Consider the following 56,915-nt stretch of genomic DNA (forward strand, 5'->3'; position numbering starts at 1 on the left):
CAGCTCGAGTACGACGGCTTCACGCCGGCGCAGGCGGTCTACGGGGTCGACAACGCCTAGGGCTCACCGATGCCTGTCGGACGGCCGCGTCGCCGGCAAGTACAGCCCGAAGCACTGAGCCCGAAAACACGAAGCCCGGGACGACCATGTCGTCCCGGGCTCTGGTCCAGTGTCGATCAGCCGTGGTAGGGCTCCGCGCTGACCAGGGTCACCTTGATGGTGGCACCGCTGGGCACGGAGTACTCGCGGGTCTCGCCGACCTTGGCGTCGATGAGGGCGGCACCGAGCGGCGAGCTGGGGGAGTAGGTCTCCAGTCCGCCCTGGCCGCTCTCCTCGCGGGTGGCGATGAGGAAGGTCTCGGTGTCTTTCTCGTCACCGTCGTAGTAGACGGTCACGACGGAACCGGGCAGCGCGACGCCGGACTGGGTCGGCGCCTCGCCGACCTTCGCGTTGTTCAGCAGTTCCTGCAGCTGGCGGATGCGCGCTTCCTGCTGGCCCTGCTCTTCGCGAGCGGCGTGGTAGCCGCCGTTCTCCTTGAGGTCGCCCTCTTCGCGACGCTCGTTGATCTCGGCAGCGATGACCGGACGGTTGGCGATCAACGAGTCGAGCTCGCTCTTGAGGCGGTCGTGCGACTCTTGGGTCAGCCAGGTCACCTGGGTGTCGGTCATCGGTCACTCCTTTGTGTTGTCCGCGGCCCCGGGCGACCGTTTACACCAGGGGCATATGGACTGCTATAAATGCAGCAACACGACCCCTCGCGGAGCCGTGTATCCGATCAGAGTACCAGGTGCTGAGACCTATGGCACATCGGTTGTGCCGCGCGACGCCGCCCGGAGCGCGTCTTGATAGGTCGGTTCCGCCCGCTTCAGCCATCCCACAACGAAATACGTCAGCGGCATGATGACGATTTCGACGAGCGTCTTCCACACGAAACCGACGATCGTGTAGTTGATGAAGTCTCCCCAGGTCGAGATGCCCAGCGCGGTGGCCGCGATCGAGCAGAACACGAGGGTGTCGGCGAATTCGCCGACAATCGTCGAACCCAGCAGGCGCGCCCACAGATGACGTTCGCCGGCCCGTTCCTTCATTTTGACGAGAACGAAGGAATTGAGGAATTCGCCTACGACATATCCGGCCAATCCGGCGAGCAGGAATTGTGGGACGACTCCGGCGACCGTCTCGAAAGACTCCTGCCCCTCGTAGAAATCGGCAGCCGGCAGATGAATGGTGAGCCAGAAACACAACGACGCGAGGATGAGCACCGCGAAACCGGCGAGAATGGTCCGGCGCATCGCCCGGAACCCGTAGACCTCACTGATCACGTCGCCCAGGACGTAGGCCAGCGGGAACAGGAAGAAGGCGCCGTCGGTCACCAATCCGTTCATCTGGATCGGGCCCAGATCGATGTGGAGCCAGTCGTCGAACAGCACCACGCCCTTGGTCCCGGTGACGTTGCTGATCAGCATGACGCCGACGAAGAGCGCGACCAGGAGCGGGAAGTAGCGGCTGCCGATCGAGGCGAAGGCGGCGCGCGGCGCCTGCGATTCGTCGCGTCCGGCCAGGGGAGCGGTCACTGATCCGACGGTTTCAGGTAGGCGGGCACGTCGAGCGTGCAGCCGAACACCTCACCGATGACCGGCGGCTTCGACGTCGTGATCTCGGTGCGGACGCCGATGCGTTCCGCGGGGTCGGCGGGGATGAGGATCTCGCGCCGGCCGGTCTCGCCTCCGTCACGGGAACGTCCGCGCACCACACAGGCCGCGGGCCGGCTCGGGTCGGAGCGTTCGACGGTGAACTGCACGGCGACGGTCGAGTCGTCGAGGATTTCGTAGCCGGTGGCCTCGCCCGTCACGTCGGCCGAGGAGAACTTGCTGTAACCGATGACCGCGAGTGCGACACCCGCGACGACGACGAGAACCGACAGGGCGACGAACCAGCGCCGACGACCCCGGGCGGTCTCCGAATGCTCCGGGTAGGTGGCGCGCGGTCCGCTGTGCGGTCGTGTCGTGTCAGGCGTCGTGCGTGGTGCGTCACCGGCGTCTGCGGCGCCCCCGTCCGAACTGTTCACGCGTCAATACCTACCATGGGAGGAGTAGCGATCCGAAGGTGAGGAACTGTGACCGAATCCCACGTCGGCGACCCCAAGTCGGGGGTGTTCCGTCTGATGGCGGTGCATGCGCACCCAGACGACGAGTCGAGCAAGGGTGCGGCGACGACCGCGAAATATGCGGCCGAAGGCAACGAAGTGCTCGTGGTCACACTCACCGGCGGTGAGCGTGGCGACATCCTGAATCCGGCGATGGACCGGCCGGGCATCAAGGAGCGGATGACCGAGGTCCGCCGCGAGGAGATGGCGAAGGCCGCCGAGTCGCTCGGCGTCCGGCAGACGTGGCTCGGCTTCGTCGACTCCGGGCTGCCCGAGGGCGACCCGCTGCCGCCGCTGCCGGAGGGGTCGTTCGCGACGGTGCCCCTCGAGGAGGCCACCGAGGCGCTGGTGCGCGTGGTTCGCGAGTTCCGCCCGCACGTGATCATCACCTACGACGAGCACGGCGGCTATCCGCATCCCGACCACATCCGATGCCACGAGGTGTCGGTCGCCGCCTACGAGCAATCCGGCGATCCCGACGCATTCCCCGGGACCGGCGAGGCGTGGACGGTGTCGAAGCTCTACTACACCCACGGTTTCATCCGCGACCGGATGGTGCTCTTCTCCGACGAGTTCGCGCGACACGGCCAGGAGAGTCCGTTTGCCGAGTGGCTCAGCAAGTGGGACCCGAGTCGCGGCGACCTGATGGGCCGCGTCACCACCCAGGTCGAGTGCTCGAAGTACTTCCCGCAGCGTGACGACGCCCTGCGTGCGCACGCCACGCAGATCGACCCGAACGGGGTGTTCTTCGCGGTGCCGCTGGAATGGCAGCAGCGTCTGTGGCCGACCGAGGAGTTCGAGCTCGCCCGGACCCGGGTCAAGACCGCCTTGCCCGAGACCGACCTGTTCGCCGGGATCGAGGCGTGATGAACAGCACCGTCGTGAACACCGTGATGATTCTCGCGGAGGAGCCGCAGGGGCCGGAGTTCGGCAAGGCCTCACCGCTGGGCCTGCTCGTGATCCTGCTGCTGCTCGTCGGCACGGCGTTCCTCATCTGGTCGATGAGCCGACAGCTGAAGAAGCTGCCCGCCTCCTTCGACACCGAGCACCCCGAACCCGACCAGGCCTTCGACGAGGGCACCGACTCGCCCGGTCCGGCCGAGTCGGGCACCGCGACTCCGGATGTACCCGGCTCCCCGGATGCCACGACGGCCGCCGGCACCACCGACGACCGACGACCCGCCGACACCTGAGTCGAGGCGTACAAGTGGAGTCATGCGCATCTCCACCCTGATCGGGACGTCACTCGCGACCGCAGCCGCAGCGTTCATCGGCAGCGTGGTGACCAAGCCGGCGGTCGAGACCTGGTACCCGAAGCTGGCGAAGCCGTCGTTCGTGCCGCCCGACTGGGCCTTCCCGGTCGCATGGACCGCGCTCTATGCCGATATTGCCGTGACGTCCGCCGTCACGCTGGATCAACTGGACGAGAACGGCGAGCACACACAGCGGCAGAGGTATCTCGCGGCGCTCGGGGCCAACCTCGTGCTCAACGGCGGCTGGAGCTGGATCTACTTCGGCCGGGGTGCTCTCGGAACCGCGTCGGTCGCGGCGGCGGCGCTCACCGTGAGCGGTGCCGATCTCGCGCGGCGTACCGCACAGACCAACCCGGCGGCAGGTGCCGCGCTCGCGCCCTACCCGGCGTGGTGCGCATTCGCAACCGTGCTCTCGACGAGCACCTGGTGGCTCAACCGTGGCCGGCAGTCACCGGCGGTCTCGTAGGGTCGCGGCGAATCGTTCCATCGCCCAGTCGATCTCGGACTCGGTGACGACCAGCGGCGGCGCCAGCCGCAACGTCGACCCATGGGTGTCCTTCGCCAGCACACCGCGTTCGGAGAGCCGCCGGCAGAAGTCCTCACCGGTGCCGGTCGCGGGGTCGAGGTCGATGCCCGCCCACAGTCCGACACCGCGGACCGCCACCACACCGTCCCCGACGAAGTCGTGCAGCCGCCCGTGCAGGTGCTCACCGAGGTCGGCCGCCCGACGCTGCCACGTCCCTTCGGCGAGCATGTCGACGACGGTGTGACCGACGGCGGCGGCGAGCGGGTTGCCGCCGAAGGTCGATCCGTGTTCACCGGGGTGCAGGACGTCGAGAACGTTGCGGTCGGCCACCACCGCCGACACGGGCAGCAATCCGCCGCCCAGCGCCTTTCCCAGTAGGTAGACGTCGGGTTCGACGCCCCAGTGCTCCACCGCGAACGTCCGGCCGGTGCGGCCGAGGCCCGACTGGATCTCATCGACGATCAGCAGCGCGCCACGCTCGGTGCAGAGGGTCCGCGCGCCGGGAAGATAGTCATCGGGCGGGACGATGACGCCGGCCTCACCTTGGATGGGTTCGAGGAGGACGGCCACGGTGTTCTCGTCGACGGCGGCCTCCAGCGCGGCCAGATCGCCGAACGGGACGCGGACGAATCCCGGTGTGTACGGACCGAACCCGGCATAGGCAGCCGGATCGTCGCTGAACGAGATGATCGTCGTCGTGCGGCCGTGGAAGTTGCCGCCGGCCACGACGATCGTGGCACGGCCGTCGCGTACGCCCTTGACGTCGTAGCCCCATTTGCGGGCGACCTTGATGCCGGACTCCACCGCTTCGGCGCCGGTGTTCATCGGCAGGACCATGTCCTTGCCGCACAGGGAAGCCAGTGCGGCGCAGAACGGTTCGAGTCGATCGGACCGGAAAGCGCGGCTGGTGAGGGTGACCCGCGTGAGCTGATCCAGGGCCGCGGCGACGATGCGGGGATGGCGGTGACCGAAGTTGACCGCGGAATAGGCGCCGAGGCAGTCGAGGTGACGGCGCCCGTCGACATCGGTGATCCAGGCGCCCTCGGCGGTGGCGGCGATCACCGGCAGGGGCGAATAGTTGTGCGCTACATGGGGTTCGAGCAGATCAGTGAGGGCCGGACGGGCGACCGGGACAGGCGCGCCGGAACGTCCGGGCGTACCGGCTGCCGGGCTCGTCATGGTCATGGATCGAGCGTATCTTTGGGCTTCGGTGCAAACAATCGACGTTTCTTGCGTGATCGCGCAACGGATCGTCGAGAATTGTTGGCAGAGGAGGCTTCTGTTGCGATTATTAGACGATCTCGACGAACAGGTACTCGCCTGCCTCACCCGTGATGCCCGGGCCACCTACCAGCAGATCGGGGAGCGGATCGGACTGTCCGCTCCCGCCGTCAAACGGCGCGTCGACCGACTGGTTGCCGACGGGGTCATCCGGGGTTTCACCGCCGTCGTCGACCCCCAGGCGATGCAGTGGACCACCGAGGCCTACGTGCTCGTGTACTGCCGGGGCAACATCTCGCCCGAACAGCTCGAAGCCGCCTGGGACCCCATCCCCGAGGTCGTGAGCGCCGCGACCGTGACCGGTCAGGCCGATGCCATCCTGCGCGTCATGGCCCGCGACGTACGGCACCTCGAGCAGGCGCTCGAACGCATCCGGCGGGCGGGCCCGGTGGATCGGTCGGAGTCCATCCTCGTGCTCAGCGAGCTGATCGACCGGGGACACCCGTGAGACCGGGAACGTGAAACGCCTGTGCTAGTGTGGTCGCCGTGATCAGCACCGTGCGCGCGTATTGGCGCTTTATCGAGGCTCCGGGTGGGGCCACGATGATGCGTTGATCTGACGCGCGTACGACACACCCGGAGCCCGAGCAGCGACCAGACGGTCGCTGCTCTTGTCATTTGAGCGGGGCTCCGACCACACCCAGGGCATGCCTCGTCACCACATCGACACGGGCATGACCTCGAAAGGCACACAACGTGACCACCTTGCCGGACCTCCCGATCCGATCCGACGACAACGCCGAATCGACCTCCGACCGCCGGATCCGGGCCTTCCGTCCGATCCCCTCGCCCGACACCGTCCGCAGCGAACTGCCGCTGTCCGCACGACGCGCCGTCGCCGTCCAGCGCGACCGGGACGAGATCGCCGACATCCTCGCCGGGCGGGACGACCGCCTGCTCGTCATCGTCGGACCCTGCTCTGTCCACGACCCGATCGCGGCCATCGACTACGCACGACGCCTCGCGCCGCTGGCCGATGCCTACGCCGAGCGTCTGAAGATCGTCATGCGCGTCTACTTCGAGAAGCCGCGCACCACGATCGGGTGGAAGGGCCTGATCAACGACCCCGGGATGGACAACACCTTCGACGTCGAGCGTGGTCTGCGCACCGCCCGGTCGCTGCTGCTCGACATCATCGACCTCGGTCTGCCCGTCGGCTGCGAGTTCCTCGAGCCGACCAGCCCGCAGTACATCGCCGACGCGGTGGCGTGGGGTGCCATCGGCGCCCGTACCACCGAGTCCCAGGTCCATCGTCAGCTGGCGTCGGGGCTGTCGATGCCGATCGGATTCAAGAACGGCACCGACGGCAATGTCCAGGTCGCCATCGACGGCGTGAAAGCCGCTGCGGCCGAACATGTCTTCTTCGGAGTCGACGACTTCGGCAATGGCGCCGTGGTGGAGACCGCGGGCAATGAGGACTGCCACATCATCCTGCGCGGCGGCACGCGTGGCCCCAACTTCGACGCGGAGTCGGTGTCGGCGGCGGCCGAGGCGCTCGCCGCGGCCGGGTTGCCGGCGCGGGTCATGATCGACTGCTCGCACGCCAACTCCGGCAAGGATCATGTCCGCCAGGCGGAGGTCGCCACCGAGATCGCCACCCGCCTCCGGGCGGCCCGCGAGGCCGGTGAGCCGTCGACCGTCAGCGGCGTCATGCTGGAGAGCTTCCTCGAGCCCGGCGCGCAGTCGACCGAGGCCACCCCGCTGGTCTACGGCAAGTCCGTCACCGACAAGTGCATGGGCTGGGAGGCCAGCGCTCAGGTGCTGGCGGCGCTGGCGCGGGGCTGATCCCCGAGAGGACCGGGGGTCAGACCACGTCGACCTCGGGGGTCGAGTCCGGGATCGTGATCAGTGCTCGACGCGCAAGCGTGCCGCGTGGCGACCGTACGGACGGCGCCACGCGGAACTCGGCCTCCCACCGGTCGGCGTGAATCCGATTCAGCAGGTAGCCGCGCTGTGAGTTGCCGAACCGGACGTGGGGCGAGGCCTCCTTCAGGCGGCGGTCGCCGTCGTCGCTGTCCTCTCCGTCGCCGCCGGAGGTGATCGACGTTGCGGCCAGTTCCACTCCGCGCGTGGCGGATTCAGCGGTGTACGAGGTACGGAGGTCGGCGACCACGCTGCGGTGGATGTCGCCGGCGAGGGACACCAGATTGCGTACCCCACGGTCCGCGGCGCCGTCGAGCACGCGGGCGCGCGAGGCCTCGTAGCCACTCCACCCGTCCATGCTGACCGCTCGGGTCGAGCCGACGGTCCGGGCGAGGTCGGCCATCGGAACCTGCTGGGCGAGAACGTCCCAGCGGTGTCGGGAGGACGCGAAACCGTCGAGCAACCATCGTTCCTGCTCGGCGCCGAGGATCGTCCGAGACGGGTCCGCGGTGGACGCGTTCTGACCGGTGTCGTTGTCTCCGTTGGCCTGATCGCTGCGATGACTGCGGGTGTCGAGGAGGGTGAGGTCGACGAGATCACCGAAACCCAGCCGCCGGTGCGCACGGATGACGGTTCCGTTCGGCCGGGCGGCGATCCGCACCGGGGTGTTCTCCCACCAGGCGCGCAGGGCGCGTGCGCGGCGCAGCGCGAACGCGGTCAGCGGTGCGTGGTCCTCGGGAACCGCACCCGCCCAGTTGTTGTCCACCTCGTGGTCGTCGAAGGTGATCACGAACGGTGCCGTCGCGTGGGCGAGTTGCAGGTCCGGGTCGGACTTGTACAGTGCGTACCGTTCCCGGTAGTCCTCGAGGTCGACTGCCTCCCGGGTCGCCGAGAGCGGAAGAGCGGCAGCGTTTCTCGCGCCGCCCCGCGCGGGGATCGGCTTCTCGTAGATGTAGTCGCCGAGGTGCAGGACGACATCGGGCGCGTGGGCGGCGAGGTCGGCGTAGGCGTGGTAGTAGCCGTCGGCCCAGTTCTGGCAGGACGCCACGGCCAGCGTGAGCGTGTCGACGCGTGCGTACGGGGCAGGCGCCGTCCGGGTTCGCCCGACGGTGGAGATCTCGCCGAGGGCGCGGAACCGGTAGAAGTAGTCGGCGGCGGGCGCGAGTCCGCGGACGTCGACGTGCACGCTGTGCCCCCATTCCGGTGTCGCGTGCACGGATCCGCGACGCACGATCCGGGTCATCGACTCGTCGGCGGCGACCTCCCAGTCGACCCGGACCGGTCCCGTCCCCATCCCGCCGCCCGGGGCGAAAGGGTTGCGCGACAAGCGCGTCCACAGCAGAACACCGTCGGGGAGCGGATCCCCGGACGCGACGCCGAGGCCGAACACGCCGCCGGAATGGGCCGGAGCGGGTACAGCCGGTGACGTGCCGCCGAGCAGACCCGGGGTGAACGCCAGGCCTGTCACGAGCGCCGACCAGCCGAGGAATCGACGTCGCGATGTGCCCATGGGCACACCCGACCAGGACCACCTGACCTCGATTCCACCTGCAGGCGGCGGGGACATGATGGGGAGGTGAAGTCTGCGACCCCCCGGTGAGTCCCCGCCGACCAGGCGCAGCGCTACGTCGAGGAGGCGGATCGGCCGCGGCGCTCGCGTAGTCCGAGCGCGACGTCGACCGCGAGGAAGGCGAGAAGGCTGAGTCCGAGCAGCGGCACGAACCAGCCCACCGCGGCCGCCACCACACCGACCGCGACGGCCGCGGGCACGGGCACCCGGCGCAGCGCGCCACGAGCCGGGGGGCGGCCCACGGCGAGCGCCCCGGAGCGTCGTGGCCGTCGTTGCCACCACATCTGGTAGCCGCGCACGATGAGCATCACCAGCGCAACCGCCAGCACCAGGAGTGCGAGCTGGCTCACCCAGCCGAACAGGATTCCCATGTGCAGGGCGATGCCCCAGGTGGTGAGTTTCGCGGCGAGCGGCCAGTCGGCGAACCGCGAGATGTCCACGACCCCACCGGTCGCACCGTTCACCGCGATCGAGTCCTGGCCGAACTGCCAAGGTTGCCTGGTCTGCGCGACGGTGAACGCCGTGTCCGCGGTGGCGGGAATGGTCACCTCGACCCTGCCGTCCACTCCCGCGACCCGCGCGGTGTCCAGGACGCGGTCGAGTTGCGCCACCGACTCACCGGACGAGCTCGGCAGATCCGGCACCTGACCCTCGTGTGCGCCATGGTCCCCATGGCCGCCGTCGTGGTCCCCGTGGCCGGCGGGCGCCGACGGCGCCTCCGACAATGCGGTCTCGACGCCGGGCGTCGTCCAGCTCAGGGCGGTGCGGAGTTCGGAGACGTTCTCGCCCGCGTACTTCGACCACGTGAGGCCGGTCGCGGACAGGAAGACGAGCCCCACCGCGATCCACACGCCGATGACCCCGTGGCGGTTCCGGGTGCGGTTGCGTCCGGTCGCCGACCGGTCGACGGTGACCAGCTCGGCGAGCCGTCGCTGCCGCCGAGCTCGGAATGCCGTGAGCCACAGGGCGAGACCGCCGAGGGCGATGACCCACAGCCAGGAGGCGGCGAGTTCGCTGTAGATGCGGCCCGGTTCGCCGAGATGGAGATTGCGGTGCAGCTCGCTGAGCCAGGTGCGCAGCGGCAACGACGCGCTGCTGCCGTAGGACACCAACTCGCCGGTCGACTCGAGCGTCACCGGGTCGATGAACACCGCCAGGCGCTTGGACGCCCCGAGCGCCGGGTCGTCGAAGAGGACGCGGGTGGTGTCGCCGGGCTCGGTCGACGGACGGACTGCGGACAGCGTGAGGTCGGGACGGAGCCGGACCGCCGCATCGACCTGTTCGGACACCGGGCGGGCATCGCCGGTGCTCTCGGTGTGGAGCTGGTCGCGGTAGACGACCTGCTCGAGTGTCGGCGCGATCGCGTAGAGCCCGCCGGTGATGGCCGCGACGACCAGGAACGGCGCGATGAAGATGCCGGCGTAGAAGTGCAGTCGTCGGAGCAACGGTTGCCAGGTGGCAGGTGGGGACCGGCGGGCGCGGGGATCGCCGTCCGGTGGGGTGCCGGGCGGGTTCTCGGGTGGATTGTCGGAACGAGACAGGTTGGGCAGGGACACGTGTTGGCCTCTCATGCGGAAGACGGCACGCGGCATCGACCACGGTCAGGTGGGATGGCAGACGCGCACCGACCGGCCCGTCGGGGTGACGGGTCGGCGGAGGAATGGATCAGCGCGTGAGGGCGGGCGGTCCGCGGGTGTCGAGGGCGGCGATGGCGCGCAGACGGGGCCGCGCGTCGTCGTGTGTCGGGCGGGGGACGAGCCCGGTGACATCGTCGGCGGGCGGATCGAGAACGGCCCGGATGAGCGCGACGATCGCGGTCAGGACGCACAGGAGCGCCGGCTCGGCGACCCGGATCGCGGCCGCGGTCAGCAGTGTCGCGACCCCGTGCACCAGCAGCATCGACTGGCTGGGGGCGTGCGTGAGCGCCGCCGCGGCGGCGTGGTGGCCCGACGAGGCGTCGAGCGCGGTGAGGGAGATGTGCGCGAGCAGTTGCCCGGCGGCGAGGAGCCCCATCGTGGCGACAAACCCCGGACGTCGCCGGGACATCGCGCCGATCGCCCAGCCGAGCGCGGTACAGGCGGCGGTCATGATCACGAGTGACGTCGTGGCGGGCAGGGAACCGGCCGCGAGTCCGTGTGCGGCCACCGCCGTACTCGCCGACAGCGCGCCGACGACCCCACCGCGGAGGCGGTGGAGGGCGCGCATGTCCGGGTTCACGCAAGGAGCATAGCGGCGGTGATCTCGCCCCGACTGCGGGCGGTCACCGAAAAGGCAGGTCAGCCCAGCACGAGGAGCCACGCGGCGACGTAGTGCAACAGGGCCGCGATCGCGGTGCAGGCGTGGAACACCTCGTGATGGCCGAAGGTGTCCGGCCATGGATCGGGCCAGCGCGCCGCGTAGAGGATGCCGCCGACACTGTAGAAGACGCCTCCGAGCGCCAGCAGCACCATGACGAGCACGCCGGTCTCGCTCACGAGTGCCGGGGCGACGGCCACGATCACCCAGCCGAGCACGATATAGAGGCTCACCCCGAGCCAGCGCGGCGCGCCGGGCCACGCGATCTTGAGGGTCGCACCGGCCGCGGCGCCCGCCCAGACGATGCCGAGTACCCACCAGCTGGTCGGTGAGGGCAGGCCCAGCGCGCAGAACGGTGTGTACGTGCCGGCGATGAACAGGAAGATCATCGCGTGATCGGCGCGCTTCATGCGGGTCCGGGCACGTGCGGTCTTCCACGGGATCCGGTGGTAGCCCGCACTGATCGCGAAGAGTCCGAGCACGGTGACCGCATAGACGGCGCACGGCACGACGGCGACGGGATCGCCGACCGTGGCCGCGCCGATGACCAGGGCGAGGCCGGCGACCGCTGCCACGTAGGCCGAGTAGTGGTGGATGACTCCGCGCAGGCGTGGGCGGACGTCGACCGGTTGGTTCAGCAACGTGCTCACCGAACCTACGGTACCGTAACTTGACGCATCGGCGGCACGTCGGCGGCTCCGCACCGGCACGCAGGGCCGCACCGCCGGTGGCCGGCGAGATGCGTCTCGGCGCGTAAGGTGTCCTGCGTGACACGAGGCCGAGACGACGCCGGAACGATCCGACGATGAAGCTGCTGCCGGATCGGCTTCGACGCCCCGTCCTCTCGGTCTACGAACGCCGGCTCATCCAGCTCCTCGACACCGAGCGCCTGCCGCGGCATGTCGCGATCATCTGCGACGGCAACCGGAGGTGGGCGCGCGAAGCGGGTTTCGAGGACGTCAGCCACGGACACCGGGTGGGCGCACAGCGGATCGCGGACATGCTCGGCTGGTGTGCCGGGCTGGGTATCGAGGCCGTCACCATCTATTTGCTCTCGACCGAGAACCTCAACCGATCCTCCGACGAGCTGGACGCGCTCCTCGAGATCGTGCCGGACATCGTCGACGAGATCTCCTCGCCCGACGGCGAGTGGCGCATCCGCATCGTCGGCACCCTGGACTCACTGCCCGAGCCGGTGGCCGGGCGATTGCGGGCGGCCGCCGACCGGACCGCCGAACGGCGCGGGATGAACGTCAATGTCGCTGTCGGGTACGGCGGACGGCAGGAGATCGTGGACGCGGTTCGCGCGCTGCTCGAGGAAAAGGTGGCCGCCGGGGCGACTGCGACCGAGATGGTGGACGCGGTGACCGTGGAGGCGATCGACGCCAACCTCTACACCAAGGGTCAGCCCGACCCCGACCTCGTGATCCGTACGTCCGGAGAGCAGCGGTTGTCGGGATTCCTGTTGTGGCAGAGCGCCTATTCGGAGATCTGGTTCACCGACGCCTATTGGCCGGAGTTCCGCCGGGTGGACTTCTTGCGCGCCCTGCGCGACTATTCCGCGCGGAGTCGGCGGTTCGGCAAGTAGCCCCTCCGGTGTCGACCCGTACCGGGGTCAGTGTGCGATGGAGTCGGCCAGCAACCCGGTCAGCGCGCGGAGATCGCTGCTGAAGGTCGACGCCGCGGGAGTCCCGAAGCCGACACCTATCCCACCGGTGGGGAGCGGATCGGCGTCGGGATGCCGGAACAGGGACTGCCCGGTCACCGCGACCCCACGTTCGTAGGCCCGATGTACTATCGCCCCTTCCTCGGCGTGCGCGACCGGGATGAGCGCGTGCAGGCCCGCGGCGACGCCGGGCACTTCCAGACCGACGCCGGCCAGGGCTGTCACCAGCGCGTCACGCCGGGTGCGGTAGGCCTGACGGCTGCGGCGGATGTGCCGGTCGTAGGCGCCCGAGCCGATCAGCTCGGCCAGCGTCAGCTGATCGACGATACTTGCGTCGGCTTCGCGGAATCCCTTGCCGCCCAGGATCGGTGCGACCGGATGTGCGGGAGCGGCCAGCCACCCGGCGCGGACGGCCGGCGACAGGCTCTTGCTCAGCGAACCGGTGTGGATGACGACGTCGGGTCCGAGGGCCTGCAGGGCGCCAACAGGTTCGCGGTCGTAGCGGAACTCGCCGTCGTAGTCGTCTTCGACGATGACGGCGCCGGTCCGTCGCGCCCAGTCGACGACCTGCATGCGCCGGGCCGGGGAGAGGGCGACACCGGTGGGGAACTGGTGGCTGGGGGTCAGCAGCACCGCGGCCGCGCCGGTGTGTTCGAGCTCGTCGATCACCATGCCGTCGGAGTCGATCCGCACCGGCACGACCCGGGCCCCGCCGCGCTCCAAGGCGTGCCGGTGGAACGGCAGTCCGTGGCTCTCCACCGCGATGACGCCGTCGATCACCGTGCGCGCCAACAACTCCAGCGCGGAGAGGACCGAGGTGCCGAGGATGATCTGGTCCGGGCCGATGCGGACCCCCCGTGTGCGGGCCAGGTAACCGGTGAGCGCGCTCCGCAGCTCGGTGCGACCGCGGGGATGAGCCGGGCCGAAGGCCTCGTCCGAGGTGTCGGTGAGGGCGCGACGGGTGGCGCGGATCCAGTCGTTGCGGGGGAACATGCCGGCACACGGCCGTCCGAGCGAGAAGTCGTGGCGGAGTGCGGGCACAACGGTGGAGGCGCCGGGATCGTCGACGGCCGGTGGACGTGCGGCGCCGTCGGCGACCCGGGTGGCCGATCCCTGCCGAGCGGTCAGCCATCCCTCCGCGATGAGTTCGGAGTACACCGCCGACACGGTGCCGCGCGCCAGGCCGAGGTCCGCGGCGAGGGACCGGTAGGGCGGCAGGGCGGTTCCCGCGGGTAGCCGATTCTCGAGGATCGCCGAGCGCAGGGCCTCGGTGAGGGCCCGGCGCCGGGTGGCGCCCCGTCCGCGGGCACCGGCGGCGGGATCGGGCTGCAGGTCCAGGAAGAGGTCCGCGCCGAGCCGCTCGGCGACTTCGGCCCACGGATCGGGGAGCGTCGAATTGACCCGTTTTTCTGCCATCGGATTGGACCACTTTCTTGAGCTAATCGCGGCCTAGCCTAAACCCAGAACATCCAGTTGTCCGTCCTTGAGGAGGAACGAGATGAAGATCGTGATCGTGGGAGCCAGCGGCGCGCTGGGCAGTCGGGTCGCCGACCTGCTCGTCGAGCGCGGGCACGAGGTGGTGCGTGCCCACCGCGCGAGCGGCGTCGACGCCTACACCGGAAGCGGTCTGGCGGCGGCGTTCGACGGAGCCGACGCCGTCGTCGACTGCCTCAGTCTCCAGACGTTGAAGGCCGCGGCCGCGATCGACTTCTTCGAGACCACGGCGACCCACATCGGGCGCGCCGCCACCTCCGCGGGCGTCGCACACGTCGTCGTGGTGTCGATCGCCAACGCCGACGATCCCACGGTGAATGCCAAATTCGGTTATTACCAAGGGAAGGCGGCGCAGGAAGCGGCGTATGCGAAGGTCGTGGACCCCGCCGCGCTCACCATCGTCGCCTCGGTGCAGTGGTTCGAACTCGCCGAGCAGATGATGTCCACGATGCGACTCGGCCCGATCGCCGCGGTGCCCCGGATGCGGTGTGCGCCGGCGGCTGTGGCCGACGTGGCGGTGGCGGTCGCCGACGAGGCGACGGTGATTCCGGCCGAAAAGCGGGGTCCGTCGGGCGGGCGGAAGGTCGAGGTGAGCGGACCGGTGACCATGGACCTGGTCGATGTCGCGAAAGCGGTTGCCGCGCAGACCGGCTCGCCGCGCTGGGTACTGGGCGTGCGGTTCGGCGGGCCGGCGATCCGGGGCGGCGGGCTGGTGCCCGCCCATCCGGATGTGGTCACCACGACGACGCTCGACGGGTGGCTGGCGGGTCGCGAGCGCGCCGGGGCGGGGGGCCGACGGTGAGCGCCGACACCCGGCCGCCGACGAGAATGTGGATGCCGCAGGACAATTCGTCGGTCTACAAGGCTCTGGTCGCACTGCAACGGGCGGCGTCGGCCGGCGTCGACCCGGTGATCGCCGAACTCATCGTGATCCGCGCGTCGCAGCTGAACGGGTGTGCATACTGTCTGCACATGCACACCTCCGACGCCCTGGCCAAGGACATCGATCCGCACAAACTGATGCTGATCGCCGCGTGGCGCGAGGCCGGCCCGGCGTTCACGCCGGCCGAGCGGGCCGCGCTCGCCCTCACCGAGAGCGTCACGCGGATCGGGGAGAACGGCGTACCCGACGACGTGTTCGATTCGGTGCGCGCGCATTTCGACGCCGCCGAGATGGGTCAGCTGGTCGCCTCGATCGTGATGATCAACGCCTGGAACCGCATCGCACTCGCCGGCGGCTACCCGGCCGGACTCGACGAACGCCGAGCCGCATCATCGGTCAGAGCTTCCGCAGGCGCACCCGGTTGATCGAGTGGTCGTAGTCCTTGCGCAACACCAGTGACGCCCGCGGCCGGGTGGGCAGGATGTTCTCGATCAGGTTCGGGCGGTTGATCGAGGTCCACAGATCCCGTGCCGCGGCCGTCGCCTGGTTGTCGGTCAGCGACGCGTACGCGTGGAAGTGCGAGTCCGGGTTGGCGAACGACGTCGTCCGCATCTGCAGGAAACGCGAGATGTACCAGGACTCGATGTCGTCGATCTTGGCGTCGACATAGATGGAGAAGTCGAAGAGGTCCGACACCATCAGCGTCTCGCCGGTCTGCAGCACGTTGAGGCCCTCGAGGATGAGGATGTCGGGCTGGCGCACATAGTGATAGACGTCGGGCACGATGTCGTAGGCGAGGTGGGAGTACACCGGCGCGGCGACCTCGCGCGCACCCGACTTCACCTCGGTGACGAAGCGGAGCAGCGCCCGGCGATCGTAGGACTCGGGGAACCCCTTGCGGTGCAGTATGCCCCGGCGCTGCATCTCGGCGGTGCGGAGCAGGAATCCGTCGGTGGTGACCAGGTCGACCTTCGGATGCGACTCCCAGCGGGCGAGCAGGGCGGCGAGAACGCGTGCGGTCGTCGACTTCCCGACCGCGACGCTGCCGGCGATCCCGATGACGAAGGGCACCTGACGATTTGTCTGTCGCTCGCCGAGGAAGGTGGAGGTCGCCGCGAACAACCGTTGCCGCGCAGCGACTTGCAGGTGGATCAGACGGGACAGGGGCAGATAGACGTCGGCCACCTCGTCAAGGTCGATCTGCTCACCGAGGCCGACGAGCTCGGCCAGTTCGTCCTCGTTGAGGACCAGGGGCATGGACTCACGCAGTTCACGCCACTGCCTCCGGTCGAGCTCCAGGTACAGACTCGGATCCCGATCGGTGGCGTTGCGGGCCATCAGGGCAGCTCCGCCGATGTCGGATCCGCCGCTCCCGGAGTGATCATGCGTACAGCTTAGGGCGACGTGTGACGGCCCCGATCGGTAGCCTGCCGATATGCCGTCCTCGCCCGTCGCCGACGCCACCCGCGCCCGAAACCCGCTGGTGACCGAATACCTCCGACTCGGACTCGCCTTCGATCGCCTCGAACGGGGCTTCGTCGACGCCTACACCGGCGATCCCGCACTGCGAGCGGAGGTCGAGAACGGGCCCGTTCCCGATCCCGTCCGGCTCGCCGAACGTGCGCGCGGTCTGCTCGACGACCTGCCCGGTGCACTCGATGCGGCGCGCGCCGAATTCGTCGGTGCGCACCTTCGCGCGCTGGAGTGCTCGGCCCGGAAGTTCGCCGGCGACGACGTCGGGTTCGTCGACGAGGTCCGGGCCTACTTCGACGTCGACATCGAGATGGCCGACCCGGACCGCTACCGCCAGGCACATTCCGAGCTCGCGGAGGCGCTCGGCGTCCCGGGCGCCACAGGCGAGGAACTCCGCAGCGCCTATGCCGCGCACCGGCGTACCGACGAGGTCCCGCCGGAGCGGGTGGACGAATGCGTCCGCGCGTTCAGCGGCGCCCTCCGCGAACGGGTTCGATCGACATACCCGTTGCCGGACAACGAGATCGTCGAGTTCGAGGTCGTCACCGACAAGCCGTGGTCGGGGTTCAACTACTACCTCGGGGACTACCGCTCGCGCGTGGCCATCAACGCCGACCTCACGCAGTACATGTCCTCCCTGCCGGCCCTCATCGCGCACGAGGCCTACCCCGGGCACCACACCGAACACTGCCGCAAGGAGCAACTCCTCCTCGGCGCCGGACACGACGAGCAGTCGATCTTCCTGGTCAACACGCCGCAGTGCCTGATGGCCGAGGGCCTCGCCGATCACGCCCTCGCCGCGATCGCCGGCACCGACTGGGGCGCGTGGGCGCAGGAGATCTACGCCGACCTCGGCCTCCGCTTCGACGCCGAGCGCGCCATGCGCGTCGGACGTGCCACGGCTGGGCTCCTGTCCGTCCGGCAGGACGCCGCACTCATGCTGCACGACCGCCATGCCGACGCCGACACGGTCACCGAACACCTCCGCCGCTGGCTCCTCGCTCCCGAGGAACGGGCCCGGCAGATGCTGCGCTTCCTCACCTCACCGCTGTGGCGCGCGTACATCAGCACCTACGTCGAGGGTTATCGGTTGCTCGGGCAGTGGCTCGACACCGCTGACGACCGCGCCGCCGCCTTCGGACGCCTGCTCGACGAGCCACTCATCCCGGCGAGTCTGCGGCGGGAACTGGCACACCCTTCGTGACGTCCCTCCGCAGGCTCCGGGACTCCTCAGGGAGCGGGCGGGGAGTCTGCGGCGCGAACTCGAGTGGTCACTCGGCCCGCTCGCTTCGCTCCCGGCGCCTGGTACCTAGAATCGGGGCATGACCGCGAACCCGTCATCCGTGAACTCGATGTCCCTGGCCGAGCTCGACCCCGATGTCGCCGCCGCCATGAACGGCGAACTCAGCCGCCAGCGCGACACCCTCGAGATGATCGCCTCGGAGAACTTCGTGCCGCGCGCGGTCCTGCAGGCGCAGGGCAGCGTGCTCACCAACAAGTACGCCGAGGGATATCCGGGACGCCGCTACTACGGCGGCTGCGAGTACGTCGACGTCGTCGAGGACATCGCACGCAACCGGGCGAAGGAACTGTTCGGCGCCGACTTCGCGAACGTGCAGCCACACTCGGGTGCCCAGGCCAACGCCGCGGTGCTGCAGGCGCTCATGGAGCCGGGGGAGACCATGCTCGGTCTCGACCTCGCCCACGGCGGTCACCTCACCCACGGCATGCGCCTGAACTTCTCCGGCAAGCTCTACGAGAACGCCTTCTACGGCGTCAGCAAAGAGGATTTCCGCATCGATATGGACGAGGTGCGCAAGATCGCCCTCGACGTGAAGCCGAAGGTCATCGTGGCCGGCTGGTCGGCCTACCCCCGGACGCTCGACTTCGAGGCGTTCCGGTCCATCGCCGACGAGGTCGGCGCCCACCTCTGGGTCGACATGGCGCACTTCGCCGGCCTCGTCGCCGCCGGAATCCACCCGTCGCCGGTGCCGCACGCCGACGTCGTGTCCTCGACCGTGCACAAGACGCTCGGCGGTCCTCGTTCGGGAATCATCCTGGCCAAGCAGGAGTGGGCCAAGAAGCTGAACTCCGCGGTCTTCCCCGGGCAGCAGGGCGGTCCGCTCATGCATGCCATCGCGGGCAAGGCCGTCGCCCTGAAGATCGCCGCCACCGAGGAATTCGCCGAGCGCCAGCGCCGCACCCTGTCCGGTGCCCGGGCTCTCGCCGAGCGACTCACGGGCTCCGACGTCGCCAAGGCCGGGGTCTCGGTGCTCACCGGTGGTACCGACGTCCACCTCGTCCTGGTCGACCTGCGCGACAGCGCGCTCGACGGCCAGCAGGCCGAGGACCTGCTCCACCAGGTTGGTATCACCGTCAACCGCAACGCGGTGCCCTTCGATCCGCGTCCGCCCATGGTCACCTCGGGCCTGCGTATCGGTACTCCCGCGCTGGCCACGCGCGGCTTCGGCGACGAGCAGTTCACCGAGGTCGCCGACATCATCGCGACCGCGCTCGCCGCCGGTGAGTCCGCCGACGTCACCGCCCTGCGCGGGCGTGTGTCCAAGCTCGCGCTCGACTTCCCGCTCTACGAAGGTCTCGAGGAGTGGGGCCTCATGAGCCGGATCTGACCTCGATTGCCCGGCCGGGCATCGCGTCAGTATCCTTTCACCGATGAACGCCCTCACTGAAGACGACCTGATCATCGCACTCGAGAAGGCTCTTCCCGAGATCGCGGAAGACCACCAGTCGGCTGCGAGCCCCTGGAATCCGCACGACTGGGTGCCGTGGGACGACGGACGCAACTTCGGGTTCCTCGGCGGTTCGGACTTCGACCCGTCGGAGGCCTTCCTGTCCGACGAGGCGCGCGCCGGGCTCCTCGCGCTCCTGCTGACCAAGGACAACCTGCCGTCGTATCACCGGGTGCTGGCCAAGCACTTCCCGGCGTTCTCCGACTGGCGGCAGCTCGTGGGCGTGTGGACCGCCGAGGACAACCGGCACGCCATCGTGCTGCGCGACTACCTCGTCGTCCGGCGCGCCATCGATCCGGTGGACGCCGAGGAGCGTCGCCGCATCCACGTCACGCAGGGGTACCGGCAGATCCCGGAGCAGGTCGACCCGCTCGGCCCGCTCGACGTGCTCGCGCTGATGGCCGTGCACGAGAACCAGTGCGTGCACTTCATCAAGCGAATGACTGCGGTTGCCGGCGACGAGGCACTCGTCGAGATCCTGACGAAGATCGCCAATGACGACCAGGGGCAGGCAACCACCTTCGGCGCGTTCCTCAACGCCGGGATCATCGCCGACCAGGACGCCACCGTCCTCGCCATCGACAGCGCGCTGGCCCTCGACGAGCCCATCGGCCACGACATCGCCGATTTCGACACCGAGCGCGCTCTCATCGCCGACTACGAGGACGATGACGTGAAGGCGGCCATCGCCGCGGCACTGGCCGACGCGGTCAAGCTCGACACCGTCTCGGGACTCGGCACGGAGGCGGAGGCCGCGCGCACCCGCATCCTCGCGCGCGCCGGCCGCTGACTCCTCGGCCCACCGCGACGGCATCGTGGACATGAACACGGCGCCACCGGGACGACAAAAGTCCTGGTGGCGCCGTGTTGCGTCTCCGCTCCTCACGATACGGCGGTTTACCCACAATTCACGCCGACACACCCGATTCCGGCGCGCCGCCTGAGGTTTTCGCGCGTACGTTGGCGAGTGACGGACCGCGGGGAAGCGGTTCGTTCGGGAGGTTCAATTCGTGGTTTGTGCGAACAACGCGAGGGGGCCGGCCCCGGTCCTCGTCCACCTCGGCTGACGCCGGGACAGCGGACAATTGGACCGCCGGTCGACCAACACCGGTTTGTGCGGGTGCCGCACGAATGTAGGAGCCCCACGTGACCACACGCACCTACGTCCTCGATACCTCCGTGCTGCTGTCCGACCCCTGGGCGGTCATGCGCTTCGCCGAACACCACGTCGTGCTGCCGCTGGTGGTCATCAGCGAACTCGAGGGCAAACGTCACCACCACGAACTCGGCTGGTTCGCACGTGAGGCGTTGCGCATGCTCGACGACATGCGACTCGAACACGGTCGGCTCGACCTGCCGCTCGAGATCGGCGATGACGGCGGCACCCTCCAGGTGGAGCTCAACCACACCGACCCCGCGGTTCTACCCGCCGGATTCCGCACCGACTCCAACGACTCCCGCATCCTCGCGTGTGCCCTGAACCTGCGCGCCGAGGGCAAGGACGTGACCCTGGTGTCCAAGGACACGCCGCTGCGTGTGAAGGCCGGCGCGGTGGGGCTGGCCGCCGACGAGTACCACGCCCAGGACGTCGTCGTGTCGGGGTGGTCGGGCATGACCGAACTCGACGTCGAGACCGCCGCGATCAACACGCTGTTCGCCGAGGGCGTCGTGGACATCGACGAGGCCCGGGAGCTCCCGTGCCACACCGGAATCCGATTGCTCAGCGCCACGTCGAGTGCGTTGGGCCGGGTGAATGCCGACAAGCGGGTGCAGTTGGTACGTGGCGACCGTGAGGCCTTCGGACTCCACGGACGGTCGGCCGAGCAGCGGGTCGCGCTCGATCTGCTCCTCGACGACAGCGTCGGGATCGTGTCGCTCGGCGGCAAGGCGGGCACCGGCAAATCGGCGTTGGCGCTCTGCGCGGGACTCGAAGCCGTCCTGGAGAAGCGCACGCAGCGCAAGGTTGTCGTGTTCCGTCCGCTGTACGCGGTCGGTGGGCAGCAATTGGGCTACCTGCCCGGTAGTGAGTCGGACAAGATGGGTCCGTGGGCACAGGCGGTGTTCGACACCCTCGAAGGACTCGCGTCACCGGAGGTCATCGACGAGGTTCTCAGCCGCGGGATGCTGGAGGTGCTGCCGCTGACGCACATCCGTGGACGTTCACTGCACGACTCGTTCGTCATCGTCGACGAGGCGCAGTCGCTGGAACGCAACGTGTTGCTCACCGTTCTCTCCCGGTTGGGTTCGGGGTCGCGGGTGGTGCTGACGCACGACGTCGCCCAGCGCGACAACCTCCGGGTGGGCCGTCACGACGGTGTGGCCGCAGTCATCGAGAAGCTGAAGGGGCACCCGCTCTTCGCGCACATCACGCTCACCCGCAGCGAGCGGTCGCCGATCGCCGCACTCGTGACCGAGATGCTCGAGGAGTTCGCACCGTAGTTCGGCGGCTCATCGGCCCGGGGTGCGTGATCTTCGGCGACACAACAGGTTCGCCCGGAACGCGAAGGCCGCGTCGACTTCCCGAGGGGCGGGAGTCGACGCGGCCTTCGGTGTCGGATCAGGCTGTCGGCGGTTCGATCGGGGTGAAGTCGCCCAGCGCATTCAACAGGTCGACGATGGCGGTGAGCAGTTCGACGTTCTCCAAGGATGTCATTTGTTCTTCCTTTGATCGACTGGCTATCCGGTGTGACGAACGCCTTCTCGAGGCGACGTCGTTTGTGACAGTAATGATTCGATAACAAGCGCGCAAACACGATCCTGACTATTTCGAGAAATAGTCGAGAATGGTTTCTGGGAATCATGAGTTGTCCTGCATCGCAAATCATGACAATTCACAGTTTTTTTATCGAGAAACGCATTTCACGGGCGGCGCGCGAGTGGTCTGAGGGGTACCGGCCGACACCCGATCCGAACCGCACCGTGACCAGGACGTGACTCATCGACTCTTGCGCACTGTCACACTGGTGTGGTGCAGAAGTTACTGATGAGGCAAATGAGACTGTTGGGACTACTGGTGATCGCGGTGCTGGCCGCGACTGTCGGCGGTGCCGGCCAGTCGCTCGCCGCCCCAGAGACAACTACACCCGGGACGACGACGCCGGAGACCTCCACGACGCCGGAGACCTCCACGACGCCAGGATCGGAGATCCCGCTGCTCGACGGCATCCTCGACCAGTTGGCGGGGACCGGATCGGCCGATGGCGCCGACGCACCCGGAACGGGCGGGCCGACCAGCCAGATGATCGTCGTCACTGCGCCGAAGGCGTCCGACACCACCGCCACCCTGACGGCGTTCGACAAGGGCGCCGACGGTGGTTGGAAACCGGTCATCGGCCCGACGAAGGCGTTCCTCGGGTCGCTGGGCATGGGCGAGCCGAAAGACAACGTCCACCGGACGCCGCAGGGCACCTTCCCGCTCGACCAGGCGTTCGGTCGCGCGGCCGATCCCGGGACCAAGATGCCCTACCTCAAGGTCGACCAGCAGGACTGGTGGGACTCGAACATGAAGTCGCCGACCTACAACACTCACGTACGGCAGCCGCAGAGCCCGGGTGGGGACAGTGAGAACCTGTACAACTCCGGTCCGGTCTACGACTACGCGGTCAACATCGCGCACAACCCGCAGCGCACCCCGGGCCGGGCCTCGGCGATGTTCCTCCACGTGACCAACGGTGAACCGACCATGGGCTGTGTGGCCATCGAGCGTGAACTGATGAAGAAGATCCTCGTGTGGCTGGATCCGGCGAAGAATCCGAAGATCACCATCGGGGTCAACCAGGGAGCGCCGGCCGGCGAGGCGCCCGGAGCAACCCCTCAGTCCGCTCCGGGCACGACGCCGCCGGGGACGACACCACCCGCAGCGGTCCCGGGTGCCGATGTCCTGACCGGGCTGCTCTCGCAGCTCGTCGGCGTGGTTCCCTCGCTTTTCGGGCTCGCTGGTCAGGCGGGCTGACGGCGAGCCGCAGCCGGACTAGGACGTCGAGAGGCTCATCCGGGCGCATCGGCACCCCGGGCACCACGTGGTGTCGGTGCCGATGTGCCAGCCGTTGACCCGGGCGAGGTCATCCAGATCAGACCGACGGAGGCGAATGCGGACGGTGAAGCTGCGTCCGCAGCTGTCGCAGTTGCGGTCGAAGGGAGACCCCTCGGTTTCCACGGGCGCGGAAACAACTGTCATCTGGTGGACCTTCTGTCGTTCGGCGGGATATCGGCTCGCGGTCGTCCGCCGAGGGCCTCCCACACCCGGACGAGCGACCATCTCAGTGTCGGTATATGTGATCCAGATCTCAAGAGTCCAATGACACATCGTTCGGAATCGTGGGCGTCGACTCATCGATCGGGCGGGATGACCATGACCGGGCAACGGGCTCCGTGGAGCACGGCGCGTCCCGTCGAACCCAAGAGCATGTGGTCGAAGCCACCGCGTCCACGTGCGCCGATCACCACCAGCTGCGCGGCCTGTGCGTGATCGAGAAGTGCCCGCGCCGGACGATCCCGCACGATGGAGCACCGAACCCGGACCGTCGGGTGGTCTGCGCGCAGCGAACGGAGTTCGTCGTCGAGCCAGCCCGTCGCAACCCGGGTGCGCAGGTTCCGCCAGGCGATGAGGTCGTGCTCGGGTGACACCGTCGTCGGATCACGGTCGGACCCGTCCGAGTCGCTCCAGGCGTGGACAACCGTGAGGGCGACACCGCGGACCGCTGCCTCGGCGAAGGCGGCGGTCGCGGCCCGGCGACTCGCGCGCGACCCGTCCACTCCGACCACGACCGCAGCCGACAACGATTCACGAACAACCGGACCCGGGTCACGGACCACGGTCAACGGACTCCGGCAGTGTTCGGCGAGTGCAACCGCGACCGATCCCAGCGGAACGCGGTCGGCTGCGCGATGACCTCGGTTGCCGACGACCAGCATCCGCGCCGCCGACGATGCGTCGAGCAGAGTGGGTATGGGCGGTGCGCACTCGATCCGGCTGGTGATCCAGTCGATCTGAGCGATCGCCTGACCCGATTCCGCGATCGCCCGGCGCGAGTCCGACAGGGCCCGTTCAGCGCGCCTCCGCAGCGGCTCGAGGGCCTGCGGGCTCTCGGCGACGAGGCCGGCCGACGGGCATGCCGCGGACACGAGCTGGAGCGGTGAATCGTGCAACCGAGCATCGCGTGCCGCCCAGCACGCCGCCGTGCGGGCGGTGGCCGAACCGTCGATCCCGACGATCGTGGACGCAGTCAACGCGGTTGCCCCCTCTGCAGGCCGCACACCGGTGACCCCCGTGGGGTCCGTGCCTTCCAGTACACGACCCCGCGTCACGGCGCGCATGCGACGAAGATCCCCCATCGTGGGGACCAAGGACCCTGTCGGGGAGGGCTCAGCGTCGTCGATCGCGGTTCGCGGCCTTGGCCGCGTACACGGCCGCCTGCGTGCGCCGTTCCATCCCGAGCCGGCTGAGAAGTCGCGAGACGTAGTTCTTGACGGTTTTCTCCGCGAGATGCATGCGAGCGGCGATCTGACGGTTCGTCAGACCCTCTCCGAGGAGGGCGAGCAGTGTGCGGTCCTGTTCGCTGAGACCGTCGTCCACGGGCTTCTCGGCGTCCTGTCGCGCGCGTAATCGGTCCATCAGGGCCGCGGCGGCGCGGTTGTCGAGCAGCGATCGACCGGCGCCGACCTCCGTGATGGCCCGTGCCAGCTCCATACCGGTGATGTCCTTGATGACATAGCCGCTGGCCCCGGCCAGGATGGCGTCCATCATCGCCTCGTCGTCGGTCAGCGAGGTCAGCATGAGACAGCGGAGGCCGTCCACCCTGCTCAGGAGGTCGCGGCACAGTTCGATGCCGTTGCCGTCGGGCAGCCGGACATCGAGTACGGCGACGTCCGGCGACACCGCGGGAATCCGCGCCAGCGCCTGCGCGACGGACGCGGCTTCGCCGACCACCTCCACGTCGGCTACGGAGTCGAGGAGTTCGACAAGACCCCGGCGGACGATTTCGTGGTCGTCGACCAGGAATACCCGGATCATGCCGTCTCCCTCCGGCAACGGACGCACAGATTGTACGGCGCGGCGAACGATATCGCCGAATGTGCGCACGGCGAACAAACGATTTCCCCGGATTCCGCGGTCCGAAACCTCGTTCGACCGAAGCCCGGCGGTCGAATTCGTCTCTGACTATGATCTGAATATGGTTTCCGAATTCTCGGAACTCGACCCGAGATCGCTCGAAATGCAGAAAGCGCTGTCGCAGATGCGATTGCGCGAGTTGCTCGACGAGGTCTCCGACCGGATCGGTCAGATCGCCGACGTGCGGGATCAGACCGACGGCCTCCTGCAGGCGATGCTCGTCGTCAGCTCCGGACTCGACCTGGAGACCACGCTCGATTCGATCGTGGCGTCGGCGATCCGACTGGTCGACGCCGAATACGGGGCGCTCGGAGTGCTCGGGAGCGGCCACCACCTGTCCGCGTTCCTCTCGCAGGGAATCGACGACGAGACCCGGGTGCTCATCGGCAATCTGCCGACCGGGGGCGGCGTCCTCGGCCAGCTCATCGATCAGCCCGAACTCCTGCGACTGTCCGACCTGTCCCAGCATCCCGAATCGGTGGGATTCCCCGAGCATCATCCGCCGATGACGAGTTTCCTCGGCACGCCCATCCGGGTTCGCGACGAGATCTTCGGCAATCTCTACCTGACCGAGAAGAAGAACGGCGGTGTCTTCACCGAGGACGACGAGGTGGTGATCCAGGCGCTGGCGTCCGCGGCCGGGATCGCCATCGACAATGCCCGGCTCTACGAGCGGGCGCAGAACCAGCTGGCCTGGATCGAGGCCAACCGCGACGTGATGACGGAGTTGCTGACCGGCGCCGATCATCAGGATGTCCTCGAAGAGATCGCCCGGAAGGTGCTCAGCCTCGCCGACGCCGACCTCGTCTTCATTGCCGAGCCCCACGACACCGACGAGCCCGTCGAACTGATCGAGGAACTCGTCATCACGGTGGCCGAGGGTGCCGACGGTGATGTCTTCCGCGGCCAGAGCGTTCCCATCACCGGGTCGACGTCGGGAACCGCTTTCGTCCAGCGACGCCCCGTGCTCCGCAATCACCTCGAATACGACGTCGGGGACTCCACACGCTATGGGCCGGTGATGGCCGCTCCGCTGCGCACGGTGGATTCCACGCGGGGGGTGCTGATCGCGATGCGGGCCGACGGACGAGAACCGTTCGCGCGGGATCTCCTCGGGCTCAGCGCGGACTTCGCCGACCAGGCCGCACTGGCACTGCAGCTGGCCACCGCGACGATGCAGACCCACCAGATGCGGGTCCTCGAAGATCGGGAACGCATCGCCCGCGATCTACACGATCACGTGATCCAGCGGATCTTCGCCGAGGGACTCAGCCTGCAGGCAACACTGCAGCGCACCCATTCACCCGACATCCGCTCGCGACTCACCCGCTCCATCAACAACCTGCAGGACATCGTCCAGGAGGTCCGGACGACCATCTTCGATCTGCAGGCCGAGGACATGACGGTGACCCGTCTGCGGCAGCGTGTGCAAGAGGCCATCGACCAGCAGATCGACGACCTGCCGATACAGATGCACGTGCGGACCTCCGGGCCCCTGTCCGTGGTCGATCCGCCACTGGCCGAGCACGTCGTCGCCGTGACGCGCGAGGCGGTGAGCAACGTCGTCAAGCACGCCCGGGCGACGACGGTGACGGTGTCGATCGCAGTCGCCGACGAACTCGTGGTCGAGGTCATCGACGACGGCATCGGCCTGCCGTCGGACGTGACCCCCAGCGGCCTGCGCAATCTCGCACTACGTGCGGAGAAGGTCGGCGGCGAGTTCACGCTGACCACTCCGCCGGACGGCGGTGGTCTCGCGCTGCGGTGGTCAGCGCAGCTCTAGCGGGGACGGGTCGGTCTCGGCGGGCAGCCGCCAGGCCGATGTCCGCTCGGTCAGCCAGGCCAGTGAATGCAGCCCGGTCAGCACGCCGAAGAGCACCAGCAGCCACACCGACAACCCGATGATCGCGCAAGCGACGAAGGCGGCGAACAGAACGACGAGAACGGCCGTGAAGGTGATGACGGTCCCCCTGGGAGAGGCTGGCTCCGACGGTGTGCGGAGAAACGGACCCCCACACCATCCACCGGTGGCGCACCCGGCGGGAGGGGCCGAAGGTCACCGACGGGAGGGCCAAGGACCAAGCGGACGTCAGCTCCGGCGGCCTCGCTTCAGCTCGAAGCCGGCCACGTGGCCGCGGGGGTCGTCGTCCCGCGGGGCCGTCGCCATCTCGATCTGTGTCCGCGCCTGATCGAGCACGGGGGTGTCCGGGTCGAGGACCGAGAGGTATCGGTCGTGCGCGGCCAGCGCGTGCACGGCCGTGTCGATCTGATCCTCGACCTCGACGACGTGGGTCGCCGCCGGGCCGTTCTCGAACAACCACGACGGTGGCGACTCCAGGGCGTCGTAGGTGTCGAGCACCGCCGCCGCGAACTCCATGTGGTCACGCTGGTTCGGCATCCCCGGCGCCCATTCGGGGCCGCCGAACAGCGACACGATGACCTGCGGGCGGACGCGGTCGACGGTCTCGGCGATCTTGGCCCGCAACTCGGGGACATTGCGGATGTCGCTGTCCGGAAAGCCCCAGAACTCGACCTCGTCGACGCCGACGATCGACGCCGACGCGCGCTGCTCGGCTTCCCGCAGCGGGCCGCATTCGGCCGGTGCCAGACCCTCGATGCCCCGCTCGCCGCTCGAGGCCAGCGCGTACACCACGCGTCGGCCCTCGCCGGTCCAGCGGGCGACGGCCGCCGCCATCCCGTATTCGGGATCATCCGGGTGGGCGACGAGCACGAGCGCGGTCTGCCAGTCGGTGGGGAAGGGAAGCAGTTGCGCCGCCACGGTTCTCAGCGCTCCCGGTCGAGATTGGCCATCTTCAGCACGTCGAGGCGGGCGTCGAGCTCGTCCTCGGTCAGCTTCTCGCCGACCAGGCCGCGGTCGATGACGGTCTCCCGGATGGTCTTGCCCTCCTTGAGGGCCTGCTTGGCCACGGCTGCCGCCTCCTCGTACCCGATGGCGCTGTTGAGCGGGGTGACGATCGAGGGCGAACTCTCCGCGAGCGTGCGCAGCCGCTCGGTGTTGGCCCGCAGGCCGGCGATGCACCGATCGGCGAACAACCGGGAGACGTTGGCGAGCAGCTTCTCCGACTCGAGGACGTTGCGCGCCATCATCGGGATGTAGACGTTGAGCTCGAACGCTCCGTTGCCACCTCCCCAGGTGACCGCGGCGTCGTTCCCGATGACCTGCGCCGCGACCTGTGTGACCGCTTCGGGCAGAACGGGATTGACCTTGCCCGGCATGATGGAACTGCCCGGCTGCAGGTCCGGGAGGAGGATCTCACCGAGTCCGGTGAGTGGACCCGAGCCCATCCAGCGGACGTCGTTGGCGATCTTGGTGAGTGACACCGCGATCGTCTTCAGTTGACCGGAGAGTTCGACGAGCCCGTCGCGGGCCGCCTGGGCCTCGAAGTTGTCCTTCGCGAGGGTGAGGGACTCGACGCCGGTCAGCCGCACGAGTTCGGCGACGACCTTGGTGCCGAAACCGGCCGGCGCATTGAGGCCGGTACCGACGGCGGTGCCGCCGATGGGCAGTTCGCCGACGCGGGGGAGGGTCGCAGTGATCCGCTCGATACCCGCCTCGACCTGGCGCGCGTAGCCGCCGAACTCCTGACCGAGCGTGACCGGTACGGCGTCCATCAGGTGCGTGCGACCGCTCTTGACGACCTCACGCCACTCGGTTGCCTTGTCGCCCAGCGCCTTCTGCAGGTGCTCGAGCGCCGGGATCAGATCGGTGACGGCAGCTTCGGTCGCGGCGACGTGCGTCGCCGTCGGGAACGTGTCGTTCGACGACTGGGACATGTTGACATGGTCGTTGGGGTGGACGTCCACGCCGCGTGACTTCGCGATCGACGCGATGACCTCGTTGGTGTTCATGTTCGAGCTGGTGCCCGAACCGGTCTGGAACACATCGATCGGGAACTGGTCGTCGTGGAGACCGTCGGCGATCTCGGTCGCCGCGGCGACGATCGCGTCGGCCTTCTCTGTGTCGAGGAGGCCGAGGTCGGAGTTGACCGTGGCGCACGCCGCCTTCAGCAGTCCCATCGCGCGGATCTGCGTGCGCTCGAGCGGGCGTCCGCTGATCGGGAAGTTCTCGACCGCGCGCTGTGTCTGGGCCCGCCACAGGGCGTCGACGGGCACCCGGACCTCGCCCATGGTGTCGTGCTCGATGCGGTACTGCTCGTCTGCCTCGGTCATCGGTGACTACTCCTTCGATCGAATCCTCATGCCGCTCAGCGGAACGTTCACAGCCCCGCTCGGGTCGGTGAAAAAGTCGTTGCCCTTGTCGTCAACAACGATGAATGCGGGAAAATTCTCGACCTCGATCTTCCACACGGCCTCCATGCCGAGTTCGGGGTACTCGATGATCTCCTGGCTCTTGATGCAGTCGAGCGCCAGACGTGCCGCGGGCCCGCCGATCGAGCCCAGGTAGAAACCGCCGTGCGAGCCGCAGGCCTCGGTGACCTGTTTGGATCGATTTCCCTTGGCCAGCATGACCATCGAGCCACCCGCGGCCTGGAACTGCTCGACGTAGCTGTCCATCCGGCCGGCCGTGGTCGGCCCGAACGATCCCGACGCCATGCCCTCAGGGGTCTTCGCCGGTCCCGCGTAGTAGACGGGGTGGTCGCGCAGGTAGTCGGGCATCGGCTCGCCCGCGTCGAGACGCTCCTTGATCTTGGCGTGGGCGATGTCGCGCGCGACGACCAGCGGCCCGGTCAGCGACAGACGCGTCTTGACCGGATACTCCGAGAGCTGCGCGAGGATCTCGGCCATCGGCCGGTTGAGGTTGACCTCGACGACTTCGCCGCCCGAGATGTCTTCGGCCACACCGGCTGCGGGCATGTAGCGGGCCGGATCGGTCTCCAGCTGCTCGAGGAAGACCCCGTCGGCGGTGATCTTGCCGAGGGCCTGTCGGTCGGCCGAACACGACACCGCGATCGCCACCGGGCACGACGCGCCGTGCCGGGGCAGGCGGACGACGCGCACGTCGTGGCAGAAGTACTTGCCGCCGAACTGTGCTCCGATGCCGAAGGACTGGGTCAGTTCGAAGACCTTGTCCTCGAGCTCGAGGTCACGGAACCCGTGGGCCGACATCGAACCCTCCGTGGGCAGGTTGTCGAGATAGTGCGCCGACGCGTATTTGGCGGTCTTGAGCGCGAATTCGGCTGAGGTACCGCCGATCACGACGGCGAGGTGATACGGCGGGCACGCCGCCGTGCCCAGTGAGCGGATCTTCTCGTCGAGGAACGTGAGGATGCTCGTCGGGTTCAGGATCGCCTTGGTCTCCTGGAACAGGAACGACTTGTTGGCGCTGCCACCGCCCTTGGCCATGAACAGGAACTTGTATTCCGGACCCTTGGGTCCCTGCTCGGTCGCGTAGATCTCGACCTGCGCGGGCAGGTTGGAGCCGGTGTTCTTCTCCTCGTAGGTCGTCAGCGGGGCCAGCTGCGAGTACCGCAGGTTCAGCTGGGTGTAGGCGTCGTAGACACCCCGGGAGATGGCTTCGGCGTCGTCGGTGCCGGTCAGGACCCCTTCGCTCTTCTTGCCCATCACGATCGCGGTGCCGGTGTCCTGGCACATGGGCAGCACGCCGCCGGCGGAGATGTTGACGTTCTTGAGCAGGTCGAGGGCGACGAAACGGTCGTTGCCCGACGCATCCGGGTCGTCGATGATCTTGCGCAGCTGCGCGAGGTGTGCAGGGCGAAGGTAGTGGCTGATGTCGTGCATGGCCTCGGCGGTGAGTTTCCGGATGGCCTCCGGATCGACCTGCAGGAAGGTCCGACCGCCCGCGGAGAACGTGGACACACCGTCGGTCGTGATCAACCGGTACGGGGTCTCGTCGGCGCCGGTGGGGAGCAGATCGGAGTAGAGAAACTCGGGGGCTGAGGCTGGTTTACTCACGGACCGCATCGTATCGCCCGACGAGAACGGCCCCACGCCAGAGGTTCGCTCGTCGTCGAGCCTCGTGGACATGGGGCCGGTTCCGGGCCCGGGATCGGAAGTCACCGCACCCGGTGCGATCTCAGAGATCGAGACGCGAGTACCCGCGGAGCTTGGCCGGCTTGTGCACGGCCTCGATACGACGGACGGTGCCGGACTTCGACCGCATCACCAGCGACCGGGTGGTGGCACCGTTCGGCCGGTAGGTGACGCCGCGCAGCATGTCGCCGTTGGTGACACCGGTGGCGCAGAAGAAGGCGTTCTCGCCGCTGACGAGGATGTCGTTGGTCAGGACGCGGTCGAGGTCGTGGCCGGCGTCGAGGGCCTTCTGGCGCTCCTGGTCGGTCTGGGGCCACAGCTTGCCCTGGATCTCGCCGCCCATGCACTTCATCGCCACCGCGGTGATGATGCCCTCGGGGGTGCCGCCGACGCCCATCAGCATGTCGACGGTGGAGTAGTCGTCGGCCGCGGCAACGGCACCGGCGACGTCGCCGTCGGAGATGAGGCGGATCTTGGCGCCGGCCTGACGGATCTCGCCGATGAGATCGGCATGGCGCGGACGGTCGAGGACGATGACCGTCAGGTCCGCGACGTCGATCCCCTTCGCCTTGGCGACCGAGTTGATGTTCCACTCGACGGACTCGTTGATGTTGATGGCGCCCTTGGCGTCCGGCCCGACGGCGATCTTGTCCATGTAGAACACGGCTGACGGGTCGTACATGGTGCCGCGCTCGCTGACCGCGAGCACCGAGATCGAGTTGGGGCGGCCCTCGGCCATCAGCGTGGTGCCGTCGATGGGGTCGACGGCGACATCGCAGTCGGGGCCCTCGCCGTTGCCGACCTCCTCGCCGTTGTAGAGCATCGGCGCCTCGTCCTTCTCGCCTTCGCCGATGACCACGACACCGCGCATCGACACCGACGAGAGCAGTTCGCGCATCGCGTCGACGGCGGCGCCGTCACCGCCGTTCTTGTCGCCCCGGCCGACCCATCGCCCGGCCGCGAGAGCAGCCGACTCGGTCACGCGGACCAACTCCATCGCGAGGTTGCGGTCCGGGGCCTGATGGGTGCTGGCGGTCATGGGCAATCGACTCCTCTGTTCGGCGCTGATCGGAGAGCGCCGAGTGATTGTGGCGGTGGTCTCAGACACCATCCTTGCATGTCACACCGGGCATTCGGTCAGTGACCCTGCTGGTGGGATACTCGGCGCCATGGCAGACAAACCCCGCATTCTGATCAACGGCAAGGACATGTTCTGGTCGTTGGTGCCGTTGCTCGCCCTGTGCGCGCTGGTGCTGATCGCGTCGGGGAACTGCTCGGTCGGGGCGTCGAAAGACGTGGCCGACAGCAAGCTGCCGCCGTTCGACGTGGTCAGCGCTTTGAATGCCGACGCGAGTCAGCTCCCGTTCCCGATCCGCCGCCCGCCGACGCCGGCGGGGTGGCGGCCCAACTCCGGTTCGTCGGACGCGATCGAGGGGCACCGGATCAGCACGGTGGGGTGGCTGAGCAGCGGTGGCGCGTATGTCCAGCTCAGCCAGACCGATGCGCCGGAGGACGTGTTCGTGCCGTATCTGGGCGGGAGTCGGGGTGATTTCGGCGACATCGCCGGCACCGGCACCCGGCAGGCAGGTGGGCGCCAGTGGGTGACCTATGAGACGGCGGAGGGCAAGAAGTTCTGGATCACCGATCTCGGCGCCGTTCGCATCGCGGTGCTGTCGCGGGGCAGCGATGCCGACATCGAGACGATCGCGTCGTCGGTCGTCGCCCAGGCCCCGCTGCGAATGGGGTAGCGCACTACTCGTGAGGACCCGGGTCGGAGTCCATAGCGTCGTCTCCAGGAGGCGCTCATGGATGGGGGATCCGGGTTCGGGCCACACTTCGTGTGGACGCGACTCGTAGTGGCCGCGGTCCTGGTGATGCTGGTGGTGGTCGTTCCGGGGCAACGTGCGGGCGCGATCGTCGTGCACGCCGTACCGCCCGCCGCAGTGGCGGCGACCGCGCCCGGTCCGGGTCTGGGGCCATCCTCCGAAACCGTGGTGGGGCGGCCGCTTTCCTCCCGATCGAGGGGCCGGGAGGATCGTCGGCCGGTCCTCGCCCGAGCCGCTGCGCGACCGTCCGCCGAACATGCTCGCGTCAGCGCTCTCGACCGCGAGGTGCTCGCGCGGTTCGACTGATCAGTCGTCGTCCTCGTCGTCGGGGTCGGTGCTCTTCTCGGAGATGACCGCCTCGATGCGTTCCCGTGCTCCGCGCAGGTGCTCCTCGCAGCGCGTGGCGAGTGCCTCGCCGCGTTCCCACAGTGCCAGCGAGGCGTCGAGATCGAGCCCGCCGTGCTCGAGCGTGGTGACGATCTCGGCGAGCTCGTCCCGTGCCTCCTCGTATCCGAGTTCGTCGATGGGGGTGAATGTCTCGTCGGTGCTCACGCGTCTCCTCCGTCTGTCTGCGCGTTCGTCGGTCTCGTGGCGGATCGGGCGCGGGAGCGTCGTGGGGCGGGTCCGTCGACCCGTGCGGTCGCGGCGCCGTCGGCGACCCGGATGCGCAGGGACGCGCCCGGTGGCAGGTCCGCGAGGGCGCCGACCACATGCGGCGGGTCGGTGTCGGTGCGCTGGACCACCGCGTAGCCGCGCGCCAGCGTCTGCGCGGGACCGAGGGTGGACAGTCGCGCGGCGAGATGGTCGCCGCGACGTTCCTCGGAGTCGATGTGGCGCAACATATCCCGACGCAGCGCGCGGACCAGCTCGGCCACCCGCGCGGCTTCGGAGTCCATCAGCACCCCGGGACGGGCCAGTACCGGACGGGCCCGGAACGACGCCACGACGCCGGACTCCCGGCGCACCCAGTTGCGCAGCGCCTGCGCACTCCGGCGACGCAGGTCGGCGATCCCGGCGAGTTCGGCCTCGACGTCGGGGACCACGCGTTTGGCGGCATCGGTCGGGGTCGCCGCGCGCAGGTCCGCGACGAAATCGAGCAACGGATTGTCCGGTTCGTGCCCGATCGCGCTGACCACCGGTGTCCGGCATCGTGCGACCGCGCGCAACAACGCCTCGTCGGAGAAGGGGAGCAGGTCTTCGACGCTGCCCCCGCCCCGCGCGATGATGATGACCTCGACATCCGGATGTGCGTCGAGTTCGGCGAGATGGGTGAGGATGCGGGCGACGGCCGTCGGACCCTGCACGGGCGCTTCCCGGATGTCGAACCGTACGTCCGACCAGCGTGCCGTGGCCACGCTCACCACATCGTGCTGGGCGGCGCTCGCACGTCCGCTGATGAGTCCGACGGCCCGCGGCAGGAAGGGCAACGGCCGCTTGAGGCGCGCGTCGAAGAGTCCCTCGGCGGCCATGAGCTGCCGCAGTCGTTCGATGCGCAGCAACAGCTCGCCGATGCCCACCGCGCGTATCTCGCTGACCCGGAGGGAGACCGTGCCGCGGCCGGTGTAGTAGCTCGGCCGGCCCAGGACCACCACGGAACTGCCGTCGGTGAGCGGGACCTCGGTGCGCGCCAACAGATCCGGGCTGCACGTCACCGAGATCGAGATGTCTGCGGCGGGGTCGCGGAGGGTGAGGAATGCGGTCCGGGTACCCGGGCGCCGGCTGATCTGGGTGACCTGACCCTCCACCCAGATCTGTCCGAGCCGATGGATCCAGTCGGCGATCTTGGTGTTCACCGTCCGGACCGGCCACGGGTGTTCGGCCGAGTTCGGCGACGAGGAACGTCGCGGTGTGTCGCTCGTGTCGGCCCCGGTCACGCTTCGGTGGAGCGCTTGTTCTGCGCGGCTATCCGGTTGTCCAGCATCGTCACGAACGGAGCGCGGTTGCGGGCGGTCTTCTCGTAGTCGACGAGCGCCATCAGATCGTCGATGGCCACCGAGCGGAGTCGGGCGCGCAGTTGAGCGAGGGTCAAGGAGTCGTAGTCGATGAGTTCGACGATCTCGGGACCCGAGCCGTTGGAGGCGCCCACCGCCTCGGCGCCCGGCACCTCGGCCGCGACGACGTCGTCGGGGGTCGAGCTGTACAGCGCGAAGCGTCCGGCGTCGGCTCGCGGCGGCGCGGCGAGATCGGCGTCGGTGGCGGCCTCCTCGACCTCGTCGTCGATGCTGGTCGGTGCGGGGGTCTTGGCTGCCGGCTCGCGATCCGGGGTCGGTGTGGCGGGAGCGGGCGTCGAGTCCGGCTCGGGGGCCTCCGCCTCGTCCTCGTCGAAGCGCGCCCACTCGGGCTGCTCGTCGGGTCGGTCGAAGAACATCTCGAGAGCGGCGTCGCCCTTGATGGCCAGTTCGGCGATGTTCTGCTGCGCCCGCATGCCGGCCTGCAGTGTCTGGCTGACCGCGGTCATCGGCAAGGTGATGAGGAGCGCCGGGAGCTTCCGTGTCTCCTCGAGGGCGGTGACGATCAGACCTGCGGCTATCCGGGCCGGGTATGGTGCGCGATCCATGCCAACACTCTGCCATCACGGGCAACGCCGCGTAACCCGTACCCTGGGAAGCATGTCTGAGACGAAGCGTGTCCTGCTCGCCGAACCCCGGGGCTACTGCGCTGGTGTCGACCGTGCGGTGGAGACCGTCGAGCGTGCGCTCGACAAGCACGGCGCTCCCGTCTACGTGCGCAAGGAGATCGTCCACAACCGGCACGTCGTGGAGACCCTCGCCGAGCGCGGTGCGATCTTCGTGGGCGAGACCGACGAGGTGCCCGAGGGTGCGATCGTCGTCTTCTCGGCGCACGGGGTCTCCCCGCTGGTCCACCAGACAGCCGCCGAACGCAACCTGCGGACGATCGACGCGACCTGTCCGCTGGTCACCAAGGTCCACCAGGAGGCCAAGCGGTTCGCGCGCGACGACTACGACATCCTGCTGATCGGTCACGAGGGCCACGAGGAGGTCGAGGGCACGGCCGGTGAGGCCCCCGAACACATCCAGCTGGTCGACGGCCCCGACAGTGTGGACTCGGTCACGGTGCGCGACGAGTCCAAGCTCGTGTGGCTGTCGCAGACCACCCTCTCCGTCGACGAGACCATGGAGACCGTCCGGCGCCTGCGGGAGAAGTTCCCGCTGCTCAACGACCCGCCGAGCGACGACATCTGCTACGCCACCCAGAACCGCCAGGTGGCGGTCAAGGCGATGGCGCCCGAGTGCGATCTGGTGATCGTCGTCGGGTCGCAGAACTCGTCGAACTCGGTACGCCTCGTGGAAGTGGCGCTGCAAGCGGGTGCCCGGGCCGGCCACCTGGTCGACTACGCACGGGAGATCGACGAGACCTGGCTCGAGGGTGTCACCACCGTCGGCGTGACCTCCGGCGCCTCGGTGCCCGAGGTCTTGGTCCGCGGCGTCCTCGACTACCTGGCCGAGCGCGGCTACGGCACCGTCGAGACGGTCAACACGGCCAACGAGACGCTGACCTTCGCGCTTCCGCGCGAGCTGCGTCCCGCGCGTTCGTCCAGCTGACGACGCCGCGAGCGGTGTGGCCGGTCGCGTCGCGAGGTCAGAACTCGTCCGGGTCGAGCTTGCGCACCCGCCGATGAGGTAGGGCGATCGCGAGCACCGCTGCGATGACGATCGCTGCGACCGCACTGCCGACGATCGCCACGGTGCGGGCGCTGTGATCGGGTGGCTGGGCCACCGGCGGGGCGGCGATCGGCGCCGACGCACGGTCCGGCCGTTGATCGGTCGGCAACTCGGCGGTGAGGGCGGCGACCGGGTCGACGACGCCGTGCCCGATCCGTTGATCGTGTCCGTCGCCCGGCGAGTGGGCGGTGGCGATGATGCGCTCCATCACCTCGCGCGCGGACAGCTCCGGAAACCGCGACCGGATCAGCGCGGCGGTACCCGCGACGTACGGTGCGGCGAAACTGGTGCCGATCAGGGGGATCGGTCCACCGTCGCTCTCCTGCGCCGACGCCAGCCGCCGGGAACCGCGTCGACTGTCCAGGCTCACGATGTCGGTGCCCGGAGCCGCGACGCTCACCCACGGCCCGTGCAGGCTGAAGTCGCTGGGAGAACCGGTGTCGGCATCCACGGAACCCACGGTCAGAACGTACGGCGAATACCACGCGGGGCTTGCGATGGTGGAGACCGACCGCCAGCCTCCCGGATCGTCGGCGGCGGGGGCCGGATTCTGGTTCTGGCAGGCGCCGTCGCGGGTCAGGTTGCCTGCGGCGACGATCACCACGACGTCGCGGTCGTAGGCGTGCCGGATGGCCGCGCCGAGGGCGCGATCGTCGACCGAGTCCGACGCCGGAGCACATGCGACCTCGGAGATGTTGATGACGGTGGCGCGCAGGTCGACCGCGCGCACGATCGCATGCGCAAGGGTCCGGACCGACCCGTACCCCGACCCGACCGACGGCGCCGCGTCGTCCCGGGCGCGATCGTCCTTCTTCTGGAATGCGCTGCTCGACTGGCGGATGGCGATGATCGACGCCGCGGGTGCCACACCTGCGAACGCGTCGGCGGTGCTGGGCCGTGCGGCGATGATGCCGGCCACCAGGGTGCCATGGGCGTCGCAGTCGTCGAGTCCACTACCGCCCGAGACGTAGTCGCCACCGGCGACGACACGGCCGAGCCGCGGATGCGGTGTCACCCCGGTGTCGATGACCGCGACCCGCTGACCCTGTCCACGGCTGAACCGCCACGCCTCGGGAAGGTTCATCATCGACTGCGCCGCAGTCGATTTCGATACGTTGCGCGTCAATTCCGTGGTGTTGCACAGATGGCGCTGCTCGGTCGGTTCGGGCGGGGCGACCGGGGCCGACCGGATCAGGGCGCCGGGATCGATGCGCGGTGGGTTCACCGCCGCGGCCGGCGACGCCGACGTCGCGATCAGCGCCGCGACCAGAGCCGACCCGAGCAGCCCGGCGCCGCGGATGCGCATGCCGCGCATCAGATCTCGCGGACCATGCGATACAGATCGAGCAACCAGAGCAGCAGCGGCACGATGAGCGCGACGAGGATGTACTCGCCGATCTCCGCCCAGCGGCGCATGACGGGGGAGAAGTCCTGGTTCGGGGCGACGACCCCGAAGACGAATGCGGCGATCACCGCGAGGACGCCGAGGGCGAAGCCGATGACCGGCCATCGGTCGTCGCCGAAGGCGAGCCCGGTGATCAGCGTGATCACCACGAGCGACCCGGCGACGATGAGGATACCGGCCTGGAACAGATCGCTGTGGGAGCGGCCTCGTAGGCACAGCACGACGCCGATGATCGCGGCGTAGACGGCGTTGCGCCATTCGAAGCCGGCGAGCGGGGCCGCGGTGAGGACCGCCGCGATCGCGGTGATGAGGGTCAGGCCGCCGACGATGCCGGTCAGATAAGCGTTGGCCAGGTAGGAACGACGCTCCAGCGCATCGGCTTTCGGCAGCGCGGTCGCGCCGATCGCCCCGATGCCCTCGATGGCCGGGCGCGGTTCGATGTCCTTGACGTCGATGGCGGCGCCGGCCGTCGGAACCGGGGGCAACGGGAGTTTGGCGAGCAGGATGGTGGTGCGGGGCGCGAGTCCGATGAGGAGGAGGCCGACCGCGGCGATGACGGCGGCGACATCGGGCACCGGTGCATCGATGAGGAGCCGGGCCCCGGAGCCGGCCGCACCGAGCAGAGCGGCGCTGGTCACGGCGCTGTGCGCGGTCGGGCCGGCGGCGGTCATGCGGTAGCTGACGACCGCGGCGACGAGTGTCACCGCGAAGCCCAGCGTCAGGTGCGCGGCCCCGAACGACCCGGGCGTGAGGACCATGCCGGTCACGAACGCCACGGGTGCGGCGCACAGCGACAGGATGGTCGACGTCTGCTCGTCGCGGTAGTACCGGGACACGATCGTCGATGCGGTGACGAACCCGACGACAGCCAGGCCCGACAGGCCGGCGAACCACAGGGCACCGGTGTCGGACCGGATCGCGGCCAGGGATGCCGCCGCCGCGACCGCGGCGACGAGAGCGAGCGCGTAACCCACGCGTCGGGCGGCGGCGGCGGTCCAGTCGACGAACTGGGATTCGTTCAATCGGGCGACGGCGTCGACCACGTCGTCGAACAGCACCGGGGACTCCCCGGTGCGCGTCGAGGTCAACAGGAGCAGGTCGCCGTCGCGGATGCCCGACTCGGACAGCGACCGGTGCAGGGGGAGCGGTTCCTGCCCGACGAGGGCGAGCGACCACTTGTTCTGGCGGTCGTGCGGGCGTCCGGGATTGCGCGCGTCGGCGTCGGGATCGTCGGGGTCCGACCGTGAGGGGTTGCGCGACTCGATCTGGGCGACGAGGTCGCCGATGAGTCCCGCGATGGGGATGCCTGCGGGGAGGCCGACGTCGAGCTGGGTGTTGCCGCCCAGCACCGACACCCGGACGAGCTGGGGCTCGACGGCCGCCTCACCCCGCCGGCGGTCCCCGATGTCCGCGTCGGCGGCGGTCGTCGGGTACCCCGGTGCGAATCCGTCCACAGACGACATCAGGTCAATCCTCCCCCTGGGTTCAGCAGCTAACATAGCCAACCTCAGCGGGTTCGCCCGCCCGGGGATACACAGGCGCGACATGTCAGGGGGGACGTGTGGTCACGACGACCGAGGGTTTTGTGCGTCGGCCGCGCATCACGCCGCCACGCACACCCGGCGGCGAGGTCAACATCCAGGCGCCACCGGACGTGCCGCGGGTGGTGCCGGGCAATCTCCTGATGAGGCTGCTCCCGGTGGTGATGGTCGTCGCGGTGGTCGGCATGGTGTCGCTGATGGTCGTCACCGGCGGACGCAACATCCTGTCCAACCCGCTGTTCATGATGTTCCCGCTGATGATGCTGATGTCGATGTTCGGCATGTTCGCCGCGGGCGGGCGCGGCGGCGGCAAGCGGGCGGGCGAACTCAACGAGGAGCGCAAGGACTACTTCCGCTATCTGGGCCAGCTGCGCAGCCAGGTGTTCGAGACGGTCGACAACCAGCGTGCGGCGCGCACCTGGAGTCATCCGGACCCGCGTGCGCTGCTCGACGTGATCGGCAGCAGGCGGATGTGGGAACGCCGCCCCAATGATGCCGACTTCGCCCATGTGCGAGTGGGTGTCGGCGTCCAGCGCCTGGCCACGCGACTGATGCCACCGGAGACCGGGCCGCTGGAGGACATCGAACCGGTGTCGATGGTGGCCCTGCGTCGCTTCGTGCGCACCCACTCGGCGGTGTACCGCCTGCCGACCTCGATCTCGTTGCGGGGCTTCCCGGCGGTCAACATCGAGGGCGCCCGGCAGGAGACCCGCGACCTCGTCCGGTCGATGGTCGTGGAGTTGTGCGCCTTTCACGGTCCCGATCACCTGCACATCGGCATCGTCACCGGTGATCCCGCGGGAGAGGCCTGGGATTGGGCGAAATGGCTTCCGCACGTAGGGCATCCGACGCTGCGAGACGGCGTCGGCGCGATGCGGATGATCTATCCGACCCTGGCGGACCTGGAGAACTCGATGGCCGCCGACCTCCTCGAGCGCGGCCGCTTCAGCCGTTCGGCACCGCCGAACGCCCATCGCGCGCACCTGGTGGTGATCATCGATGACGGGTACGTCGCCGGGGACGAACGGATCATCAACGACGCGGGCATGGAGGGGGTCACGATCCTCGACCTGACGGCGCCGCCGGACGGTCTCGCGGTGCGGCGCGGATTGCAGCTCGTCGTCCGTGGCGGCAAGGTCTCGGCGCGCAGCGCGGCCGGCGTCGAGGAGTTCGCCGACATGGACTCGCTCACCATTCCCGAGGCCGAGGCGATCGCCCGTCGCATGGCGCGCTACCGACTGGCCACCGCGGCGACCCTGGCCCACCTCGAGTCCGAGGCGACCTCGGCCGACCCGGGTCTGCCCGCGCTGCTCGGCATCGACGACGCGGCGCAGTTCGATCCCGCCACCGCCTGGCGCGGGCGCACCGGCCGGGAGCGACTGCGCGTGCCGATCGGTTACACGCCCACCGGCGCGCCCGTCGAGATCGACATCAAGGAGAGCGCGCACGGCGGCATGGGTCCGCACGGGTTGTGCATCGGCGCCACCGGGTCGGGCAAATCGGAGTTCCTGCGCACACTCGTGCTGGCCATGCTGGCGACCCACTCGCCGTCCGAGCTGAACCTCGTGCTCGTCGACTTCAAGGGCGGCGCGACGTTCCTCGGCCTGGAGTCCGCGCCCCACGTGGCGGCGATCATCACGAACCTCGAGCAGGAACTGTCGATGGTCGACCGCATGAAGGACGCGCTCTCCGGTGAGATGAACCGGCGCCAAGAGGTGCTGCGGGCCGCGGGCAACTACGCCAACGTCGCCGACTACGAGCGCGCCCGCGCCTCCGGAGTGCGGCTCGATCCGCTGCCCGCACTGTTCATCGTCGTCGACGAGTTCTCCGAACTGCTCTCGCAGAAGCCGGATTTCGCTGAACTGTTCGTCGCGATCGGACGACTCGGCCGCTCGCTGCACATCCACCTGTTGCTCGCGTCGCAACGCCTCGAGGAGGGCAAGCTCCGGGGCCTGGACTCGCACCTGTCCTACCGGATCGGTCTGAAGACCTTCTCCGCCAACGAATCCCGGTCGGTTCTCGGTGTGCCCGACGCCTATCACCTGCCGAGCGTTCCCGGTTCGGCCTACCTCAAGTGCGACTCGGCCGACCCGATCCGGTTCAACACGTCCTACGTGTCGGGTGCCTACCACTCGCCGACGGTCGTCGAGTCGTCCGATCCGAGCACCGCGGCGTCGCTGCGGCGCGGCAACCTGAAGGTGTTCACCGCGTTGCCGGTCCCGTTGGACGAGGGCGCGTCACGGTCCCTGCTCGATCAGGCCGAGAGTCTGCTCGACGAGGAACCGCCCGCCCCCGAGGAACCCGCCGATTTCGAACCGGTCTCGGCGCCGGTGCCCACACTCATGGAGACGATCGTCGACCGCATGGGAGACGCCGGTCCGCCGGCCCATCGCGTGTGGCTGCCGCCGCTGGACGAGTCCCCGACCGTGGAACACCTTCTCGGCGAACGGGACTGGTCACGACCCGCGGTCCCCGGCGACCTCACCGTCCCGGTCGGTGTGGTCGACCGGCCCTACGATCAGCGACGCGACCCCCTCGTCATCGACCTCGCGGGTGCCGCGGGCAACGTGGCGGTGGTCGGCGGTCCGCAGTCGGGCAAATCGACGACGCTGCGCACGATCATCATGTCGGCCGCGGCATCCCACACGCCCGAGCAGGTGCAGTTCTACTGTCTCGACTTCGGCGGCGGCAGTCTGACCGGACTCGCCGGACTCCCGCATGTCGGTTCGGTCGCCTCGCGCGGCGACATGGACGCGGTCCGACGTACGGTTGCCGAGGTCGCGGCCGTGGTCCGGTCCCGCGAGCTGCTGTTCGCCCGCCTGGGCATCGAATCGATGCGCGACTACCGGGCCCGCCGTGCGTCGTGGTTCCGGTCCGGGGTCACCTCGCCGGCGACCGACCCGCTGGCCCAGGACCGGTTCGGCGACGTGTTCCTCGTCCTCGACGGCATGAACGTGCTGCGGACGGAACTGGAGTCGCTCGAGGAACAGATCACCGCAATCGTGGCCCAGGGCCTGAGCTATGGCGTGCACGTCATGGTCACCGCGTCCCGGTGGGCCGAGGTGCGCCCGGCGGTCCGCGATCTCGTGGGTACGCGTATCGAGCTGCGCCTCGGCGACCCGATGGACTCCGACATGGGGCGTCGCGCCGCCGCTCTGGTCCCGCAGAACCGTCCCGGACGCGGCCTGACCGGGCAGGAGCTGCACATGCTGATCGCGCTGCCTCGCCTCGACCCGGTCAGCAGTGCCGAATCGCTTCCCGCCGGTGTCGCGCAGTCCGTGGAGAGGCTCACCGCCGCCTATCCGGGCCGTGGGGCGATGGCCGTGCGCAAACTGAGCACCGAGATCGACCACGCGTCGGTGCAGCGCGCGGTCGCCGACGCCGGGCTCACTCTCGCGCCCAACCAGGTCGCGATCGGTGTGGGTGAGCTCGAGCTCGCGCCGGTGGTGCTCGACTTCACCGCCCAGCCGCACTTCATGGCCTTCGCCGATGTCGAGCACGGCAAGACCAACCTGCTCCGCACCATCGTCACCGGGCTCGTCGCCGGCGCCACGCCCGAGCAGGTCCGGATCGTCTTCGTCGACTACCGCCGCACCATGCTGGGGATCATCGACGGCGACCATCTGGCCGGGTACGCGAGTTCGCCCGACCGCGCGGCGTCGATGATGACGGAGCTGGCGGCCTACCTGAAGAACCGGATGCCGCCGGAGGACGTGACCGTTCAGCAGCTGCGGGACCGCACCTGGCTCGAGGGTCAGCCGGAGGTGTACGTCGTGGTCGACGACTACGACATGGTGGTGACGTCGACGGGCAATCCGATGCTGCCGATCGTCGAGCTGGCCTCCCATGCCCGCGACATCGGCCTGCACATTGTGCTCGCCCGGCGGTCCGGTGGACTGGGACGGGCGATGTTCGACCCGCTGATCGCCCGCCTCAAAGACCTGTCGTCGGACATCCTGCTGATGAGTGGCGACCGCGACGAGGGCTTCATCACCGGGCGGTCACGGCTGCAGTCGCTGATACCCGGCCGCGGTGAGCTCGTGTCGCGGGTCCGGCCACCGGAGATGATCCAGGTCGCTCATCTCGCGGTCGGCGACTAGGCCGGATCCGCAGATGACGCGAGCGGGCGGGACGCCGGCATCGGACGTGGGGCCGGTGCACCGGGCAGGACGGCGGCACCCCCGCCCGGCCGTGGTCGATCTCGCGTTCGGGACGCCGCTGGTCTGGGAGCCGGCGGGCGGCCTGCGCCGGGTGGATCGCGACGTGCGGATGTTGCTCGAGTCGGTGGATCACATGAGCGTCGTGGTCGACGGCCGGCGCGAACATCCACGGCAGGCGTGGCGGCGGGTCTTCGCCGACCTCGGTCTGCCTGCGGGACAGCCGCTGATCGTCGGACACCCGAGTACGTGGGGACCGCGTCGTGCGTCGACCCTTGCCGACCTCGGCGACGCCGGCGCACCGGTGTCGTTGCTGCCGCGGGCGGTTCTCGTCGCCCGCAGTCACGCCGACCTCACCGTGCAACGCTGCGCCGTCGTCGAGACCACCCACCTGCCGCATCCGCCGACCGACCCCGCCCACCCGCGAACCTCGTGGTGGGACGTGCAGATCGTGGGCCGGGGTCCCGACGGCTGGACGGTCGAACGCTCCGGGATCATCCGTCCGGGAGCCGGTCTCGCGTCGTCGGCCCCGGCCGACGGCGAGGGGATCGACGGCGCGGGGATCGACGTCATCGACGACTCGGTCGAGGCGGTGTTCGTCGACGGGGCGGCGGCGGACGACGTGTCCGCGGCGATCGACGTCATCTCCGCGCACGCGGTCGCGGGACGGGTCGTCGCCGTAGACCGTGACCTGGTCGTCCGGCTCGGACACCGCACGGGCGGCGCCGCCGACGACGCGGCGGACCCCGGTCGTGACCCTCGCCCGCCGGACTCGTTGCCGGTCGGCAGCACGAGACTGCGGTCGCGCTCGCTGCTCGCGGCCGCGGTGGTGGCGGTCCTCGTCGTGAGCGGTGCGGTCGGGGTGGGCGTCTGGCAGCGCGAACCCGCATCAGGCGCGTCGTCGGCGGATGTCCACCTGGGGCGCGCGACGCTGACCGTCCCGGGGGATTGGCGGCAGGCCGACCAGGACACCCCGAGCGACGCCGCCGACGACCCGTCCACCACTCGCACGGTGTTCGTCGACCCCGACGACGGCCGGCGCATCATCGCCGTGCTCACCGAGGTGCGCGAGGGTTCCACCCTGGCCTCGGTCGCCGGCAGCCTGCGCAACCGGATCGAACAGCGCGGCGACGACATCGTCACGGAGTTCTCCGCCAACACCCGGTTCGCCGGCCGCGACGTGATCGGTTACCGCGAGTCACCGGCATCCGGGGGTGCGATCCGCTGGTACGTCGTCGTCGATGACGGTCTACAGGTCTCGATCGGCTGTCAGGCGGGTACCGCGGCCGAGCCGGCCGAGGCTGAATGCGCGGAGGCGGTCCGGACGATCCGGGTGCTGCCGTCGTAGAGCGGGCCGATGCCGGACGCCGGCGCCCGTTGTGACCCCGGCCGGAGGCCGGCGCCCGTTTTGACCCTGACCAGCGCGGTCGCGTAACCTGGATCGCTGGTGCTCGGCACCTGGTGCACATCTGTGTGTCCAGGTCAGCGGAGACCCGGGTCCCCACTGGTCGCCGGGAACAACCTCTGCCGTGCACCCGACCAGCACCCACAAGACAAGAGTTGAGGACAACTGTGCCTACCTACACCCCGAAGGCCGGTGACATCACGCGTACGTGGCATGTCATCGACGCCGAGAACGTGGTGCTCGGCCGGCTGGCCGTGCAGGTCGCGAACCTGCTCCGCGGCAAGCACAAGCCGACCTACGCCCCGCACATGGACGGCGGCGACTTCGTCGTCATCATCAATGCGGAGAAGATCGCGCTGACCAGCAACAAGGCCGATCGCAAGCTGAACTACACGCACTCGGGGCATCCCGGTGGCCTGAAGTCCCGCACCACGACCGAGCTGCTCGCCACCTACCCGGAGCGCGTCATCGAGAAGGCCGTCAAGGGCATGCTGCCGTCGACCAAGCTCGGCCGCGCGATGGCGTCGAAGCTGAAGGTCTACGCCGGCCCGAATCATCCGCACGCGGCCCAGCGCCCCGTCCCCTTCGAGATCAAGCAGGTGGCCCAGTGAGCAACGAGAACATCAACGAGGCCGTCGAGGCCGTCGAAGAGGCCGCTGTCGCCGAGGCTGCTGTCGAGGTCGCCGACGCCGTCGAGGTCGCCGCTGACGACTACGAGACCGCCGCTGTCGAAGACGTCCGCGAGCCGATCGTCATCGATCGTCCGATCCAGACCGTCGGCCGCCGCAAGGAAGCCGTCGTCCGCGTCCGCCTGATGCCGGGCGCCGGTGGGTTCACCCTCAACGGTCGCTCGCTGGAGGAGTACTTCCCCAACAAGGTGCACCAGCAGCTCATCAAGGCGCCGCTGGTCCTCGTCGAGCGCACCGAGTCGTTCGACATCTTCGCCAAGCTCGTCGGCGGCGGCCCCTCGGGCCAGGCCGGCGCGCTGCGTCTCGCCATCGCGCGTGCGCTCATCGAGGTCACCCCGGAGGATCGTCCCGCCCTGAAGAAGGCCGGCTTCCTCACCCGTGACCCGCGTGCGGTCGAGCGCAAGAAGTACGGCCTCAAGAAGGCCCGCAAGGCGTCGCAGTACTCCAAGCGCTGATCTTGGCACGCCTTTTCGGAACCGACGGCGTCCGAGGCCTGGCCAACGCCGAGCTCACCCCAGAGCTCGCGTTGCGCCTGGCCTCGGCCGCCGCGGTCGTTTTCGCAGAGAGTTCCACGACGGACTCCCACCGGCGCCCGCGTGCGGTCGTCGGACGTGATCCGCGTGCATCCGGCGAGATGCTGGAGGCCGCGGTGTGTGCCGGTCTCGCCGCCACCGGAGTCGACGCCATCTGCGTCGGCACCGTGCCGACCCCGGCGGTCGCATTCCTGACCGCGGACTACCACGCCGACTTCGGTGTGATGATCTCCGCATCGCACAACCCCATGCCCGACAACGGGATCAAGTTCTTCTCCGCCGGCGGGCACAAGCTCGACGACGACGTCGAGGACCGCATCGAGGCGGCCATGGACGACGAGGTCGTCCGGCCGATCGGTGCCGCGGTGGGACGCATCGTCGCCGCGCCCGACGCCGGCGACCGTTACCGGCATCACCTCACCCAGGCCATCGACACGCGACTGGACGGGCTGACCGTCGTCGTCGACTGTGCGCACGGCGCGGCGTCGGAGCTCGCGCCGCTGGCCTACGCCGACGCCGGGGCGACCGTCATCGCGATCCACGCCGAGCCGGACGGCCTGAACATCAACGCCGACTGCGGGTCCACGCACATGGACAAGTTGCAGGCCGCGGTGCTCGAACACGGCGCCGACCTCGGACTGGCGCACGACGGTGACGCAGACCGTTGTCTCGCAGTCGATTCCACCGGTCAGATCGTCGACGGCGACGCCATCATGGCGGTGCTCGCGACGTCCCTGAAAGATCAGGGCAAGCTCCGCGAGGACGTGCTCGTGGCCACCGTCATGAGCAATCTCGGTCTGCACATCGCGATGCGCGAGGCCGGGATCACCGTGCACACCACCGCGGTCGGGGACCGATATGTCCTCGAGGAACTGCGCCGGGGCGGTTACGCGATCGGCGGCGAACAGTCGGGCCACATCGTCGTCCCGGGTTCGGGTACGACGGGTGACGGCATCCTGACCGGGTTGATGCTCATGGCACGGATGGCTGCCACCTCGGCGCGGCTGGCCGACCTCGCCGGCATCGTCACCGTGCTGCCCCAGGAACTGATCAACGTCCGGGTCGCCGACAAACATGCGGTGTCGCAGTCGCAGTCGGTCCGGGAGGCGGTCGCGGCCGCCGAGACCGAACTGGGCGAGACGGGCCGAGTCCTGTTGCGGCCGTCGGGAACCGAGCAGCTCGTCCGCGTCATGGTGGAGGCCGCGACGGCCGACCAGGCGCTGTCGGTGGCCGGCCGGCTGGCCGATGTCGTCCAAGGCGTCGGGGCATGACCGGTCCGGCGCCCCGGGCGGTCCTGTTCGACTTCTCCGGCACGCTGTTCCGCTTCGAGGCCCGCGACGAGTGGTTCGCCGACCTGCGCGACGACACCGGCGCCGAGTTCGACCGTGACCGGCAGGCGGACATCATCCGGCGCATGGTCGCACCTGTCGGGCTGCCCGACGGCATCGTCGGGGACGACCGACATGCCTGGGAGTCCCGGGATCTCGACCCGACGCTGCATCGCACCGGCTATCTGGCGCTGCTGCGCGCGGCCGGGATGAGCAACGCCGAGCACGCGAACGCGCTCTACAACCGAGTACTCGATCCGTCCTCCTGGGTCCCGTTCACCGACACCGTCACCGTGTTGCAGAAGCTCGGCGCCGCACAGGTTCCGGTCGGCATCGTCAGCAACATCGCCTTCGACCTGCGCAAGGTCCTGGCTCTGCACGGTGTCGAGGATCTCGTCGCCGCGTTCGCGCTGTCCTACGAGGTGGGGGCGATCAAACCCGACCCCCGGATCTTCCATGCCGCTCTCGACCCGCTGGGTGTTCCGGCAGACGAGGTGCTCATGGTCGGGGACAGCGAGACCGCCGACGGCGGAGCGCGCGCCCTCGGTTGTTCCTTCGCGCTGGTGCACGACGTCCCGGCCGCCGAGCGGCCCACCGCGCTGCTCGATGCCGTGACCTCACACGGCATCGAACTGGGTGACTGATCAGAAGTTGCCCTTCGCGGCCCAACCTCCGTCCACCGGGTAGATCTCGCCGGTGAGGAAGTCTCCCTCGCGCATGAGGTAGGCGACCATCGAGGCGATCTCCGACGGGAGTCCGAGTCGTCTGACGATGTGCGCGTTGGCATTCGCCTGCCGCATCTCCTCGGTGATGTCGGCGAGGATGGGTGTGTCGATGGTGCCCGGGGCGATCGCGTTGATCAGGATGTTGTGCGGGCCGTATTCGTAGGCTGCCTGCTTGGTGAGCCCGACGACACCTCCCTTGGCGGCCGAATACGACGCCAGATTGGGCAGGCCCCGAAGCGCCGCCATGGACGAGATGTTGACGATGCGACCCCCACCGTTGTCGATCATGTTCGGGATGACCGCCCGCATCCCCAGCCAGACGCCCTTGAGGTCGGTGCCCACCACGACGTCCCACGCCTCCTCGGTGAGGCCGACGACGGTGTCCTCACTGATCATGTTGACCACCCCCGCCACGTTGGCGAGACAGTCGATCGCGCCGCGGGACGCGATCACCTTCTCGACCGCTCCCGACCATTCGTCCGCGACCCGGATGTCGAGTCGGATGTACTCCGCTGAGCCGCCGGCCTCGGCGATCTCCTTGAGGGTGACCCCGCAGTCCTGGATGTCGGCAGCGATGACGTGGGCGCCGTCGGCGGCGAGACGTACGGCCGTCGCCTGGCCGATGCCCTGTGCGGCGCCGGTGACGATTGCGGTTTTTCCGTTGAGGGACATGGGTGTTCGCTTTCTCTGGTAGGTGAACGCCACTGGTGGGTGGAGGTGCGGTCAGGGCTGCTCGGCAAGGAGGTCGGCGAACTTGCGCCGAGCGGCTTCACGACGGGTGGGGATGTGCTCGGTCGGCCGGTCGTCGGCTGGGCGTGTGTACCCCTTGAGGTATTGCCGGGCGACGCTGTCGCGATGCACCTCATCCGGTCCGTCGTACAGACGTGCGGCGCGGGCTGCGCGATACATCGATTCGAGCGGGAGGTCGGCACTGTAACCGAGCGAGCCATGGACCTGCAGAGCACGGTCGATGACATCGTGCAGGATCTTGGCGCCGAAGAACTTGATGAGGGCGATGTCCTTGCGGGCGGCCGCGGTTCCCTCTTCGTCGATACGCCATGCGGCGTGCAGGGTCATCAGACGCAGGGCTTGGATCTCGGCGGCCGAGTCGGCGATGAAGGTGCGGATCGTCTGCTTGTCGGCGAGGACCGAGCCGTGGGCGTAGCGGTACGTGGCGCGCTCGCACATCATGTCGAACGCGCGGCTCGCCTGACCGATCCAGCGCATGCAGTGGTGGATGCGACCGGGGCCGAGGCGCTTCTGGGCGATGAGAAAGCCGTCGCCCGGATTCCCGAGGAGGGCGGTGTCGTCCACCCGCACGTTGCGCAGAATCACCTCGCAGTGCGATCCGTAGGTGTGCGGACGCGGACGCGGGTTCTCCACGGACCCGATGTCGCGGACGACGTCCAGCCCGGGGGCGTCGATGGGGATGATGAACTGCGAAGTGCGCCGGTGACGTTCCGCGTCGGGGTCGGTGACGGCGACGACGATCATGAAGTCGGCGGTGGCAGCGTTGCTGATGAACCACTTGTGTCCGTTCAGGATCCACTCGCCCCCATCGCGAACAGCGGTGGTGGTGAGGTTGGTGGGATCGGCGCCGGCGTTGTCGGGTTCGGTCAGGGCGAAGGACGAGTAGTATTCGCCGGCGAGCAACGGCTCGAGCCATCGGCGCTTCTGCTCCGGGGTACCCACCGCGGCGAGGATCTCGCAGTTCCCGGAATCAGGTGCCTGGCAACCGAACACGAGCGGTCCGTACGGCGTCGACCCCAGGATCTCCTGCATCAGACCGAGTTTCACCTGACCGTATCCCTGTCCGCCCAGTTCGGGATCGAGATGTGCCGCCCACAGGTCATTCGCCCTGACCTCGTCCTGCAGCGGTGCGATCGCCGTGCGCAACTGATCCCAGTCGAGGTCGAGTGTCTCGAGGGGGAAGACCTCGGTGCGGACGAATTCTCGCATCCAGTCCAGCTTCTTCTGGAACTCGGGTTCGGTGGAGAAATCCCAGGCCATCGGTGGTGCTCCGTTTCTGTGGGGGATCGTGACAGGTATGACGGGAGGGTGCGTCTGACGGTCAGGCGCTCGCTACGATGCGTCGGGCCCGGACGAAGAGGCCGTCGGCGTAGCGGTGGAGTCGCTCGCCGACGTCGCGGGGTGCCTTGCCCTCGCAGGACCGGGCATACGTGCCCTCGAGGATGATGCTCAGTTTGAAGCCGGCGAGTACGGTGTACCAGTCCAGCGCATCGAGGTTCCGATCGGAACGTTCGGCGTAGCGGGCGATGATCGAGGATCGGCTCGGCAGGTCGCCGGCCCGCCCGAGGGCGCTCTCGTAGAGATCGGGGTGCCGCGTGCCGTCCGGCCAGATCGCCAGCAGCACGCCGAGATCGAGAAGCGGGTCGCCGACCGTCGCCATCTCCCAGTCGACTATCGCCGCGACCGCAGGGGTGCGGTGATCGTAGAGGACGTTGGCCACATGGTAGTCGCCGTGCAACAGACCGGGCCGGAAGTCGGCGGGGCGATTGTCCTCGATCCAGCGGGCGATGCGTTCGAGATCGGGGAATGTGCCGCCCTGGTATCCCGGTGTGGCGGAGTAACGTTCGTGTTCCGCGAGCCACCGGGGCACCTGCCGCTCGAGGAAGCCGTCCGGACTGCCGAAGCCGTCGAGGCCGATCGCGGAGTGATCGACGCCCGCCAGTCCGGCGAGCGCATCGACGAGGGCATAGCCCATCGCTGCGCGCCCGTCGGCGGTTCGGGCGTAGGAGGCCGGCAGGCTGTCGGCGGCGTTGAACCCGTCCACCGGCTCCATCAGGAAGAAGGAAGCGCCCAGGATGTCGGTATCGGCGCTGCCGGCGACGAACCGGGGATGAGCCACATCGGTGGAGCTCAGCGCAGACAGCAGCGTCATCTCACGCGCGATCGCGGCGTTGGATCGTGGTCGCAGGTGGCGGGGGCCCCGCCGGAGTACGTAGTCGTGTCCGCCCCGGCTGACGACGACCATGACGTTCTGGGTGCCGCCGGTCAGTGGCCGGAGGTCGATGGCGCCCCCGCCGGGCAGGCCCTGCTCGTCCATCCATGTCGCGAGCGCACCGATGTCCACCGGGATCGGGTTCGCGGGGAGGTCGGGGGTCGTACTTCGGGCCATGAAACGAACCTATGGCGTGACCGCCGGATGGAGAACCGTCGTCGTGCGGACCTGTTGGAGGAATCTCCAACTGGTGCCTCCGTGGGTCACTGACCTGCGAGATCGAGGACCTGAAAGGCCATCTTGGCCGACAGCAGGCAGTCCAGCGACGTCGGGTCACGTCGCGCGATCTCCTTGATCCGCCCCAGTCGGTACCGGATGGTGTTCTCGTGGACCTCCAGTGCAGACGCGGTGGCCTGGACCTTGCCGTCGGCGGTCACGAACGCGCGCCACGTGGCCAACAGGGTGCCGTCGTCGTGTTGCCGTACCGGCGCGACGAAGGAGTGGGCGAAGTGCAGGGCCTCCTTGACGTGGCCGCTGGAGACTATCACCCGGAACAGGCCGAGTTCGTCGAGCGTCATCACCCGCTTGTCCCAGCCGAAGGACTCTGCCACGGAGCCCATCTCACGAAGGGCGCGATGGGCATGCGGGTAGTCGACCGGTGTGCGGCAGATCCCCGAGATCAGAGTCGCGCCGAGCGAGAGGTCGTCGGAGAGCCGATCTCGGATGGTCGACACGTGGTCGCGGACGCGCCCGACCTCGTCGAGGTCGTCGGACTCCAGGCGGACCATCACGACCACCGCCCCGGGCAGTCGGACGGCCGGCGGCGGGGAGATGGACATGACCGAGGCGAACGTGCGCGTGACCAGGGACTGGATCGCCGACGCCGTCAGTCTGTCGGTGGCATCGTCGACGGTGAAGCGAACGAGGACATGGGGATTGGTCAGGTCGATCCCGAACTGCGGACCCCGCCTGACCAGGTGTTCCTTGTCGCGGCTGTTGCGCAACAGATCCGACAGGTAGTCGTCGCGCGCCTGTCCCTCGGTCTCGATCTGCCGACGTTCGGAGAGCATCTGGAGCGCCAGGACGGTGGCCCCGCGTTCGGCGATGTTCGCGTCGAGGGCCTCCAGGCTGCGACCGACCTCGACGATGCCGAGAAAGCCGGTCTGCTTTCCCTCGATGACCATGCGGCACATGAGATGCCGGCGACCGAGGCCGACCGCGAGCTGCGCGGGGACGATGGCCGACGGCGTGCTCACCGACAGTTCGGCCAGTGCTTGTCGTACCGAGGCGGTGGCGCGCACCTTCTCGCTCATCACCGGGGGAGTGCCCAGTTTCAGCGCCTCCGGTGCGGCCCAGGCGAGCACGTCGAAGGAGTTGTTGTAGAGAATCACCGGCTTCGCCGACAGCTCCGACAGCAGCTCGACCACGCGATGTATGTTGGCGCCCTCGAGCACCGCACTCGTCAGTCGATGGTGGACGTCGGCAAGATAGGCCAAAGTGGCGTTGTTCCGGGCGATCTCGGCGGCCTGACCGCGTAGGCGGGTGTTGAGCATCGCCTGGCTGATGAACAGGGCGGACAGCCGGGCGAAGAGCTCGGCGACCTCGATGTCCTCGGGCGTGAACTCGTGTTCGCGACCGCGGCTGTCGACGAAGATCAGGCCGATCACCGCATCGTCGAAGGTGAGGGGGACACCGAGCATCGCCCGGACGTCCCAGTGCGCCATCGTCCGGCGATGGGGCCGCGGATCGTTGAGCGCGTCGGCGATCACCACCGGAGCTCGGGTGGTGATGACCTCCTGGCTGAACAGGTCGCCGTCGAAACCCGAGACCTGCCTCTTGACCGCCTCGGTGATGTCACCGGCCTCCTGACAGAAGCCCGCGGCGCCGCGATAGCTGCCGTTGGAGTGCCGCAGGTACACCGAGCAGCGGGTGACGCCGAGAAGTGCACACAGCTTCTGACCGACCAGGCTCAGCAGGTCTGGAAGTCGGCTGTCGGTGATGGCCTCGGTGGTGATCTCCGCGAACGCAGAGATGACAGCGCGCTCCCGACTCGGGGTGACCATCGGGTCGGTGTCCGAGGAGGGGTCGGTGTCCGAGGTGGGGTCGGCGCCGGTCGACTGCGCGGTGGATGTCATCCGCACGGCCTCCTCACCACCACGAGCTCATGGTGGCCTTCACAGTACCAACCGGATGTGATCCCGATCATGCCCCAGAGGTGCCGGCCACGGCGCCGTCGTTCAGTACATGACCCATCCGCTCCCGCTTGGTGCGCAGGTAGCGCACGTTCTGCGGTGTCGGCACGGTCGGCAGTCCGACGCGTCCCACGATCTCGAGGCCGTGACCGCCGAGTCCGCCGTACTTCGCCGGGTTGTTGGTGATGAGTCGCAGACGTCGGATGCCGAGGTCGGACAGGATCGCCGCCCCCGTTCCGTAGGTGCGGGAGTCCACCGGCAGGCCGAGCGCGGTGTTGGCATCGACCGTGTCGTATCCCTGTTCCTGCAGGGCGTAGGCACGGATCTTGTGACCCAGCCCGATCCCACGACCCTCGTGACCGCGCAGGTAGACGATGGCACCGCAGCCCTCCTCGGCGATCGCCGCAAGGGCCTGCTCGAACTGCGCACCGCAGTCGCAGCGCAGGGAACCGACGATGTCGCCGGTGAGGCACTCGCTGTGGATGCGGACCAGCGCGCCGTCGTCGCCGGCACCGGCTTCGGCGACATTGCCCATGATGAGTGCGAGGTGTTCGATGCCATCGATGTCGGACCGGTACGCGACCGCCCGGAACTCGCCGAAGACGGTGGGCATCGCCGCGCCGGCGATCTGACGGACGAAGGAGCCCGACGCCCTCCGGTGGGCCACGAGGTCGGCGATGCGCAGCATCGGCAGTCCGTGATGTCGGGCGAACTCGCGGAGGTCCTCGCCGCGCCGCATCGTCCCGTCATCGGCGATGATCTCGCCGATGACCCCCACCTCACCGACGCCGGCCATGGTGACCAGGTCGACGGCGGCCTCGGTGTGTCCGGCGCGGGTGAGGACGCCCCCATCGCGTGCCTGCAGCGGGAAGACGTGCCCGGGGCGCCGCAGATCGCCGGCCGGGGTGTCGTCGGACGCGAGTGCGCGGATGGTGAGGGCGCGGTCGTGCGCCGAGACCCCGGTGCCGGCGTCGCGGTGGTCGACGCTGACGGTGAAGGCGGTACCGTGCGCGTCCCGGTTGTCCTCGACCATCTGCGGCAAGTCGAGCCGTCGGGCGCGGTCTGCGGACATGGGGGCGCAGATGATGCCGGTGGTGTGCCGGATCAGGAACGCCATCTGCTCGTCGGTGATCGAGGCGGCCGACCCGATCAGGTCACCTTCGTTCTCCCGGTCGTCGTCGTCGACGACGACGACCAGACCGCCGGCGGCAACAGCCGCGACGGCGCGGGCGACGGCCTGGGTCGATGCCTCGGTCGCGATGGGTGTCGGGGTGTCGGCGGTCGTGTTCACGAGGCGACCTCGAATGCTCGGTGGGTGCCGAACACCCGGTCGTGGTAGGTGAGGGGTGGTGCTGGGGTGGTGCCGGTCGCGACGATGTTGCCCAGTGCGACAACATGATCACCGCCGTCGACCAGGGCTTCGGTCGTACACGCCAGCCAGCCGGAGGCGCCGTCGATGCGGGGGAGCCCGGCCGAATCCGACCAGCAGACCCCGTCGAATTTGTCGTCGCCCTTACGCGCGAACCGCAGCGCGACCTCGGCCTGGTCGTGGGCAAGCACGTTGACGCCGAATCGTCCGGTGCGGCGGACGATCGCAAGCAGGTCGGAGCCGCGATCGAGGGACACCAGGATCATCGGTGGTCCCATCGACAGCGACGTGAATGCGCTGACCGTGGTGCCGTGCGCTCGTGGACCGTCGAAGGCGGTGACGACCGCGACGGGCGTGCAGACCCGGGCCATCACCTCACGAAACTCGAGGGCCACCTGGTCGATGACGTTCTCGCTCATCGATTCTCCTTCGATGCTGTGGGATTGGGGTCGCTGCGGCGCCGGGGATCGGTCGGCGCGCCGGCGCCGCAGCGATGTTCGGAAGGGCTCAGACGGTCGCGGGCGTCTTGGCCTTCATCTTGTGGACCTCGGGGACGACCTTCTCGCCGAACAGCTTCAGACTGTGCTCGGCGGTGTCGAAGGGCAACCCGCCGAAGGCGAAGGCCGCGTTGGGCAGGAAGTCGCCGATGAGCTGGTGACGGTATGCGTACTTCTCGACGCACTGCTCGGGGGTGCCGTAGATGTTCGCCTCGACATAGGCATCGGCCGCGGCCTCCATGCCCGCCTCGCGGATCATGTCCGCCCCGGCCTGGTAGGTCTCGTAGCCCTTGGTCTCCCGCCAGTGCTTACCGGCGAAGTCGTAGTGCTTGATGACCGACAGGAAGTAGCGGTTGATGTGCTCGTAGGCGAGGCGACGGGCTTCCTCCTCGTCCTCGTGGCAGATGACGAAGTCCTGGATGACCGGCGGGCCGGGCTCGGTGCCCTGCGCGTCGCGGAACATCTGCTTCCACCCGTTGATGGCCTCGGCGTGCTTCTCGAACGGGAACTGCATGAAGGTCATCATCTGGACCCCGAGGTCGGCGACCACCGGGACCGAGTCGGGTGACATCGCCGCCGCGAAGAGCCGTCCGTCCCAGGAAGCGTTGGGATTCGGGGCCGGCCGCAACGCGATCTCGGGTTGTGGGTACATCGGGCCGTCACCGGAGACGACACCGGTGCGCAGGCCGCGCAAGACCATCTCGGCGGCTTCGTTGAATCGGGCCCGGGCCTCGTCCATCGGGATCCCGAAGGCTTCGTACTCCATTTTCGCGAGACCGCGCCCCATGCCGAGAAGTACACGGCCGCCCGACATCTGGTCGAGCATGATGGCCTTCTCCACGACGCGCAGCGGATCATTCCACGGCAGGATCGTTGCGCCGATACCCAGCTTGACCTTCGAGGTCCGGCCGGCGAGATAGGACAGGATCGCGAAGTTGTCCGGACACATCGAGTAGTCGTCGAAGTGGTGTTCGGCCGACCAGACCGAGTCGAAACCGGACTTCTCGGCCAGGACGCCGAGTTCGAGGTCACGGAGGAAGACCTCTTCGTCGCTGATGTTGTCGTGGTAGTTCTGGAAGACGAGCAGTACGCCGACATCCATGGCATTGACTCCTTGTTCAGAAAGCTTGGGGTACTGGGTGTTCAGAGGGAATGGGCCGGGGTCCTCAGCCGAGGAAGACCGCGCGGGTGTGTTCGGTGTCGAGGAACTCCTTGACCTCGTCGATCTTTCCGTCGCGGACGACGAAGACGAAGTGGTAGAGGTTGTTGTAGATCTTGCCGTTGTTCATCTCGGAGTACGATTCGGTCTCGACGGCCA

General features: G+C 68.7%; 55 protein-coding genes (2 of these 55 only partly in view). 24 read left to right on the plus strand and 31 right to left on the minus strand.

The window, feature by feature from the left end; genetic code table 11:
- Positions 1 to 60: the 3' end of an Ltp family lipoprotein gene (locus BCM27_RS08570; protein ID WP_004020944.1), read on the plus strand. Its footprint begins 486 nt before the window's first position; only the last 60 of its 546 coding nucleotides appear in the window; its start codon lies off the left edge, out of view; its stop codon occupies positions 58 to 60.
- Between the two features lie 116 nt (positions 61 to 176).
- Here BCM27_RS08570 and greA read toward each other — a convergent pair whose 3' ends face one another.
- The 3 genes from greA to BCM27_RS08585 form a co-directional block, all read right to left on the minus strand.
- Positions 177 to 668: a transcription elongation factor GreA gene (greA, locus tag BCM27_RS08575; protein WP_004020945.1), complete on the minus strand. Its 492-nt coding sequence runs from the start codon at positions 666 to 668 to the stop codon at positions 177 to 179.
- 129 nt (positions 669 to 797) lie between these two features.
- Positions 798 to 1,574: a queuosine precursor transporter gene (locus BCM27_RS08580; protein WP_004020946.1), complete on the minus strand. Its 777-nt coding sequence runs from the start codon at positions 1,572 to 1,574 to the stop codon at positions 798 to 800.
- Positions 1,571 to 2,068, minus strand: a complete 498-nt coding sequence (locus BCM27_RS08585) for a DUF4307 domain-containing protein (RefSeq protein ID WP_033203629.1) — start codon at positions 2,066 to 2,068, stop codon at positions 1,571 to 1,573. Before BCM27_RS08585 ends, BCM27_RS08580 begins: the two co-directional genes overlap by 4 nt.
- A gap of 48 nt (positions 2,069 to 2,116) precedes the next feature.
- Here BCM27_RS08585 and mca point away from each other — a divergent pair, with 48 nt between their 5' ends.
- Genes mca through BCM27_RS08600 form a run of 3 tightly spaced genes read left to right on the plus strand, consistent with a single transcriptional unit; the run spans position 2,117 to position 3,865 of the window.
- Positions 2,117 to 3,013 carry a mycothiol conjugate amidase Mca gene (mca, locus tag BCM27_RS08590; RefSeq protein WP_004019380.1) on the plus strand — a complete coding sequence of 299 codons (897 nt, stop codon included), beginning with the start codon at positions 2,117 to 2,119 and terminating at the stop codon, positions 3,011 to 3,013.
- On the plus strand, positions 3,013 to 3,339 hold the full coding sequence (locus BCM27_RS08595; RefSeq protein ID WP_004019379.1) for a hypothetical protein: 327 nt from the start codon (positions 3,013 to 3,015) through the stop codon (positions 3,337 to 3,339). The genes mca and BCM27_RS08595 overlap by 1 nt, the downstream gene beginning before the upstream one ends.
- A gap of 22 nt (positions 3,340 to 3,361) precedes the next feature.
- The gene (locus tag BCM27_RS08600) at positions 3,362 to 3,865 is read left to right on the plus strand and encodes a TspO/MBR family protein (RefSeq protein WP_004019378.1); all 504 of its coding nucleotides are present in this window, start codon (positions 3,362 to 3,364) and stop codon (positions 3,863 to 3,865) included.
- Here BCM27_RS08600 and rocD read toward each other — a convergent pair.
- Positions 3,848 to 5,110 (minus strand): ornithine--oxo-acid transaminase, encoded by a 1,263-nt coding sequence (gene rocD / locus BCM27_RS08605; RefSeq protein WP_004019377.1) that lies wholly within the window; start codon positions 5,108 to 5,110, stop codon positions 3,848 to 3,850. The two genes, BCM27_RS08600 and rocD, sit on opposite strands and share 18 nt — an antisense overlap.
- 97 nt (positions 5,111 to 5,207) lie before the next feature.
- Here rocD and BCM27_RS08610 point away from each other — a divergent pair, with 97 nt between their 5' ends.
- Positions 5,208 to 5,654 (plus strand): Lrp/AsnC family transcriptional regulator, encoded by a 447-nt coding sequence (locus tag BCM27_RS08610; protein WP_004019376.1) that lies wholly within the window; start codon positions 5,208 to 5,210, stop codon positions 5,652 to 5,654.
- A gap of 248 nt (positions 5,655 to 5,902) precedes the next feature.
- Positions 5,903 to 6,991 (plus strand): 3-deoxy-7-phosphoheptulonate synthase, encoded by a 1,089-nt coding sequence (locus BCM27_RS08615; protein ID WP_004019374.1) that lies wholly within the window; start codon positions 5,903 to 5,905, stop codon positions 6,989 to 6,991.
- Between the two features lie 19 nt (positions 6,992 to 7,010).
- On the opposite strand, the gene BCM27_RS08620 is transcribed toward BCM27_RS08615, so the two are convergent.
- The 4 genes from BCM27_RS08620 to trhA form a co-directional block, all read right to left on the minus strand.
- The gene (locus tag BCM27_RS08620) at positions 7,011 to 8,579 is read right to left on the minus strand and encodes an alkaline phosphatase D family protein (protein WP_004019372.1); all 1,569 of its coding nucleotides are present in this window, start codon (positions 8,577 to 8,579) and stop codon (positions 7,011 to 7,013) included.
- 113 nt (positions 8,580 to 8,692) lie between these two features.
- The gene (locus BCM27_RS08625; RefSeq protein WP_081486969.1) at positions 8,693 to 10,210 is read right to left on the minus strand and encodes a PepSY-associated TM helix domain-containing protein; all 1,518 of its coding nucleotides are present in this window, start codon (positions 10,208 to 10,210) and stop codon (positions 8,693 to 8,695) included.
- A 94-nt stretch (positions 10,211 to 10,304) separates the two neighbouring features.
- Positions 10,305 to 10,856, minus strand: a complete 552-nt coding sequence (locus BCM27_RS08630; RefSeq protein ID WP_239400599.1) for a hypothetical protein — start codon at positions 10,854 to 10,856, stop codon at positions 10,305 to 10,307.
- Between the two features lie 59 nt (positions 10,857 to 10,915).
- Entirely contained in the window at positions 10,916 to 11,584 is a 669-nt protein-coding gene (trhA, locus tag BCM27_RS08635) for a PAQR family membrane homeostasis protein TrhA (RefSeq protein ID WP_004019368.1), read from the minus strand.
- A gap of 155 nt (positions 11,585 to 11,739) precedes the next feature.
- On the opposite strand from trhA, the gene BCM27_RS08640 reads away from it, so the two are divergent.
- Positions 11,740 to 12,522 (plus strand): isoprenyl transferase, encoded by a 783-nt coding sequence (locus BCM27_RS08640; RefSeq protein WP_004019366.1) that lies wholly within the window; start codon positions 11,740 to 11,742, stop codon positions 12,520 to 12,522.
- A 27-nt stretch (positions 12,523 to 12,549) separates the two neighbouring features.
- Here BCM27_RS08640 and pdxR read toward each other — a convergent pair whose 3' ends face one another.
- The gene (gene pdxR, locus BCM27_RS08645; RefSeq protein ID WP_004019364.1) at positions 12,550 to 14,016 is read right to left on the minus strand and encodes a MocR-like pyridoxine biosynthesis transcription factor PdxR; all 1,467 of its coding nucleotides are present in this window, start codon (positions 14,014 to 14,016) and stop codon (positions 12,550 to 12,552) included.
- A gap of 82 nt (positions 14,017 to 14,098) precedes the next feature.
- Between pdxR and BCM27_RS08650 the strand changes: the two genes are divergently transcribed.
- Positions 14,099 to 14,896, plus strand: coding sequence for an SDR family oxidoreductase (locus BCM27_RS08650; RefSeq protein ID WP_004019363.1), 798 nt, complete (start codon positions 14,099 to 14,101; stop codon positions 14,894 to 14,896).
- 26 nt (positions 14,897 to 14,922) lie between these two features.
- Positions 14,923 to 15,402, plus strand: a complete 480-nt coding sequence (locus BCM27_RS08655) for a carboxymuconolactone decarboxylase family protein (RefSeq protein ID WP_033203623.1) — start codon at positions 14,923 to 14,925, stop codon at positions 15,400 to 15,402.
- Here BCM27_RS08655 and coaA read toward each other — a convergent pair.
- The gene (coaA, locus tag BCM27_RS08660; protein WP_004019361.1) at positions 15,374 to 16,315 is read right to left on the minus strand and encodes a type I pantothenate kinase; all 942 of its coding nucleotides are present in this window, start codon (positions 16,313 to 16,315) and stop codon (positions 15,374 to 15,376) included. The two genes, BCM27_RS08655 and coaA, sit on opposite strands and share 29 nt — an antisense overlap.
- Positions 16,316 to 16,412: 97 nt before the next feature.
- Between coaA and BCM27_RS08665 the strand changes: the two genes are divergently transcribed.
- From BCM27_RS08665 to BCM27_RS08685, 5 genes are all read left to right on the plus strand, one after another.
- Positions 16,413 to 17,654, plus strand: a complete 1,242-nt coding sequence (locus BCM27_RS08665; RefSeq protein WP_004019360.1) for a hypothetical protein — start codon at positions 16,413 to 16,415, stop codon at positions 17,652 to 17,654.
- Between the two features lie 118 nt (positions 17,655 to 17,772).
- Entirely contained in the window at positions 17,773 to 19,080 is a 1,308-nt protein-coding gene (glyA, locus tag BCM27_RS08670; protein WP_033203620.1) for a serine hydroxymethyltransferase, read from the plus strand.
- A gap of 43 nt (positions 19,081 to 19,123) precedes the next feature.
- Positions 19,124 to 19,990: an acyl-ACP desaturase gene (locus BCM27_RS08675; RefSeq protein WP_004019358.1), complete on the plus strand. Its 867-nt coding sequence runs from the start codon at positions 19,124 to 19,126 to the stop codon at positions 19,988 to 19,990.
- Between the two features lie 356 nt (positions 19,991 to 20,346).
- Complete coding sequence (locus BCM27_RS08680) at positions 20,347 to 21,639, plus strand: PhoH family protein (RefSeq protein ID WP_004019356.1); 1,293 nt, start codon at positions 20,347 to 20,349, stop codon at positions 21,637 to 21,639.
- Between the two features lie 553 nt (positions 21,640 to 22,192).
- Complete coding sequence (locus BCM27_RS08685) at positions 22,193 to 23,152, plus strand: L,D-transpeptidase family protein (RefSeq protein ID WP_033203618.1); 960 nt, start codon at positions 22,193 to 22,195, stop codon at positions 23,150 to 23,152.
- 18 nt (positions 23,153 to 23,170) lie between these two features.
- On the opposite strand, the gene BCM27_RS25400 is transcribed toward BCM27_RS08685, so the two are convergent.
- The 3 genes from BCM27_RS25400 to BCM27_RS08695 all read right to left on the minus strand — a co-directional run bounded on the left by BCM27_RS25400 (position 23,171) and on the right by BCM27_RS08695 (position 25,213).
- The gene (locus BCM27_RS25400) at positions 23,171 to 23,377 is read right to left on the minus strand and encodes a hypothetical protein (protein WP_064571993.1); all 207 of its coding nucleotides are present in this window, start codon (positions 23,375 to 23,377) and stop codon (positions 23,171 to 23,173) included.
- Positions 23,378 to 23,529: 152 nt separating this feature from the next.
- Positions 23,530 to 24,429 carry a universal stress protein gene (locus tag BCM27_RS08690; protein WP_004019353.1) on the minus strand — a complete coding sequence of 300 codons (900 nt, stop codon included), beginning with the start codon at positions 24,427 to 24,429 and terminating at the stop codon, positions 23,530 to 23,532.
- Between the two features lie 136 nt (positions 24,430 to 24,565).
- Entirely contained in the window at positions 24,566 to 25,213 is a 648-nt protein-coding gene (locus BCM27_RS08695; RefSeq protein ID WP_033203760.1) for a response regulator transcription factor, read from the minus strand.
- A gap of 160 nt (positions 25,214 to 25,373) precedes the next feature.
- Here BCM27_RS08695 and BCM27_RS08700 point away from each other — a divergent pair, with 160 nt between their 5' ends.
- A complete protein-coding gene (locus tag BCM27_RS08700) occupies positions 25,374 to 27,095 on the plus strand; it encodes a GAF domain-containing sensor histidine kinase (protein ID WP_004019351.1) in 1,722 nt (573 codons plus the stop codon).
- Here the strand turns inward: BCM27_RS08700 and BCM27_RS26210 are convergent.
- From BCM27_RS26210 to glpX, 5 genes are all read right to left on the minus strand, one after another.
- Positions 27,081 to 27,203 carry a hypothetical protein gene (locus BCM27_RS26210; protein WP_255220170.1) on the minus strand — a complete coding sequence of 41 codons (123 nt, stop codon included), beginning with the start codon at positions 27,201 to 27,203 and terminating at the stop codon, positions 27,081 to 27,083. The genes BCM27_RS08700 and BCM27_RS26210 overlap by 15 nt on opposite strands.
- A 198-nt stretch (positions 27,204 to 27,401) precedes the next feature.
- A complete protein-coding gene (locus BCM27_RS08710; RefSeq protein ID WP_004019350.1) occupies positions 27,402 to 28,091 on the minus strand; it encodes a PIG-L deacetylase family protein in 690 nt (229 codons plus the stop codon).
- A 5-nt stretch (positions 28,092 to 28,096) separates the two neighbouring features.
- Positions 28,097 to 29,503 (minus strand): class II fumarate hydratase, encoded by a 1,407-nt coding sequence (locus BCM27_RS08715; RefSeq protein ID WP_004019349.1) that lies wholly within the window; start codon positions 29,501 to 29,503, stop codon positions 28,097 to 28,099.
- A 6-nt stretch (positions 29,504 to 29,509) separates the two neighbouring features.
- Positions 29,510 to 31,207, minus strand: coding sequence for a fumarate hydratase (locus tag BCM27_RS08720; protein WP_004019348.1), 1,698 nt, complete (start codon positions 31,205 to 31,207; stop codon positions 29,510 to 29,512).
- A gap of 121 nt (positions 31,208 to 31,328) precedes the next feature.
- Complete coding sequence (gene glpX / locus BCM27_RS08725; RefSeq protein ID WP_004019347.1) at positions 31,329 to 32,324, minus strand: class II fructose-bisphosphatase; 996 nt, start codon at positions 32,322 to 32,324, stop codon at positions 31,329 to 31,331.
- A 130-nt stretch (positions 32,325 to 32,454) separates the two neighbouring features.
- Here glpX and BCM27_RS08730 point away from each other — a divergent pair, with 130 nt between their 5' ends.
- Both BCM27_RS08730 and BCM27_RS08735 read left to right on the plus strand, forming a co-directional pair.
- Complete coding sequence (locus BCM27_RS08730; RefSeq protein ID WP_033203614.1) at positions 32,455 to 33,033, plus strand: DUF4245 domain-containing protein; 579 nt, start codon at positions 32,455 to 32,457, stop codon at positions 33,031 to 33,033.
- A 57-nt stretch (positions 33,034 to 33,090) separates the two neighbouring features.
- Positions 33,091 to 33,417 (plus strand): hypothetical protein, encoded by a 327-nt coding sequence (locus BCM27_RS08735; RefSeq protein WP_004019345.1) that lies wholly within the window; start codon positions 33,091 to 33,093, stop codon positions 33,415 to 33,417.
- On the opposite strand, the gene BCM27_RS08740 is transcribed toward BCM27_RS08735, so the two are convergent.
- Genes BCM27_RS08740 through BCM27_RS08750 form a run of 3 tightly spaced genes read right to left on the minus strand, consistent with a single transcriptional unit; the run spans position 33,418 to position 35,668 of the window.
- Positions 33,418 to 33,663 (minus strand): exodeoxyribonuclease VII small subunit, encoded by a 246-nt coding sequence (locus BCM27_RS08740; protein ID WP_004019344.1) that lies wholly within the window; start codon positions 33,661 to 33,663, stop codon positions 33,418 to 33,420.
- Positions 33,660 to 34,985: an exodeoxyribonuclease VII large subunit gene (gene xseA, locus BCM27_RS08745; RefSeq protein ID WP_033203613.1), complete on the minus strand. Its 1,326-nt coding sequence runs from the start codon at positions 34,983 to 34,985 to the stop codon at positions 33,660 to 33,662. Before xseA ends, BCM27_RS08740 begins: the two co-directional genes overlap by 4 nt.
- Positions 34,982 to 35,668, minus strand: coding sequence for a lipid droplet-associated protein (locus BCM27_RS08750; RefSeq protein ID WP_004019342.1), 687 nt, complete (start codon positions 35,666 to 35,668; stop codon positions 34,982 to 34,984). The genes xseA and BCM27_RS08750 overlap by 4 nt, the downstream gene beginning before the upstream one ends.
- 52 nt (positions 35,669 to 35,720) lie before the next feature.
- On the opposite strand from BCM27_RS08750, the gene BCM27_RS08755 reads away from it, so the two are divergent.
- On the plus strand, positions 35,721 to 36,674 hold the full coding sequence (locus BCM27_RS08755) for a 4-hydroxy-3-methylbut-2-enyl diphosphate reductase (RefSeq protein WP_004019341.1): 954 nt from the start codon (positions 35,721 to 35,723) through the stop codon (positions 36,672 to 36,674).
- A gap of 37 nt (positions 36,675 to 36,711) precedes the next feature.
- On the opposite strand, the gene mycP is transcribed toward BCM27_RS08755, so the two are convergent.
- On the minus strand, positions 36,712 to 38,109 hold the full coding sequence (mycP, locus tag BCM27_RS08760; protein WP_004019340.1) for a type VII secretion-associated serine protease mycosin: 1,398 nt from the start codon (positions 38,107 to 38,109) through the stop codon (positions 36,712 to 36,714).
- Positions 38,109 to 39,662, minus strand: a complete 1,554-nt coding sequence (gene eccD / locus BCM27_RS08765) for a type VII secretion integral membrane protein EccD (protein WP_004019339.1) — start codon at positions 39,660 to 39,662, stop codon at positions 38,109 to 38,111. The genes mycP and eccD overlap by 1 nt, the downstream gene beginning before the upstream one ends.
- Positions 39,663 to 39,760: 98 nt before the next feature.
- Here eccD and BCM27_RS08770 point away from each other — a divergent pair, with 98 nt between their 5' ends.
- From BCM27_RS08770 to BCM27_RS08795, 6 genes are all read left to right on the plus strand, one after another.
- On the plus strand, positions 39,761 to 43,840 hold the full coding sequence (locus BCM27_RS08770; RefSeq protein ID WP_033203610.1) for a type VII secretion protein EccC: 4,080 nt from the start codon (positions 39,761 to 39,763) through the stop codon (positions 43,838 to 43,840).
- Between the two features lie 13 nt (positions 43,841 to 43,853).
- Positions 43,854 to 45,245: a type VII secretion-associated protein gene (locus tag BCM27_RS08775; RefSeq protein ID WP_004019337.1), complete on the plus strand. Its 1,392-nt coding sequence runs from the start codon at positions 43,854 to 43,856 to the stop codon at positions 45,243 to 45,245.
- A gap of 224 nt (positions 45,246 to 45,469) precedes the next feature.
- A complete protein-coding gene (gene rplM, locus BCM27_RS08780) occupies positions 45,470 to 45,913 on the plus strand; it encodes a 50S ribosomal protein L13 (RefSeq protein ID WP_004019336.1) in 444 nt (147 codons plus the stop codon).
- Positions 45,910 to 46,446 carry a 30S ribosomal protein S9 gene (gene rpsI, locus BCM27_RS08785; RefSeq protein WP_004019335.1) on the plus strand — a complete coding sequence of 179 codons (537 nt, stop codon included), beginning with the start codon at positions 45,910 to 45,912 and terminating at the stop codon, positions 46,444 to 46,446. Before rplM ends, rpsI begins: the two co-directional genes overlap by 4 nt.
- Positions 46,447 to 46,448: 2 nt before the next feature.
- Positions 46,449 to 47,795 (plus strand): phosphoglucosamine mutase, encoded by a 1,347-nt coding sequence (gene glmM / locus BCM27_RS08790; protein ID WP_004019334.1) that lies wholly within the window; start codon positions 46,449 to 46,451, stop codon positions 47,793 to 47,795.
- Complete coding sequence (locus BCM27_RS08795; RefSeq protein ID WP_004019333.1) at positions 47,792 to 48,496, plus strand: HAD family hydrolase; 705 nt, start codon at positions 47,792 to 47,794, stop codon at positions 48,494 to 48,496. The genes glmM and BCM27_RS08795 overlap by 4 nt, the downstream gene beginning before the upstream one ends.
- Here the strand turns inward: BCM27_RS08795 and BCM27_RS08800 are convergent, their stop codons facing one another.
- The 8 genes from BCM27_RS08800 to BCM27_RS08835 form a co-directional block, all read right to left on the minus strand.
- Complete coding sequence (locus tag BCM27_RS08800; protein ID WP_004019332.1) at positions 48,497 to 49,249, minus strand: SDR family NAD(P)-dependent oxidoreductase; 753 nt, start codon at positions 49,247 to 49,249, stop codon at positions 48,497 to 48,499.
- 51 nt (positions 49,250 to 49,300) lie between these two features.
- On the minus strand, positions 49,301 to 50,587 hold the full coding sequence (locus BCM27_RS08805; protein WP_004019331.1) for an acyl-CoA dehydrogenase family protein: 1,287 nt from the start codon (positions 50,585 to 50,587) through the stop codon (positions 49,301 to 49,303).
- A 61-nt stretch (positions 50,588 to 50,648) separates the two neighbouring features.
- Positions 50,649 to 51,716 (minus strand): phosphotransferase family protein, encoded by a 1,068-nt coding sequence (locus BCM27_RS08810; RefSeq protein ID WP_004019330.1) that lies wholly within the window; start codon positions 51,714 to 51,716, stop codon positions 50,649 to 50,651.
- Between the two features lie 86 nt (positions 51,717 to 51,802).
- Positions 51,803 to 53,674 carry a GAF domain-containing protein gene (locus tag BCM27_RS08815; protein WP_004019329.1) on the minus strand — a complete coding sequence of 624 codons (1,872 nt, stop codon included), beginning with the start codon at positions 53,672 to 53,674 and terminating at the stop codon, positions 51,803 to 51,805.
- A gap of 67 nt (positions 53,675 to 53,741) precedes the next feature.
- Positions 53,742 to 55,022 carry a bifunctional 3,4-dihydroxy-2-butanone-4-phosphate synthase/GTP cyclohydrolase II gene (locus BCM27_RS08820; RefSeq protein WP_004019328.1) on the minus strand — a complete coding sequence of 427 codons (1,281 nt, stop codon included), beginning with the start codon at positions 55,020 to 55,022 and terminating at the stop codon, positions 53,742 to 53,744.
- Positions 55,019 to 55,519 (minus strand): flavin reductase family protein, encoded by a 501-nt coding sequence (locus BCM27_RS08825; protein ID WP_004019326.1) that lies wholly within the window; start codon positions 55,517 to 55,519, stop codon positions 55,019 to 55,021. Before BCM27_RS08825 ends, BCM27_RS08820 begins: the two co-directional genes overlap by 4 nt.
- An 88-nt stretch (positions 55,520 to 55,607) precedes the next feature.
- Positions 55,608 to 56,699, minus strand: coding sequence for an LLM class flavin-dependent oxidoreductase (locus BCM27_RS08830; protein WP_004019325.1), 1,092 nt, complete (start codon positions 56,697 to 56,699; stop codon positions 55,608 to 55,610).
- 64 nt (positions 56,700 to 56,763) lie between these two features.
- Positions 56,764 to 56,915, minus strand: partial view of a nuclear transport factor 2 family protein gene (locus tag BCM27_RS08835; RefSeq protein ID WP_004019324.1) — the 3' portion only. It continues 271 nt past the right edge of the window; the window shows 152 of its 423 coding nt (coding positions 272-423); the start codon falls outside the window, past its right edge; it ends in the stop codon at positions 56,764 to 56,766.

It is taken from the genome of Gordonia terrae, assembly GCF_001698225.1.
Lineage (GTDB): Bacteria > Actinomycetota > Actinomycetes > Mycobacteriales > Mycobacteriaceae > Gordonia > Gordonia terrae.

Excerpts from the sequence above, each read along its gene's own strand:
- BCM27_RS08800 (WP_004019332.1), bottom strand. The coding sequence starts at position 49,249 with ATGTCCCTCAACGGAAAAACCGCAATCGTCACCGGCGCCGCACAGGGC.
- BCM27_RS08625 (WP_081486969.1), bottom strand. The coding sequence starts at position 10,210 with ATGAGAGGCCAACACGTGTCCCTGCCCAACCTGTCTCGTTCCGACAAT.
- BCM27_RS08830 (WP_004019325.1), bottom strand. The coding sequence starts at position 56,699 with ATGGATGTCGGCGTACTGCTCGTCTTCCAGAACTACCACGACAACATC.
- BCM27_RS08815 (WP_004019329.1), bottom strand. The coding sequence starts at position 53,674 with ATGACATCCACCGCGCAGTCGACCGGCGCCGACCCCACCTCGGACACC.
- pdxR (WP_004019364.1), bottom strand. The coding sequence starts at position 14,016 with ATGGCAGAAAAACGGGTCAATTCGACGCTCCCCGATCCGTGGGCCGAA.
- rocD (WP_004019377.1), bottom strand. The coding sequence starts at position 5,110 with ATGACCATGACGAGCCCGGCAGCCGGTACGCCCGGACGTTCCGGCGCG.
- BCM27_RS08810 (WP_004019330.1), bottom strand. The coding sequence starts at position 51,716 with ATGGCCCGAAGTACGACCCCCGACCTCCCCGCGAACCCGATCCCGGTG.
- BCM27_RS08650 (WP_004019363.1), top strand. The coding sequence starts at position 14,099 with ATGAAGATCGTGATCGTGGGAGCCAGCGGCGCGCTGGGCAGTCGGGTC.
- BCM27_RS08695 (WP_033203760.1), bottom strand. The coding sequence starts at position 25,213 with ATGATCCGGGTATTCCTGGTCGACGACCACGAAATCGTCCGCCGGGGT.
- BCM27_RS08600 (WP_004019378.1), top strand. The coding sequence starts at position 3,362 with ATGCGCATCTCCACCCTGATCGGGACGTCACTCGCGACCGCAGCCGCA.
- BCM27_RS08620 (WP_004019372.1), bottom strand. The coding sequence starts at position 8,579 with ATGGGCACATCGCGACGTCGATTCCTCGGCTGGTCGGCGCTCGTGACA.
- BCM27_RS08700 (WP_004019351.1), top strand. The coding sequence starts at position 25,374 with ATGGTTTCCGAATTCTCGGAACTCGACCCGAGATCGCTCGAAATGCAG.
- BCM27_RS08775 (WP_004019337.1), top strand. The coding sequence starts at position 43,854 with ATGACGCGAGCGGGCGGGACGCCGGCATCGGACGTGGGGCCGGTGCAC.
- greA (WP_004020945.1), bottom strand. The coding sequence starts at position 668 with ATGACCGACACCCAGGTGACCTGGCTGACCCAAGAGTCGCACGACCGC.
- coaA (WP_004019361.1), bottom strand. The coding sequence starts at position 16,315 with ATGGCCCGCAACGCCACCGATCGGGATCCGAGTCTGTACCTGGAGCTC.
- BCM27_RS08665 (WP_004019360.1), top strand. The coding sequence starts at position 16,413 with ATGCCGTCCTCGCCCGTCGCCGACGCCACCCGCGCCCGAAACCCGCTG.
- BCM27_RS08715 (WP_004019349.1), bottom strand. The coding sequence starts at position 29,503 with ATGACCGAGGCAGACGAGCAGTACCGCATCGAGCACGACACCATGGGC.
- BCM27_RS08655 (WP_033203623.1), top strand. The coding sequence starts at position 14,923 with ATGTGGATGCCGCAGGACAATTCGTCGGTCTACAAGGCTCTGGTCGCA.
- mycP (WP_004019340.1), bottom strand. The coding sequence starts at position 38,109 with ATGCGCGGCATGCGCATCCGCGGCGCCGGGCTGCTCGGGTCGGCTCTG.
- BCM27_RS08825 (WP_004019326.1), bottom strand. The coding sequence starts at position 55,519 with ATGAGCGAGAACGTCATCGACCAGGTGGCCCTCGAGTTTCGTGAGGTG.
- BCM27_RS08755 (WP_004019341.1), top strand. The coding sequence starts at position 35,721 with ATGTCTGAGACGAAGCGTGTCCTGCTCGCCGAACCCCGGGGCTACTGC.
- BCM27_RS08595 (WP_004019379.1), top strand. The coding sequence starts at position 3,013 with ATGAACAGCACCGTCGTGAACACCGTGATGATTCTCGCGGAGGAGCCG.
- BCM27_RS08750 (WP_004019342.1), bottom strand. The coding sequence starts at position 35,668 with ATGGATCGCGCACCATACCCGGCCCGGATAGCCGCAGGTCTGATCGTC.
- BCM27_RS08735 (WP_004019345.1), top strand. The coding sequence starts at position 33,091 with ATGGATGGGGGATCCGGGTTCGGGCCACACTTCGTGTGGACGCGACTC.
- glyA (WP_033203620.1), top strand. The coding sequence starts at position 17,773 with ATGACCGCGAACCCGTCATCCGTGAACTCGATGTCCCTGGCCGAGCTC.
- glpX (WP_004019347.1), bottom strand. The coding sequence starts at position 32,324 with ATGACCGCCAGCACCCATCAGGCCCCGGACCGCAACCTCGCGATGGAG.
- BCM27_RS08685 (WP_033203618.1), top strand. The coding sequence starts at position 22,193 with ATGAGACTGTTGGGACTACTGGTGATCGCGGTGCTGGCCGCGACTGTC.
- BCM27_RS08640 (WP_004019366.1), top strand. The coding sequence starts at position 11,740 with ATGAAGCTGCTGCCGGATCGGCTTCGACGCCCCGTCCTCTCGGTCTAC.
- BCM27_RS08805 (WP_004019331.1), bottom strand. The coding sequence starts at position 50,587 with ATGGCCTGGGATTTCTCCACCGAACCCGAGTTCCAGAAGAAGCTGGAC.
- BCM27_RS25400 (WP_064571993.1), bottom strand. The coding sequence starts at position 23,377 with ATGACAGTTGTTTCCGCGCCCGTGGAAACCGAGGGGTCTCCCTTCGAC.
- eccD (WP_004019339.1), bottom strand. The coding sequence starts at position 39,662 with ATGTCGTCTGTGGACGGATTCGCACCGGGGTACCCGACGACCGCCGCC.
- BCM27_RS08730 (WP_033203614.1), top strand. The coding sequence starts at position 32,455 with ATGGCAGACAAACCCCGCATTCTGATCAACGGCAAGGACATGTTCTGG.
- BCM27_RS08795 (WP_004019333.1), top strand. The coding sequence starts at position 47,792 with ATGACCGGTCCGGCGCCCCGGGCGGTCCTGTTCGACTTCTCCGGCACG.
- BCM27_RS08675 (WP_004019358.1), top strand. The coding sequence starts at position 19,124 with ATGAACGCCCTCACTGAAGACGACCTGATCATCGCACTCGAGAAGGCT.